Genomic DNA, 50,942 nt, shown 5'->3' with positions numbered 1-50,942 from the left:
AAAACCCCGGCCGATGGCCGGGGAATCTGTAACCGATGACGCGACTCAGGTGTAACCCATCACCCGACTCATCACAGAGTGGAGCTAAGGGGAATCGAACCCCTGACCTTCTCGATGCGAACGAGACGCGCTACCAACTGCGCTATAGCCCCTAGTGCCGGTACAGGTTATCAGCCGGCTGGCACGGCCAGAAATCGCGAGGTGGTTACTGGCCCGCCGCCCGCGGAAGGTCGTAGTGGCGCGAGAAGGGCACGTAGTCGAGGTGCTCGAACGCCGGATCCTCGTCGTCGATCTCCAGCACGGCCGCACCCGGTCGGCGCAGGCGCGCCGGGGTCACGTCGTAATCGCGATCACTGGTGTTCTCGACGCCGAGCCGCGACCTGGCCATCCGTTGCGCACGTCGCCTACGCAGCTGCTCCTCGATCCGGGTCTGCCTGCGCAGGTAGGCCAGATACAGCAGGGTCACCGTGGCGGTCGCGGCGGTGGCGTACCACATGGTTGACGACCAGGTGAATGCCGCGACCGCGCTGGCCAGCATCAACACGGCCATCACCGCGATCGTGCGGGCACGGAAACGGTACTTGCGCGCCGACACCGCGGCAGCGGTCGTCGACTCGCGGCGCCTGCGCCGAGCATCGCTGAGCGAGTCCGCAACTCGCGTCTCGGGCTCCGACGGCTGCTCGTCGGAGTTCTCGTCGTCGGTGTCGCCGTCGTACTCGTATTCGTCGTCGATGACGGAGTAGACGCCGGTGTCTTCGGAGGTGTCGCGCTCCCCGTCCTGGGCGGCAGCCGTCACCGGCTCGTCGCGTACGTCGTCACGCTCGGCGACGCCGTCGAAATCCAAAGTGAGCTCGTCGGTTTCGGCCGCCACCGGCTCCGCGATGTCCGCCACGGGAAGCGCTCCGGAGTCCTCGACCACGTCGACGTCCAGGTAGTCCGGCTCGCCGTCGGCACCGTCGGCTTCGGCGGCGACCATCACGACTGCACGGCTCGGCGCTGCCTCGTCATCGAGGTCGGCTTCTTCGGCGGACGACTGCCAGTCCGGATCACTGCGATGACCGGAGGCGGGCCCGCGACGTCGCCGCAACCGCGCACCCGCGCCGCTGTTGAGCACGCGGGTGGCCAGCGCGACATCGCTGGTCCGACGCACCGCGTCCCGCTTGCTGATCAGCATCGGGACGAGAACGAAGAGCCAGAGGACGACGAGCGAGATCCAGAGGAGAGATTGGGGGATGCTTGGCATGGCGCCTGCTCCTTTCCCCATCAGGCTAGGTCTGTGACCAGCGCATCCAAGGGCGGCGCGCCGAGACAATTACACACCTGTAATTCGCTGGAGACAAGCACCAAACGTCACACGTGTCACATGAGTAACACACCGGCTCCGGCAAACGAGCCGTCAGGCCCAGGAGGCGTGCCCCGCGCGAACCAACGCAGAGGCCACCGACCCGTTCAGTTCCTCGATCGTGATCGCGACCAGCAAGTGGTCCCGCCACGCGCGGTCGACATCCAGGTAGCGCTTCAGCAGGCCCTCTTCGCGGAACCCGGCCTTTGCCAGCACCGCCCTGCTCGCCCCATTCTCCGGACGCACTGTTGCTTCGACACGGTGCAGCATCACCGGGCCGAAGCAATGGTCGAGGCCGAGAGCCAGCGCGGCAGTGGCGACACCGCCGCCTGTCGATTCGCTGGCCACCCAGTACCCGATCCACGCGGACCGCAGCGCGCCGTGCGTGACGTTCCCGATCGTGAGCTGTCCGGCGAATTGGCCGTCGAGTTCGATCGCGTAGGGCAGCATCCGGCCCTTACGAGCTTCCGAGCGCAGGCCCGAACACACCGAGGGCCACGCCGAAACCGAATGGCGCAGTTCCCAATTCATGTCGGTCGAGGGTTCCCACGGCTCCAGGTGCGCACGGTCGGCGAGCCGGATCCTGCTCCATTGCGCGGCATCGCGGAGTCGGATCGGGCGTAGCCGGACTGTGCCTGCGGGCACGACTAGCGGCCCGACCGGCTGCGGCCACCCCGGATGCTGCGACCGGGAACTCAGCAGGTTCATCAGAGCAGCCAATCGGGACGCTCAGCCGCGCTGCGCAAGGAACGCGACGTCGACGACCTCACCGGTACGGATCTGCTCGGCCTCGCTGGGGACGATGACCAAGCAGTTTGCCTCGGCCAGCGTCGCGAGCAGATGCGACGACGCACCCGGCGCGCCGCCGAGGGCTTGAACGAGGTACTCGCCGGTGTCCTGATCACGCATCAACTGGCCGCGGAGAAACCCCTTGCGGCCGGCGACGGAGCTGATCGGCGACAGCGTGCGAGCAGGCACCATTCGACGCATCGCCTGCCGCTTGCCGAGTGAGAGGCGGATCAACGGCCGCACCATCACCTCGAACACTACGAGCGCACTCACCGGATTGGCGGGCAGCAGGAAGACGGGCACACGGTCCGGCCCGAGCTGACCGAATCCCTGCACCGACCCGGGATGCATGGCGATGCGGGTGACCTCCATGTCACCGAGCTGGGCCAGCACCGCCCGCACCCCTTCGGCCGCCGCACCGCCGACCGCACCGGCGATGACCACGACCTCGGAGCGGCTGAGCTGACCCTCGACCACCTCACGCAACAGTTTGGGGTCGGTCGGCACGATGCCGACTCGGTTCACCTCGGCACCGGCATCGCGACCGGCCGCCGCCAACGCATAGGAGTTGACGTCGTAGACCTGACCGTTGCCAGGAGTGCGGGAGATGTCGACGAGTTCACCGCCCACACACATCACCGACACCCGCGGCCTGGGGTGCACGAGCACTCGCTCGCGTCCTACAGCCGCCAGCAGACCCACCTGAGCAGCCCCGATGATGGTTCCCGCCCGTACCGCGACGTCACCGGGCTGCACGTCGTCACCCGTGCGACGGACGTAGGCGCCGGACCGCACGCCGCGCAGGACCCGGACGCGCGAGTCGCCGCCATCGGTCCATCGCAGCGGAAGCACCGCATCGGCGAGGGTGGGCATCGGCGCCCCGGTCTGCACCCGGGCGGCCTGACGGGGTTGCAGCCGACTCGGTGTGCGGCTGCCCGCCTCGATCAGACCCATCACCGGCAGGCTGATCTCCTGCGGTCTGCCCTGGTCGCGATCGCCGTCCTCGTCGGCACCGTCGCCCGCACCGCCGATTCCGAGGACGTCGATGCTGCGTACGGCATAGCCGTCGATGGCCGCCTGATCGAACCCGGGCAGCGGACGCTCGGTCACTACTTCCTCGGCGCACATCAGGCCCTGGGCTTCGGCGATTGCCACGCGCACCGGCCGCGGCGCGACCGCGGCTGCTGCCACCCGAGCCTGCTGCTCTTCAACCGAACGCACAGCTCGCCTTTCTTCCGTTGACCGGCTGGCGTCGACCGGCCCGCTCGGCAGTGCAGCCGTGGCTAGTGTTCGGTCGCCGCCGGGACGGCGTCAGCCGACCCTGTCGGGACGGCGTCAGCCGTCCCTGTCGGAGCGAGCCCGAGCCTTTCGACCAGCCACCGGCGCAGTTCGGGCCCGTAATCGTCCCGCTCCAACGCAAAGTCAACCGCAGCCTTCAGGTAGCCCCCGGGATTTCCCAGGTCGTGTCGAGAACCGCGATGGACGACGACGTGGACCGGGTGGCCCTCCTCAATCAGCAGAGCGATCGCGTCGGTGAGCTGCAACTCACCGCCCGCACCCTTCGGGATCCGCCTCAACGCGTCGAAGATCGCCCGGTCCAGGACGTACCGGCCGGCCGCGGCGAACAGCGACGGCGCGTCTTCCGGCTTCGGCTTCTCGACCATGCCTTTGACCCGCAGCACGTTCGGGTTGGCCGCATCGGGCACGGGCTCGACATCGAAGACGCCGTAGGCGCCGATGTCCTCTCGGTCGACCTCGATCGCGCACAGCACCGTTCCGCCGCGCTTGGCGCGCACCTTCGACATCGTCTCCAGCACACCGGTCGGCAGTACCAGATCGTCGGGCAGCAACACCGCGATCGCGTCCTCGTCGGGCGACAGGCTCGCTTCGACACAGCCGACGGCATGTCCGAGGCCGAGCGGTTCGGCCTGAACGACCGATTCGACCTTGATCAATGCCGGTGCCCGGCGGACCTTTTCGAGCATCGTCTTCTTGCCGCGGGCTTCCAGCGTCCCTTCCAGGACGAGGTCCTCGACGAAGTGCGCGACGACGCCGTCTTTGCCTTCGGAGGTGATGATGATGAGCCGTTCGGCGCCGGCCTCTGCGGCTTCGGCGGCGACGAGCTCGATCCCCGGGGTGTCGACGACCGGAAGCAATTCCTTCGGCACCGTCTTGGTGGCAGGCAGGAAACGGGTTCCCAGTCCCGCTGCGGGGACCACCGCGGTGTACGGAATGGGAACTTCAGGCCGATTCATCGTTCACACACTAACCTCTCTGCGTCGGTTGTTCTCCCCATACCCGAGCTTCAAAGGACTACTCGGTGACGTCCAACAAATCAGAGGTACGCGCCGGAATCCTCGCTGCCAGGCGGTCATTGAGTCGGCAAACACGCGAGCGCGAAACGGCCGATTTGACCCGGCATCTGGAGGCGTTCGTAGAGCCGGGGACGACGGTGTGCGCCTATATTCCGGTCGGTTCTGAACCTGGCTCGGTCACGATGATCGACAAGCTGGTGGCACGGACGGTCACCGTCTTGCTGCCCGTCGCGCGCGAGGATGCCGACGGCACTCCCCTGCCAATGCAGTGGGGTCGCCACATTCCGGGCCAGCTGATCGACGCTCCGTTCGGATTGCGCGAACCCGCGCCACCGTGGTTGCCCGCGGTTGCAGTGGCCAACGCCGCCGTCGTCTTCGTTCCAGCCCTCGCGGTCGACCGGCACGGTGCCCGTTTGGGCCGCGGTGCCGGGTATTACGATCGGACGTTGCCGCTGGCGGCACCCGGTGCGCTCCTCGTCGCCGTCGTCCGCGACGATGAACTGGTCGATCACCTGCCGTCGGAAGCCCACGACGTCCGGATGACGCACGCGCTGACCCCTCGCCGGGGGCTCGTCCCACTCGTGTGACCCTGGGGGGAATGAGCCGCGCCCGCTGGCGGTTCTAGCACTTGAGCCGGTAGAGTGCTAAACAGTTTGACCACCTCGGAGGTTTGCGTGCCCACCTATTCCTATGCGTGCACCGAATGCAGCAACAAGTTCGACGTGGTGCAGGCGTTCACCGATGACTCTCTGACCGACTGCCCGCAGTGCGACGGACGGCTGCGGAAGGTGTTCGGCAAGGTCGGCGTGGTCTTCAAGGGCAGCGGGTTCTATCGCACCGACAGCCGCGAGTCCGGAAAGAAGACCAGCACCGGTAGTTCCGGCAGCACCGAGTCCTCGAGTTCGTCATCGGATTCGTCCTCGTCGAGCACGAGCTCGTCGACGTCGAAGTCCGGTTCGTCCGACTCCTCGAGCTCATCGAGCTCATCGAGTAGCTCCTCGGCTCCCGCCGCCGCTGCGTCCAGCTGATCGTTATCCACAACTTCCGGATTGCCGGCTGACGGCAGCCCGCCGGGCTGCTTAGCGTGGCCCCATGGGGGAATCGCTCGACCCGTCGCCGCTCGATCGACTCAGCCGCGCGTTGCGGCCCGACTGGTCGAGAACGCCGTCGGCGCGACGGGCGCTCGCCGCCGCCTTGGTGGTATTGGCCGCCGTCGCGGCATGGCGCGGCGATCCCCGCAACGATCACACCGAGGTCGTCGTGACCGTTCGCGATCTGTCGCCTGGGGTTGAGCTCACCGCGGGCGACGTCCGCGTGGAGTCTCGATCGCTGCCCACGGTGCCCGACGGGGCGCACCGGGATGTCGATGCCATCGTCGGCGCCACTCTGGCAGGACCCGCTCGCCGCGGCGAAGTGCTCACCGACGTCCGCCTTCTCGGACCGCGCCTCGCGGAATCGGCCGCAGGCCCCGATGCGCGCATCGTTCCCATCCCCCTGGCGGACGCCGCGTTGATGGACCTCGTCAGGCCCGGCGACGTCGTCGATATCGTGGCGGCACCGGCTGACGACGCCGCGGAGGCGCGCCTGGTCGCGGCGAACGGGGTCGTTGTGCTGGTGTCCGCCAAGGAAAGTGGGGTGGGCGCCCGAGGTGGCGAGCGGGTGGTGCTCGTTGCGCTTCCTGCCACCGCCGCGAAGACCGTCGCGGGGATCGCGCTGGTTCAGGCCGTCACGCTGACATTGCACTGAGCTGCAGACAACAAAACACCCCCGGGACTTCCCGGGGGTGCTCCGTTTGGTCTAGGTCAGATCACCAGTCGCCGATGGCGGGGCCGACCGGGTATTCACCCTCGAATGCCGAGGCCGTGGTGCCGGCGACCGCCTTGACGGAGTCGCGGACCTCGGTCGAGCTGCTGCCGCCGGCGTGGACGATCCCGGCGTCGGCGAGGCGCGCCTCCGAGATGCCACGGGCAACACCGAAGTCGTTGATGCGGATGACCGAGTTCTCCGAGGCCTGCCGGCTGGTGACCTGAGGAGCCGGTGCGATCTCCTCGACCTCGGCGTTGGCGGTTCCTGCGCTCAGTCCGGAGAAAGCTGCTGCCATAAAGAACGAGCCCAAGCCCACGGCACCCAGCTTCTTCGCACTACGAGCGGGCGCTTTGGCGTGCTTAGCCATCAGCTTCCCCTTTACTAAGAGTGAGGACACAAGTGTCCTGCTTGACGTTTTCAGGCCTTCACAGGGTATCAGCCGGAACCTCCAAGCGCGCACCCAATCAAAGATTCTTATTCGTGTGGTAGGGCCCGACTGGACCCAGCTATCAGAAGGCCGAAAGCCTTTTACCCGCTTGGCTTTTGACGTGCAGGGCACCGACGGGAATTCGGGTTGCCGCGCCTCACAGAATCCTCACAGTCGGCCCGCTTTACAGCAGCAGGCACTAAGTTCGTTGCACTGAGAGAACCACGAAGAAGAAAGGGTCATCGCCATGCTGAAGGGTTTCAAGGAATTCATCTCGCGAGGCAACGTCATCGACCTCGCTGTCGCGGTCGTGGTCGGCGCCGCGTTCACCGGCCTGGTCACCGCATTCACCCAGAATGTGGTGCAGCCGCTGGTCGATCGCATCGGTGCGGGCCCAGACGCCGAGTACGGAATCCTCAAGATCCCGCTGGGTGCCGATCAATTCGTGGACCTGAACGCGGTGCTGTCCGCGGCCATCAATTTCCTGATCGTCGCCGCGGTGATCTACTTCGTCATCGTGGTTCCGTTCAAGAAGCTCAAAGAGCGCGACGCCAAGGTGGTCTCGGAAGAGACCGAGCTGACGCTGCTGACCGAGATCCGCGATCTCCTACAGGCGCAATCGGCCAACACCGTCACCGCAGACCACACCGAGAAGGACACACCGACCACCGAGAAGTGACACCCTCTGATCACGAAATCAGCCCCCGGCCGAAGCCGGGGGCTGATTCTTTCAAACCAGGTGGAACCAGATAAAGCCTTGTGTCAGTTCATGTTCCACGGGGCGCCGTAGGTGCTGACGCTGTCGCCCGTCGAGGAGATCAGCCGAGCGAACGGACGCAGCAGCACGCCGCCGGCAGCGCCGGTCACGGTGCCGTGAGCGTTGGACACGACGACCGAGCCACCCGGGCCGGCGACGTCGACCGAGAAGGTCGCCACTTCCTGGATGCCGGGGCCGTTACCGAGGTCAGCCGAGATCGACACGCCGGGGAACAGCGGCGGGGTCACGATGCTGTCGCCGAGACCGAAGTCGGGGTCGATGCCGGGGACGCCGTAGCCGTCGAACGCGATGTTCGGGGTGGTGTAGCTGAAGTTGATGCCCACGCCGAGCGACCACGGGAAGCCGACCTGGTAGCCGAGCTCGAGGGTGCCCTCGAAGTCGTCGGCGCCTTCGCCGGCGACGATGTAGGTCGCCTTGCCGGAGTGGAACCACTCACGGGTCAGACGGTTGCGGTCGAGGGGGAAGACGCCGTTGAGGAACGTGTCCCACTGCTGAACCGTCAGAGTGCGGCCCTGGCCGTCCACGACACTCAGCTCATTGTCCAATCCCGCGTGAGAGGTGCCAGTGCTCACGAACAATGCCGCGATGGACGCCACCATCGCGATCAGCACCCGAGTGATTGCCTTCATGATCTCCCTAGCTCAGCGTTACGGATGCCCCGGGCGGGGCTCCGATGTGTCCGTGCCTGGCTTTACCGCTACACCACACACCTCGCAAGACTTCCATGTGAGAAGAATTAAAAACCCCACATCTTGTTCTTACGATTCGCTCATCGTTGACACGAGGAACATAACGGGGAGGCATCTGACCGGCAACGCGAGGCCCCGGTGGTGTTAATCGGGACGCAAAGCCTCGCGTCATTTGCTGGAGATTTCCCCGGGTGTCCCGGACCCCTTCCGCGCGGCGACGGGGAGTCGTTTTCATGCGCCGCAGTTCGTGACCCCGCATCGACGTATTCGTCAATCGGAGCGAATCCGTTACCAGCGGGTGCTTATGGACGCTTAAGCGAAATCACAGGTCAATCGTGGTGGGGCGGGACGTTGTCCTGCAGCCACCGGTCGTGGTCGTCATGGCCGTCCGATGAAACGGGTTCGCGTTCGTCGCGCGTGACGTCAGGAAGCGAGTCCCCAAAGACTCTGTTAACTAGCTCGCGGGACTCGCGAGAAGGTCCGGCCACGGTCTCATCTCCCTGTGATTAACATCACTATTTGACGCATAGGTTTGTTCACCTGGTCTTAACTTTGCGGTCCTGTTCGGCTTCATAAATGCCAGAATCCGCTCGGTACAAACATGCCCGTACCGGCGGATTCTGGACTAGTCCCACAGAAAAGCGGGCGATTAGATCTCCAAACTGGATAGCTGCGCGATGATCTGACCCGCCAGCGGTCCGAGGGTGGCCATGCCGTCGCGGACCGCCGCGCGCGAGCCCGCCAGGTTGACCACCAGCGTGCTTCCCGAGATGCCTGCGAGACCACGCGAGACGCCGGCGTCGATCGTCCCCGCCGACAGGCCGGAGGCCCGCAGCGCCTCGGCGATACCCAACAGCTCTCGGTCGAGCAGATCGCGGGTCGCCTCAGGGGTCACGTCGCGCGGCGTGACGCCGGTTCCTCCGACGGATACCACGAGGTCGACGCCGCCGATGACGGCGGTGTTGAGTGCGTTGCGTATCTCCACCTCGTCCGACGAGACCACGACGACCCCGTCCACGACGAAACCGGCCTCGCCGAGCAGTTCGGCGACCAGCGGACCGCTGTGATCCTCTTCGTCTCCGTGAGCGGTGCGGTCATCGACAACAACTACCAAGGCACGACCTACCAAGGCGTGGGGCTGCTCCATGAGCTCAACCGTATATCTCGGTGCAGACACGGGAGCAGCCACTCTGAGCACGGCGCGGTCGTCTCCGATCGAGGACCTCACTGGGCGGCCTTGCCGAGCGTGACTTCCAGCGACTGCGACTTACCCGACGGGTCGAGGTACGTCAGGGTCACCTTGTCGCCGGGGGCCTTGGAGCGAACGGCGGCCACCAGCGCGTCGGCGCTGCTGATCACCCTGTCGTCGAGCTTGGTGACCACCACGCCGCTGGGAAGTCCGGCGGCCGACGCCGCGCCGCCGGCGGTCACCTCGACGATCTTGGCGCCGTCGACGCCCGCGTCGTTGCCGACCTGAACTCCGAGCGAGGCGCGCGACGCGCTGCCGGTCTGGATGATCTCATCGGCGATCCGCTTGGCCTGGTCGACCGGGATGGCGAAGCCGAGGCCGATGGAGCCGCCCTGGGGACCGCCGGCATCGGCGCCCAGGGTGGCGATCGCCGAGTTGATGCCGACCAGTTCGCCACTCATATTCACGAGGGCGCCGCCGGAGTTGCCCGGGTTGATCGCCGCGTCGGTCTGGATGGCGTCGAGGACCGTGTTCTGGTTCTTGGCGTCGCCGCTGGCGGCAACCGGTCGGTTGAGGGCGCTGATGATGCCGGTCGTCACCGTGCCCTCCAGGCCGAGGGGTGAGCCGATCGCCACGACGTCCTGGCCGACCCGCAGATCTGCCGACGAGCCGACCGCAATGGGCGTCAGGCCCGACACGTTCTGCGCGCGGACGACGGCAATATCACTGCCGGGATCGGCGCCGACCACCGTGAACGATGCAGTCTTGCCGTCGGCGAACGTCACCTTCGTCTTTGCGGAACCACCCGGCACACCGACGGGACCGGCGTCGCCCGCCGCGGCGGCGACCACGTGGTTGTTGGTGAGGATGAGCCCGTCGGTCGACAGGATCACCCCGGAGCCCTCTTCCGTCGCGCGTCCCTGGTTGACCTCGAGCTTCACCACGCTCGGCACCACTTTTGCCGCGACGGCCTCGACGGACCCACTGGGCACGCTGGCCGCCGGCACCGAGGGCGCGGCGCCCGATGCGCTGATACCGCTCAGGCTGTGGTCGGGGTGGACGAGCATCGCGACCCCGCCACCGACTCCGGCCGAGACCAGGGCGACAGCCACCGCGCCGGCGATCAAAGCCGATGCACGGGAACGCTTTCCGGGCTGTGGCTGCGACGCGGGCGGCATGCCCGGGCGCGGGTACTGACCCGGCCCGGTCGGCATGGGGGCGCCGGGATACGGATCGTACGGCGGCCGAAACGCTTGGCGCTGCTGCTCGGTCGCGTAGCGCCAGTCCCAACCGCCGGTGCCCTGCTGCTCATAGGATCCTGACCGCTGCGGCCCGACAGGGCCCTGCGGCCCCTGCCCGGGATAGCCGGACTGACGACCCGGCTGCGGAGTCGGCGAGTACCTCGGGTGGTTGGTCATATCGCTGCAGTGCTCTTCCTCGAGTCGGTTCTGACGCTTAGATCAACGATCGTTGCCATGTCAGCGTGCCCAAACGTACTGAGAAACCCCTTAGAGATCGATTTCCTTTGAGACAACATTCGCGCGTGGCGTGGGCACATCCGTCTCAATCATCCCCGCCGGTGACACAGGTCACCGGTGTACCGCCTCAGCGTGTCGCGGCTACTCGTCATCCCGCCCGGCGGCCACCGAGAGGCGCCCCGGCAGCACCACATGCATCGACGTTCCGGGCGGCTGACCGCCGGGGACGGTGTCAGCGACGCGCAAACTGCCGCCGTGTTTGAGCACGACCTGTTTGACGATCGCGAGTCCGAGCCCGGACCCCGGCATCGCGCGGGCCGAGGTGGACCGGAAGAACCGCTCGAAGACGAGGTCGCGCTCATGCGGTGGGATCCCGGGACCGAAGTCCGACACCACCAATTCGGCGTGCAGCGAGTCGATCTGGGTGAGCCGGACCCCGACGCTCCCGCCGGGCGGACTCCACTTGGCCGCATTGTCGAGCAGGTTGAGTACCGCGCGGCCGAGGCCGGCGGCGTCGCCGTACACCTGCCACGGCGTGATGGCGACGTTGAATTCGATGTCGTTGCGACGCCTGCGAACCCGCTCCAGGGACCGCTCGATGACCTCGGACATCTCGACCGTGTCGTGGACGGCGTTTCCCGCGTCCTCGCGGGTGAGATCGACCAGATCGCCGACCAAGGTGGACAATTCCTCGATCTGGCCGATCACGTCGGTACGCAGCTCGATCATGTCCTTTTCGGGAAGCCGTGGGGCGCCGGGCTTCATCGACTCCATCAGCAGTTCGACGTTGGTGCGCATCGACGTCAGCGGCGTGCGAAGTTCGTGGCCTGCGTCGGCGACCAGACGAGCTTGGCGCTCCCGGGATTCGGCGAGCGCCCGCAGCATCATGTTGAAAGCTTCGGTGAGGCGGGCGAGTTCGTCGTTGCCGGCCACAGGGATCGGGCGCAGATCGTCGGTGCGCGCAACCCTTTCTGCCGCCTGAGTGAGCCTGGCCACCGGTCTCAAACCCGCGCTGGCCACCATGCCGCCTGCGATGGCGGCCACGGCGACGCCGAGTCCGCCGACGATGAGCAGGACGGTGCCGAGGCGCTTGAGCACCTTGCCCGTCGGGGCCAGGTTCTTCGAGAGCAGCAAGGAGTTGCCACTGGCGAGGTGGACAGCCAGCACCCGCTGACGGTCGACGGTTCGCAGCGACATCCACAGCGTGCCGTCCATGACGTCCTGCTCGGGCGCCCCCACCGGCAGCGTCTCGCCCTGCTGATTGGCGGTGTACTTGCTGCGGCCGGGGATGTAGAACATCGCGTTCATGTCGGAGTACGCGGTGCCCTCGATGGCCTTGCCGGGATCGGCGTCCAGTGAGCCGCTCTCGATGAGCATTTCCGCTCTGGTCCTAAGCTGATTGTCGATGTCGTCGTAGAGCGCGCGGGAGACCACCGCATAGACCGCGACGGCCATCAGCACGACGGAGATGACCACCATCGACATGGCGAGCAACATGACCCGCCATCGCAGAGACACCGAACTGGCAGGGTGGGAATTCGCGGCCGGCTGGCCCGGCCACGGGCCCGACTTGGGCTCCAGGACCATCAGGGCGGCGTCTCGCGAAGCACATAACCCACACCACGCACCGTGTGGATCAGCCTCGGTTCTCCTTCGGCCTCGGTCTTGCGCCGCAGGTATCCGACGTAGACCTCGAGCGCGTTGCCCGAGGTCGGAAAGTCGAAGCCCCAGACCTCCTCCAGGATTCGGCTCCGGGTCAGCACGCGACGCGGGTTCGCGATCAACATCTCCAGGAGTGAGAACTCGGTGCGGGTCAGGCTGATCGCGCGATTACCTCGGGTCACCTCGCGCGTCACCGGATCCAGGGACAGATCCGAGAACGTCATCGCCGCGGAATCGGCGTCGCCCTCGTCGGGGCCGGTGCGGCGGAGCAGCGCCCGCATCCGAGCGAGCAGTTCTTCCAGCGCGAACGGTTTGGGAAGGTAGTCGTCGGCTCCGGCATCGAGGCCGGCGACACGCTCGGACACCGAGTCGCGGGCCGTGAGGACCAGAATCGGGAGATCGTCGCCCGTGCTGCGCAGCTGCCTGCAGACTTCGAGTCCGTCCAGGCGCGGCATCATCACGTCGAGCACCACGGCGTCGGGACGGCTGCTGGCGATCAGATCGAGAGCTTCGCGACCGTCCTGTGCCAGCTCGACCGAATAACCATTGAAGGACAGTGACCGTCGCAGGGATTCGCGCACGGCGCGATCGTCATCAACGACAAGAATGCGCACTGCCACAGTCTCAACCCAGTGTCTGAGAGGGGCCTGAGAGGCGCGCCGCCAACCTGACGGTTTCCCTGAGAGTTAGCGGCGGTCGAGGTCGATCAGGCCGAGACGTGCGGCCTTGAGCAGGCGACGCGGCACCTTGCGGGGCTGACCGGCGACGGTGACGTTCACCAGACCCGTGGCTTCCGCTTTCCACTGCGCGCGCCGGCTACGGGTGTTCGCGCGCGACATCCTGCGCTTCGGCACAGCCATGATCGAGCTCCATCTCATCGGGGTGTCTGCCTGCAAGCCTGGACCAGGCCGGGCGCTGACAATTGCTGACCAGGATAGCCCGTGGGCTGGGCGTGCTCCAAACTCCGCCGCTCGGCCGAAACCGCGACCGCCGCCGAAAACGCCGAGAGCCCCCGGCGCGGGTCGCACACTCAGATACCGCCGACCGCCGCCCAACCCTTGACTTGGTACCGCCGGTAGCGATTAACCTACCGGTTGGTTGGTCGAAGGTCCGACGCCATGGTGCCGGTAAGGAGTGCGTGTGACGAGTGAGCCGGGTGACACGATCGGAAACTCGGTCCGTATCGGCAACTGCTCCGGCTTCTACGGCGACCGCCTCTCGGCGATGCGAGAAATGCTCGCCGGCGGCGAGCTGGACTACCTCACCGGCGACTACCTGGCCGAACTCACCATGCTGATCCTGGGCCGCGACCGGATGAAGAACCCCGACCGCGGTTATGCCAAGACTTTCCTGCGTCAGCTCGAGGACTGCCTCGGCATGGCCACAGACCACGGCGTCCGCATCGTCGCCAACGCCGGCGGGTTGAACCCCGCGGGATTGGCCGACGCCGTGCGGGCGTTGGCCGACAAGCTCGGCGTCGCGATCACCGTCGCCCACGTCGAGGGCGACGACCTGCTCGGCCGCGCCGACGCACTCGGCCTCGGCACACCGCTGACGGCCAACGCCTACCTCGGAGCGTGGGGCATCGTCGACTGCCTCGCGTCCGGCGCCGACGTCGTCGTCACCGGCCGGGTCACCGACGCGTCAGTCATCGTCGGCCCCGCGGCCGCCCATTTCGGTTGGCAGCCAACCGATTACGACCGGATCGCAGGGGCGGTCGCGGCGGGCCACGTCATCGAATGCGGCACACAGGCCACCGGCGGCAACTTCTCGTTCTTCGCCCGGGATTTCCCCGACCTCACGGTGTTGACCCATCCGGGCTTCCCGATCGCCGAGATCCACGCCGACGGCTCCTCCGTCATCACCAAGCACCCCGGTACCGGTGGCGCCGTCACGGTCGACACTGTCACCGCCCAGCTTCTCTACGAGATCGGCGGCGCCCGGTATGCCAACCCCGACGCCACACTGCGCGTCGACAGCATCGAGCTGACCGGCGACGGCCCCGACCGGGTTCGCATCAGCGCCGTGAAGGGCGAGCCACCGCCGCCGACACTGAAGGTTTCGCTCAACAGCCTGGGCGGCTTCCGCAACGAGGTCACGTTCGTGCTCACCGGGCTCGACGTCGAAGCCAAAGCCGAGTTGGTGCGCCACCAGTTGGAATCCGGCCTGCAGGTGAAGCCGGCCGAATTGGAGTGGACGCTGGCACGCACCGATCATCCCGACGCCGACACCGAACAGACGGCGAGCGCGCTGCTGCGCTGCGTCGTCCGCGATCCTGACCCCGACACCGTGGGCCGCCGGTTCTCCTCGGCCGCCGTCGAGCTCGCGTTGGCCAGTTACCCCGGGTTCACCAGCACCGCACCGCCGGGCGACGGTCAGGTCTACGGCGTGTTCACCGCCGCCTTCGTGCCTGCCGAGGAAATAACCCACGTCGCGGTGCACGCCGATGGCACCCGCAGCGTCATTCCCGCCGCTGCACACACCGCCGAACTCGAGCCCGTTCCCGATCCCGATCTTCCGGCAGCACCGACACCCGGTGCGACGCGACGGCTCCCGCTGGGCACCATTGCCGGCGCGCGCAGCGGTGACAAAGGCGGGAGCGCGAACGTCGGGGTGTGGGTGCGAACCCCCGCGCAGTGGGCGTGGCTCGCGCACACTCTCACCGTGGAGAAGCTGCGTGAACTGCTCCCGGAGGCGAAAGACCTTCCCGTCACGCGCCACGTCCTGCCGAATCTGCGGGCCGTGAACTTCGTCATCGACGAGATCCTGGGCCAGGGCGTCGCCTATCAGGCGCGCTTCGACCCTCAGGCCAAAGGACTCGGCGAATGGCTGCGAAGCAGGCACGTCGACCTACCCGAGGAGTTGCTGCCATGAGCATTTGGACCACACCCGAACGCGAGGATCTGCGAAAGACGGTGCGCGCCTTCGCCGAGCGCGAGGTCTTGCCCCACGTCGACGAGTGGGAACGCCTCGGCGAGCTGCCGCGCGACCTCCACCGCAAGGCCGCCCAAGCCGGTCTGCTGGGCGCGGGTTTCCCCGAGGCGGTCGGCGGCGAGGGCGGCGACGCCGCCGACGCCCTCGTCATCTGCGAGGAAATGCACCAGTCGGGTTCCCCAGGAGGCGTTTTCGCATCGCTGTTCACGTGCGGCATCGCGGTGCCGCACATGATCGCCTCCGGCGACGAGCGGCTGATCGAGGAGTACGTACGCCCGACGCTGCGCGGCGAGAAGATCGGGTCGCTGGCAATCACCGAGCCCGGCGGCGGCTCCGACGTCGGGCACCTGACCACCCGCGCGGTGCGGGAGGGTGATGAATACGTGCTCAACGGCGCAAAGACCTACATCACGTCTGGGGTACGCGCTGACTACGTCGTCACCGCGGCGCGCACCGGCGGCCCTGGCGCAGCCGGTGTTTCGCTGATTGTGGTCGATAAGGGCACCCCCGGCTTTGAGGTCAGCCGTAGGCTGGACAAGATGGGCTGGCGCTCCTCGGACACGGCCGAACTGTCCTATTCAGATGTGCGAGTGCCCGCGGCCAACCTCGTCGGAGTCGAGAACACCGGGTTCCTGCAGATCGCCGCGGCGTTCGTCTCCGAGCGCGTCGGCCTTGCCGCGCAGGCATATTCGAGTGCTCAGCGCTGCCTCGACCTGACCGTGGACTGGTGCCGCAACCGCGAGACGTTCGGCAAGCCGCTGATCGCACGCCAGTCGGTGCAGAACACGCTCGCCGAGATGGCGCGCCGCATCGACGTGGCACGCGTATACACCCGCGCGCTCGTCGAACGGCAGATAGCCGGAGACCACAACCTGATCACCGAGGTCTGCTTCGCGAAGAACACCGCGGTCGAATCCGGCGAATGGGTGGCCAACCAGGCGGTGCAACTCTTCGGCGGCATGGGGTACATGGCCGAGTCGGAGGTCGAACGGCAGTATCGGGACATGCGCATCCTCGGTATCGGCGGTGGCACCACCGAAATCCTCACCTCGCTGGCCGCCAAGACGTTGGGATTTCAGGCATGAGCCTCAAGTCCACCCTGGACACCCGATCACCCGCCTACACCGAGGCCGCCGACGCGATGGCGGTCAAGCTGCTGGAACTGGAGACCGAGCACGCCAAAGCCCTTGCGGGAGGCGGCGAAAAGTACGTAGCTCGCCACCACGCCCGCGGCAAGATGACCGCACGCGAGCGCATCGAGGCGCTGCTCGATCCCGACTCCCCCTTCCTGGAGTTGAGCCCGCTGGCCGCCTGGGGCACCGACTTCACCGTCGGCGCAAGCGTGGTCGTGGGCATCGGCGCGGTCAGCTCAGTCGAATGTCTAGTCGTCGCCAACGATCCCACCGTCAAGGGCGGCACCAGTAATCCCTGGACGCTACGGAAGATCCTGCGCGCCAACCAGATCGCACTCCAGAATCGACTGCCGGTGATCTCGCTGGTGGAGTCGGGCGGCGCCGATCTGCCCACACAGAAGGAGATCTTCATCCCGGGCGGGCAGATGTTCCGCGACCTGACGCGGCTCTCCGCTGCGGGCATCCCGACGATCGCGCTCGTGTTCGGAAACTCGACGGCGGGCGGTGCCTACATCCCCGGCATGTCCGACCACGTCGTGATGATCAAGGAACGCTCGAAGGTGTTTCTGGCCGGCCCACCGCTGGTGAAGATGGCCACCGGTGAGGAATCCGACGATGAGTCGCTCGGCGGTGCCGAGATGCACGCCCGCACCTCCGGTCTCGGTGACTACTTCGCCGTCGACGAACTCGACGCGTTGCGGATCGGACGGCGCATCGTCGCACGGCTGAACTGGCGCAAGTCGGGCCCGGCGCCCAAGCCGTTCACCGCCCCACTTTTCGACGAGAGCGAATTAATCGGCGTGGTGCCGCCAGATCTGCGTATCCCGTTCGACCCGCGGGAGGTGATCGCCCGGATCGTCGACGGGTCCGAGTTCGACGAGTTCAAGCCGCTCTACGGCGGCTCACTGGTCACCGGGTGGGCCACGCTGCACGGCTATCCGCTCGGCATCCTCGCCAACGCGCGCGGCGTGCTGTTCAGCGAGGAGTCACAGAAGGCCACCCAGTTCATCCAGCTCGCCAATCGCTCCGACACCCCACTGTTGTTCCTTCACAACACCACCGGCTACATGGTGGGAAAGGACTACGAGGAGCGCGGGATGATCAAGCACGGCTCGATGATGATCAACGCCGTCTCCAATTCGACCGTCCCGCACATTTCGCTGCTGATCGGCGCATCGTACGGAGCCGGGCACTACGGCATGTGCGGCCGCGCCTACGACCCGCGCTTCCTGTTCGCCTGGCCCAGCGCGAAATCGGCGGTCATGGGCGGTACACAACTGGCCGGCGTGCTGTCGATCGTCAGCCGGGCCGCCGCAGAGGCCCGCGGCCAGCAGGTCGACGAAGCCGCCGATGCCGCGCTGCGCGCCGCCGTCGAAGCCCAGATCGAGGCGGAGTCGCTGCCGATGTTCCTGTCCGGACGGCTCTACGACGATGGCGTGATCGATCCGCGCGACACCCGCACCGTGTTGGGAATGTGCCTGTCCGCCATCGCCAACGGTCCGATCGAGGGGACGTCGAACTTCGGCGTCTTCCGGATGTGAGCGCCCGCATGTCTGCGATTTCGGCGTGCGCAGTTGCGCTCACCGCGACCGAGCACGCCGAAATCGCTGGGAGAAGCAGATGATCACACGAGTTCTGGTCGCCAACCGCGGCGAGATCGCGCGGCGGGTGTTCGCCACCTGTCGGCGGCTCGGAATCGGCACCGTCGCGGTCTACACCGACCCGGACGCCGACGCCCTCCATGTCACCGAGGCGGATGCGCGAGTGCGACTCGAGGGCACCCGGGGCTATCTGGACGCCGAGCAACTCATCGCCGCGGCTCGGGCAGCGGGTGCCGACGCGGTGCATCCCGGTTACGGATTCCTCTCAGAAAACCCAGATTTCGCTCAGGCGGTCGAGGAGGCGGATCTGACGTGGATCGGTCCGCCGGTGGCGGCCGTGGCGGCGATGGGCTCCAAGATCGAGGCGAAGAAGATCATGGCCGCCGCCGGGGTTCCGGTCCTGGAGGAACTCGACCCCCAGGCAGTGACACCCGACATGCTGCCGGTCCTGATCAAAGCGTCAGCGGGCGGAGGCGGCCGAGGGATGCGCGTGGTCCGCGACCTCGCGCAGTTGCCCGCGCAGGTGGAAGCCGCACGGCGCGAGGCCCAGTCGGCGTTCGGTGACCCCACCGTCTTCTGCGAGCGCTACCTCGACGCAGGCCACCACGTCGAGGTTCAGGTGATGGCCGATGCGCACGGCACGGTGTGGGCCGTCGGGGAGCGTGAATGCTCCATTCAACGCAGGCACCAGAAGATCATCGAGGAGGCCCCGTCGCCGCTGGTCGAACGCGTCGCGGGGATGCGCGACAAGCTGTTCGAGGCGGCACGGCTGGCCGCCACCGCGATCGGTTATACCGGCGCGGGCACTGTCGAGTTCATGGCCGACGGCGCGGGCGGCTTCTTTTTCCTCGAGATGAACACCCGGCTGCAGGTGGAGCATCCGGTCACCGAGCTCACCTCGGGATTGGACCTTGTCGAACTACAGTTGGCTGTCGCCGACGGGGCGCGACTAGAATCGATACCACCTGTGTCACAGGCGTTCTCGATCGAAGCCAGGCTCTACGCCGAAGACCCGGCCAAGAACTGGCAGCCGCAGGCGGGCACCGTGCACCGCTTCGCCGTCCCCGCCGCGGGGGCGGAGTTCGGGCCGGTCGGGCGCGCCGGTGTGCGTCTGGATTCGGGCATCGCCGACGGGTCGGTGATCTCGGTGTTCTACGACCCGATGATCGCCAAGGTCATCTCCTACGCGCCGACCCGCGCCCAGGCTGCCGCGCTGCTGGCCGACGCGCTGACCCGCGCGCGGGTGCACGGCGTCAGGACGAACCGCGACCTGCTGGTCAACGTGCTGCGCCACCGCGCCTTCCTCGCCGGCGCCACCGATACCGCGTTCTTCGAGACGAATGGGCTTGCCGACCTTGCCGCGCCGGCCGGCGAGATGCAGGCGAGCCTGTCGGCCGTGGCAGCTGCGTTGGCCGACGCAGCCCACAATCGTTCCACGGCAGAGGTTTTCGGCGCTGTGCCGAGTGGCTGGCGAAATCTCGCCTCCGGATATCAGACCAAGACGTTCAAGGATGCCGACGGCGAGATCCACGACGTCCGGTATCGGTTCACCCGTGGCGGCGTCACCATCGAAGGGCACGATGACGTGCGGATGGTTTCGTCGACACCGCACCGGGTCGTGTTGAGCGTGGCGGGGGTGGAGCGTCCCTTCGACGTCGCGCGCTACGGCGACGACGTCTACGTCGACTCCCCCGCCGGATCCATGCATCTCGTCGCGGTATCCCGGTTCCCCGATCCCGACGCGGCACTCGCCCACGGGTCGCTTGTCGCCCCGATGCCGGGCTCGGTGCTGCGCGTCGCAGCATCCGCCGGCGACAGGGTGATCGCGGGACAACCGCTGATGTGGCTGGAGGCGATGAAGATGGAACACACCATCACCGCTCCCGCCGACGGTGTCCTCGTCGAGCTTCATGTCATAGCAGGTCAACAAGTCGAGGTGGGCGCCGTGCTGGCACGCGTCGATTCAGGAGAGGGCGATCAGTGAGCGGATTCATCGAGACCGAGGAACAGCAGGCGCTGCGCAAGGCGGTGGCCGCCATGGTCGCCAACTATGGGCAGGAGTACTACCTCGAAAAGGCCCGCGCCGGCCAGCACACCGACGAATTATGGTCCGAGGCAGGAAAACTCGGCTTCATCGGAGTGAACCTGCCGGAGGAGTACGGTGGCGGCGGTGCGGGCATGTACGAGTTGAGCCTGGTCATGGAGGAGATGGCCGCCGGCGGGGCTTCGCTGCTGATGATGGTCGTCTCACCCGCGATCAACGGCACGATCATCTCGAAGTTCGGCACTGAGGAGCAGAAGAAACGCTGGATCCCGGGTATCGCCGACGGATCCTTGACGATGGCTTTTGCGATCACCGAACCCGATGCCGGATCGAACTCGCACAGGATCACCACGACGGCCCGTCGCGACGGCAGCGACTGGATCCTTTCCGGGCAGAAGGTTTACATCTCCGGTGTGGATCAGGCGCAGGCGGTGCTTGTCGTGGGTCGCACCGAAGACCACAAAACGGGCAACCTGAAACCGGCCCTGTTCGTGGTGCCCACGGATACACCGGGATTCACGTTCACGAAGATCCCCATGGAGATCATCAGCCCGGAGTTCCAGTTCCAGGTTTTCCTCGACGAGGTCCGGTTGCCCGCCGATGCGCTGGTCGGATCCGAGGACGCGGCGATCGCGCAGTTATTCGCCGGCCTGAATCCCGAGCGCATCATGGGTGCGGCCAACGCGGTCGGCGTCGGCCGCTTTGCTCTTGACCGAGCCGTCGAGTACGTCAAGACGCGGCAGGTGTGGAAGACGCCGATCGGCGCACACCAGGGCCTGTCACATCCGTTGGCGCAGAACCACATCGAGGTCGAGCTCGCGAAGCTGATGATGCAAAAGGCCGCGGCTCTCTACGACGCGGGCGACGATGGCGGAGCGGCCGAAGCCGCCAACATGGCCAAGTACGCGGCCGGCGAAGCCTCGGTGCGCGCGGTGGATCAGGCGGTGCAGTCCCTCGGCGGCAACGGTTTGACCAAAGAGTACGGCGTGGCATCGATGCTGACGGCGTCGCGGCTGGCCCGCATCGCCCCGGTGAGCCGAGAGATGATCCTCAACTTCATTGCGCAGACGTCGCTGGGTCTCCCGAGGTCCTACTGATGAGCGCTCGCGCGAAGAAGAGGCGGTGCTGATGAGCGCTTGCGCGAAGAAGAGGCGGCACCAGTGAGCGTCCTGGTCGGCTATGAACGCGACGGCGCGGTCGCGCGATTGACCCTGGATTCGCCGCACAACCGCAATGCCCTGTCCTCGGCGCTGGTCGAGCAGCTGCATGACGCCTTGACCCGCGCGGCCGCCGATCAGGGCGTACGGGTTGTGGTGCTGGGCCACACGGGCGGGACGTTCTGCGCCGGCGCCGATCTGAGCGAGGCGGCTGGGCGGGATCCGTCGGAACTGGCGGTCGCCCGCGCACACGAGATGACGCGCCTGCTCCGCCGCATTCTCGAACTCCGGCTGCCGGTGATCGCCGCGATCGACGGTCATGTCCGCGCAGGCGGGCTCGGACTGGTCGGCGCCTGTGACATCGCGGTGGCCGGCAACGCGAGCACGTTTGCGCTCACCGAGGCGCGCATCGGTGTCGCCCCGTCGATCATCTCGCTGACACTGTTGCCGAAGATGTCGGCGCGGGCGGCGGGCCGGTACTTCGTCACCGGCGAGAAGTTCGGCGCGGCCGAGGCCGCCGACATCGGGCTGATCACCGTGGCCGCCGACGACGTCGGGGCGACCGTCGCCGAACTGGCGGCCGCGATCGCCCAAGGGTCGCCCCAGGGGCTCGCGGCGTCGAAGGCGCTCACCACGGCGGCAGTGATCGACGACTTCGAGCTTCGCGCAGAGAAATTGACGCGCGAGTCGGCCCAACTGTTCGTCTCCGACGAGGCCCGGGAGGGCATGCTGGCGTTCCTGGAGAAGCGGCCGCCGCGCTGGGTCGGCTGACCAGCTCACAGTTTGGCCAAGATACTTGCATGTGCCGACGTTCGTCGTAGGCTCGGTGGCGATGTGCGCACGTCTCGCTCCGAGAAGGTCACGATGAGCACACCCGCGTACCGCAGCGGGTCGATGCGTGCTGGCGACACCGACCGAATCCAGGTAGCCCAGCTACTCACCGATGCCGCCGCGTCGGGCACGCTGGGCATCAGCGAGTACGAGGACCGCCTGAACAGGGCGTACGCCGCGCAGACGTACGACGAACTCGACCGCCTGTCGGCCGACCTTCCCGGCGCGATCACCCGGGGCCGCGGCGGTCCGTGCCGGCCCGCGCCGTCCAGCCTGCTGCTCGCGATCCTGAGCGGCTACGAGCGCCGGGGGCGATGGAACGTTCCCCGCAAGCTGACCACATTTGCCTTCTGCGGTGGTGGAGTCGTCGACCTGCGCTACGCCGACTTCACCTCCCCCGAGGTTCACATTCGGACCTATTCGATCATGGGCGGGCAGACGATCCTGGTGCCGCCGGAGGTCAACGTCGACGTGCACGGCGTCGCGGTAATGGGCAGCTTCGACCACCGCGTCGAAGGCGAGGGTTCTCCCGGCGCCCCACTAGTGCGCATCAGCGGGTTTTCCGTGTGGGGCAGCGTCACCGTCCGGCGCAAGAAGCGCAAGCGCGCCGTCTAGCGACCTACCGCCGCCGCTTGGCACTCAGATAATCACCGACCACCGCAGCGCCCAACCCGTCGAGGTCTGGCACCACCACTCGTCCGCCCACGCGGCGCGCGACCTGGTCGATGAAACGTGCCAGCCCCGGATCGCTGCCGAGCCGGAAGATCGTCACCTGCGCCCCGAGCCGCGCTACTTCGTCGAACCCCTTCACCGTGTGGGCGATGGTCCGTGGGTGCGGCGGGTAATCGAAGAAAACGGCAGAAGATCCGTTCCCGTCGAAGTCCTCCAGGTGAGCTGTCGGCTCACCATCCGTCACGACGAGGATCACCGGTTGAGCGTTGGGGTGACGCCTCAGGTGCCGGCTGGCCAGCGCCAGCGCGTGGTGCAGATTGGTGCCCTGCTCGTAGACGCCCTCCAGTCCGGTCAGCTCGGCGGCGGTGACGGTACGGGCGTAGCGGCCGAACGCGACGATCTGCAGGGCATCGGAACGGAACCGGGTGCTGACGAGGTGGTTGAGCGCCAGCGCCGTGCGCTTCATCGGCAGCCAGCGGTTTTCCATCACCATCGAGAACGAGGTGTCGACCAGCAGCGCGACCGCGGCTTGCGTGCGGGTCTCGGTTTCGGAGATCTCGACGTCCTCGACCGTGATCCGGATCGGTCGCGCCGACTCGCCGGTTCCCGCCTCACGCAGGACGGCGTTGGTGAGGGTCCGGGTGACGTTCCATGGTTCGGTGTCGCCGAACTGCCATGGCCGCGTCGCGCCGGTCAACTCGCCCGCCGCCCCGGCCTTGCGGGTGTCGCGCTCACCGTGACGACCCGAAAGCTGTTGCGCCACATCCCGTAAAGCTGCCTGCCCGAGCTGGCGCATGGCCTTCGGCGAGAGCCGCCACTGCCCGTCTGAGCCGCGGTCGAGAAAGCCCTGGTTCATCAGCGCGCGTTCCAGCTCGGCCAGGGTCCTGGCGTCGACGGCCGCGTCCTCGCCGAGTTGGCGTGCCAGCATGTCGAGGTCGACGTCGTCCATCGTCGCGCCCGAGTAGCTCTGTGAGAGCTGCTCGGCGAGCTGTTCGAGTTCAGAGATGTCGGCGAGTGCCTGCGCGCCCTCCCCCATGCCCAGCGGGTCGTCCCCGGAGAACCGCTGCGAACCCGACCAATCCTCGCCGGGGCGGGCGGCCTGGAGATGGCTGTCCAGACGGTTGAGTGCGTTCATCAACGACGGCGACCCGAACGCCTGCTGCGCCAAAGAGTCCAACTCGGCGCGCTGCTGCTCGCTGAGGCTGTTGCGGAACCGTTGGGCGGCTGCGGAACGCTTCGCGAGCGAGTCCAGCAGCTCGTCGACATTTTGCGGATTCTCCGGGAAGTATTGGCCGTGCTTGGCCATGAAGTCCTGAAAATCCTGTTGCGTGTCTTCGCCTTTGGCGTGTTTGTCGAGCAGATCGTTGAGGTCGTCGAGCATCTCGTTGACGCGCTGACGATCCTCGTCGGTCGCGTTCTCCAGAGCTTCCTTCATGCCGGCGAACCGCTGATCGAGCATCTCCCGGCCCAGGAGGTCCTTGATCTGCTCGTACTTTTCGCGGGCCTCCTGCGAACGCCAGTCGTACTCCGCGAGCTCCTGGACAGCTTTGGCGGGCGACGGCGACAGGGACTCCAGCTGCAGTTCGCCGAAGCGGGCGTCATCGTCGAGCGCCCGCGCCAGCTCCTTGCGCTCGGCGAGCACCGCCTCATCGAGCAGCTTTTTGATGTCGGCCAGGGTTCCGTCGAGGTTGTTGCGCTGCAACAGTTCCCGACGGCGGCGGTTGGCCTCGGCCGCGAGCTTGTCGGCGCCGGGCATGTTCCTGGTGCCGCGCCGCAGAAGCTCCGACAGCGCACGGCGGGGCGAGGTGCCTTCCATGACGTCCTGCCCGATCGCCTCCAGCGCCTCCCGCAAATCGACAGGAGGTGCCAGCGGGTCAGGGCCGCCGGTGTAGCGGGAGTACCGCGAAAACCTCCTAGCCATAGACCGTTTCGCCTTGATCGGACACCTTGTCGATCCGCTTCGCCAAATAGAGCGCTTCGAGCGCCAGCTCGATCGCCGCCGCGCGCTGCCCTTCGGACTGTGCGCCGAGGCGCTGCTGAATCTCGGCGACGGCGGACACCTCGGGCAGCGCTGCCAGAACGTCGCGGGCCGACACCCGCTCGCCCGTGGTCACGGGTGAGCCACCCTCCACCGCCGTGACAATCGGTCCGACGTCGATGCCGCCGAGCAGCCGTTGCGCCGTCTCGGCGGTGGCCCGGCGCAACAGATGTTCCAGAATCGCCTGCTCGCGACCCTCCTCGCCGGATTCGAACTCCAACTTGCCGCGAAGCACGTCGATGATCGACGCGAGATCCACCACGCGCGCGACCGGCTCCTGCTCGCCGAGCACCGCCGCGCGATGCCGGGCCGACGCCGCGACGGTCTCAGCCGCGGCGATCGCGAACCGTGCCGAGACCCCGGAACGCTGGTCGATGGAGCTCGATTCGCGCAGGCTGCGGGCGAACCGCGCCAAGATCTGCAGCAGGTGCTCGGGCACCTCGGCGGCCAGATGCGCCTCTTGCACGATGACGCCGACCTCGGCGTCGAGTTCCTGCGGATAGTGGGTGCGGATCTCGGCCCCGAATCGGTCCTTGAGCGGGGTGATGATGCGTCCGCGGTTGGTGTAGTCCTCCGGATTCGCGCTCGCGACGACCAGGACGTCCAGCGGCAGTCGCAGCGTGTAGCCGCGCACCTGGATGTCGCGCTCCTCCATCACGTTGAGCATCGACACCTGGATACGTTCGGCCAGGTCGGGCAGCTCGTTGACCGCGACGATGCCGCGGTGCGCGCGAGGGACAAGACCGTAGGCGATGGTCTCGGGGTCTCCGAGGCTGCGGCCTTCGGCCACCTTGATCGGGTCGATGTCACCGACGAGGTCGGCCACGCTGGTGTCGGGGGTCGCGAGCTTCTCGGTGTAGCGCTCACTGCGGTGGCGCCACTCGACGGGCAGGTCGTCGCCTGAATCGGCGGCCCGGCGGATCGACTCCGGGCTGATCGGGCTGTACGGGTGTTCGCCGAGTTCGGCGCCGGCGATGACGGGCGTCCACTCGTCGAGCATTCCGGTGAGTGCCCGCAGCAGGCGGGTCTTGCCCTGGCCGCGCTCACCGAGCAGGACGATGTCGTGTCCGGCGATGAGGGCCCGTTCCAGCTGCGGGATCACGGTGTCCTCGAACCCGAGGATGCCTGGCCACACCTCGTCGACGGGGGCGCCCGACGCGAGTGCCGCCAGCAGGTTCTCCCTGATCTCGGCCTTGACGCTGCGTTCGCGATGCCCCGATGCCCGCAGCTCGCCGACGGTGCGGGGGAGGTCGTTAGGTGATGTCACCACTCCAAGCTACGACTGCCGTCCGGATTAGGCACTGTGCCCCCGGTAACCAGGGGCTAACGGGTGCCCGGGGGCAGCATCTGGAAGCCGTCGAGAATCACCTGCGAATCGCGCTGATAGTCGGGATCCTGCTCGTCGGCGCTCTGCAGTGTGAGTGCCACACCGAAGGTTCTGCCTTCGGTGAACATGACGGCGCTGAGCAGTTCGGCGCGGCGGGGCCCCGCGGTACCCAGCAGCGGGGACATGTAGCTGCCGCGCACGGCGGGCAGACCGCACAGAGTGGTGTCGGTGAGCTCGAGGTCGGTCACCCCCAACTGCGACACCTGCCTGCGCTGCTCGTCGAAGAATCTCTGGGCGGACAGTTCGCCGCGGTGCGACTCAAGGGTCACCACAGCCGTCGGCGCCACTCCGCCGCGGGCGAGGTCGTCGTTGCGCATCACGAAGCGGATCATGTCCGAATCCAGTGCTGTGATCCGCTTCCATCCGTCCGGCTGGGGAATCCGCAGCACCGGATCGGCATCCGCCGAAACACCCGATGGGGCAGGCACATCGACCAGTTCGGCATCCACCGGCGTGCAGTCCTGAGCCGACGCGGCAGACCCGAACACCTGGCCGGGTTGTGCGGCCACCCCTCGCGCGTCGTCGACCACGCGGGTGCACGACGGCAGCATCGCCGCCGCGGCGATCGCGGCAACAGCGACGGCGCGTCGACGCCGGGATGTTCGGATCATCATGTGTCGTAGCTCCTAGTGCGCGAAGTGCCGTGCGCCGGTGAGGTACAGCGTGATGCCTGCCGCTTCCGCGGCGGCGGTGACCTCGTTGTCGCGCACCGAGCCGCCGGGGTGGACGACGGCCTTGACGCCCGCCCTGGTGAGCGTCTCCAGCCCGTCGGGGAACGGGAAGAACGCGTCGCTGGCACCGACTGCGCCGCGGGTGCGATCGCCGGCCCGCTCCACAGCGAGCCTGGCCGCGTCGACGCGATTCACCTGCCCCATACCGACACCGACGGTGGCGCCGTCCTTGGCGATCACGATCGCGTTGGACTTGACGGCCCGGCACGTCCGCCACGCGAACACCAGGTCGGCCAGAGTCTCGGGGTCGGCGGGGGCGCCGGTGGCCAGAGTCCAATTGTTCGGGTCGTCCCCGGCCGCGTCGATTGCGTCGCGTTGTTGCAGCAGCAGCCCGCCGCTGACCTGGCGGAACTCGGTACCGCCCGGCTGCGGCTCGGAGGCGACGAGCACCCGGATGTTCTTTTTGCCCGTGAGGATCTCGACGGCACCGGGCTCGTAGGCGGGCGCGATGATCACCTCGGTGAAAATGCCCGCAACGGTTTCGGCCATCTCCACGGTGACTTCGGTATTGGCGGCGATCACCCCGCCGAACGCCGACAGCTGATCGCACTCGTGCGCCTTGCGGTGAGCGTCGGCCACCGACACCGAAGAGATCGCGATGCCACACGGGTTGGCGTGCTTGATGATTGCCACGCAAATGTCTTCGTGGTCGAATGCTGCGCGCCAGGCGGCGTCAGCGTCGGTGTAGTTGTTGTAGGACATCTCCTTGCCGTGCAGCTGTTCGGCCTGCGCGAGCCCGGGCCAGCCGCCGTCGTCGCTGTACAGTGCGGCCTGCTGGTGCGGGTTCTCGCCGTAACGCAGCACCGCGGTACGCCGGAACGTCGACCCCAGCCACCGCGGCAGCTCGGCCGATTCCGCGTTCTCCTCGGGCGCCAGCACCGACCCCATCCAGGAGGCCACGGCCACGTCGTATTCGGCGGTGTGACGGAATGCCAATGACGCCAACTTCTTTCGCTCACTATAGGTAAAGCCGCCGGCTCGCACCGCGGCCAGCACTCCGTCGTATCCGAGGGGGTCGACGACGACGGCGACGCTGGGGTGGTTCTTGGCTGCGGCACGCACCATGGACGGTCCGCCGATGTCGATCTGCTCCACACACTCATCGACGCCCGCGCCGGAGTTGACGGTCTGGGTGAAGGGGTAGAGATTGACGACGACGAGCTCGAACGCCGCGACGCCGAGCTCGGCCAACGCCGAAACATGTTCGGGCTTACGCTGATCGGCGAGCAGGCCGGCGTGCACATGTGGGTGCAGTGTCTTGACACGGCCGTCGAGCACTTCGGGGAAACCCGTGACGTCCTCGACCGGTGTGACCGGAATCCCGGCGTCGGCAATGGTTTTGGCGGTCGACCCGGTGGAGACGATGTCGACGCCCGCCGCATGCAGCCCCTCGGCGAGCGGTACCAGACCGGACTTGTCGTAAACGCTGATCAGGGCACGGCGGATGGGCCGCCGGAAGTCGTTGTCGCTCATCCTAGAATCGCCTTTCGTCCTGTCCAGGTCATACCGCGGGTGGCCATCGCGGCCACCACATCCACCAGAAGCTCTCGCTCGATCACCTTGATCCGCTCGTGCAGGGTCGACTCGTCGTCGCCGTCGAGGACCGGCACAGCCTGCTGAGCCACGATCGGCCCGGTGTCGGTGCCCGCGTCCACCAGATGCACGGTGCACCCGGTCAGCCGCACGCCGTAGGCCAGCGCGTCCCGGACCGCATGGGCGCCGGGGAAGGCAGGCAGGAGCGCGGGATGCGTGTTGAGCACGCGGCCGGGGAACCTGGAAAGGAATTCGGGCCCAAGAATTTTCATGAAGCCGGCGGACACGACGATATCCGGGCTGAACGCGTCCGTCGCGTCGGTGATCGCGACATCCCACGCGCTACGGTCGGGTTGGTCGGCCAGCGACACGGTGAACGACGGAATCGATGCCGCGGCGGCGACGTCGAGTGCCGCGCAGAGTCGGTCGGTGCCCACCGCGACGACCCGGGCCGGAAAGTCACCGATGGCGGCCTCGACCAGAGAGGCCAGCAGTGAGCCGGTCCCCGACGCCAGAACCACCAGGCGCGACGGCGCACTCGGGGCGACGTGGACCTCGGGCTGCACGCTGAAAGCCTAGTGGTTACGACGATCGGCATCGTCGCTGCCGTCTTCGTCTACGACGCTCCGGTTTAATTCTTCGTCTCCGACGAAGTGGTTTAATTCTTCGTCTACGACGAAGTGCTCCTCCGGGTCCAGCTCGACATCCGGCACGCTGTTCACCGCGTCATGTTCGGCGGCAGGCTCGTCGAACACGGGCACGGGATCCTCATGGGCCGGCGCGTCGGCAACGATCACCTCTGTCACGGGCTCGGGATCGTCGGCAGTCTCGGCGGCGACCGGGTCGGTGTCGTCGACCGCGTCGGTGTCGTCGACCGCGACAGGCTTGGGTTTGCGGACGCGGGGCCGGATCCCGCCGGACATCGCGGACGTCAGTCCGCCGATGCCCGCGAACCAGACGAACACCGCGGGTGCGAACGTCGCCTGGTCGACGCCGACATCGCCGAAGTTGCCCAGCGGGCCGCTGCCCGCATACGCCAGCAGAGCCATCGTTGCCGCGGCGACCGCAGCGGCCAGCAGCACCTTGGCCAGGGCCTCCAGGACCGGCAACGGCCTGCGCGCACACTGCTGCCCCAAGGCCACGGCGGAGACCGCGGCCACGATCAGCAACGCCACCCACACAGGTCCGAGCGGCGGAGTCGGGACCGCCGCCAGCACCGGCAACGCGGGTATGTCGCCGCCGAACACCGTGAACGAACTGAATGTCGCCAGGCCCACATGGGCGCTGGAGCCTACGGCCACCGCGGCCGTCCCGACCATCACGTTGGGCACGTAGAGCACCGACAGCACCGTCAAGCTGAACTGACCGAACACGGAGTCGGTGATGGAAAAGAGGTCGTGCATTGTCGACCAGTGCACGATCAGTGAGCCCGCGATGACTGCGCCGGACAGACCCATCAAGGCCAGCACACCGGCCGCGGCGGCGCGCAACGCGTCGTACAGCCAGTTCGGTAGCGGCGAGGCGTACAGCAGGCGCCTGCCCATCCGAGAGCCGACGCCCAGCACGGCGCCGATGGCGTGAACGACGAACACGCCCCCGAACGCGCGAAGGGCGTCCGGGGTCTGCAGCTCGGTCAGGACTGACGCGGCGTCGTGGATGACGGCCAGGCTGATCGCGGCGATCAGCAAAGGGCCGCCGAGCGCCGACGCGACCACCCAGCGGGTGACGAACCACGACGTGGCCGTCGTTGCCGCCGCAGTGGTTCGTGCCGTGCCATAGATCATGAGCAGCACCGGCATCAGCGGCATCACCCCGAGCGCACTGCCTGCGATCGACACCGGAACCTGATGCACGCCCAGCCACATGCTCGCGATAGCGCCGAGCGCGCCGGTCATGTCGCTGTTGGCGATCAACAGCTGTAACAGAACGACAGCGGCGATGATGACCAGCGCGACGACCGACGGGCCGAACGCAACCCGCAGCAGTTCACGCGCCTGGCGTGTACCGACGGGCCGGGTGCTCACGGGTGTAGCCGCTCCTCGCAGACGCTCGGGCGCGCGACGTTCGCGCACGCGCGGCTCAGACTACGACGACTGACCCGGCTGCGAGCTCGGCGGCGACTGGTGTTGCGTAGGAACCTGTGTCGTCGGTGTGTTGCTCGCCGGAGGCTGACCGTAGGTGGGGAATCCGGTCGGGGGCGTCGGCGGACCGGACTGCGAATCAGAGGCGGGGAAGCCGCCGGTGCTCGGGCCGGTGCTGGGATATCCGCCATACGGGGTCGGGTAGCCGGGACGCTGCTGCGGCCCCTGGTGGTGTTGCGGCCCGCCGTGCTGCTGGGAGGGCTGCTGACCGTAGTAGGCGCCCGGGTATTGGCCGTACTGAGGCTGCTGCTCGTACTTGGGTCGCGGCACCGGCGGGGTGATGATCCCGGCGTCGAACAACAGGACGACCACCGCGACGGCGGCCTGCAGCAGCGAGAAGGCGATGACGAGGTACAGACCCCAGTCGATCGATACGCCGGTGGGGGTCGAGATCACGACATAGAGCACGAGCAGGAAACCGAGGACGGCCGACACAGCTGCGAATGCGCTGTAATTCTGCTGCTTGGGAAGCAGACCGACACCGGCGAAGAGCGCGGCCAGCAGCGCCGCCACCACGACCAGGAGGCCCCACAGCGAGATGCCGCCCAGGACAGCCGCGGCTGCCAGGTCGGCAGACCCGACGGCGAACTGCGGGCCGAAGCTGGACAGGAACACCAGCAGGCCGAGGGCGGCGGTGGCCGCACTCAGGTAGAGCGGAAGCCTGCTCGGGCCTTCTGCTGCCGGCTCCGAGTCGGGAAGCTTGCTGAACTGCTGGGTGGGGGCGCTGAACTGGTTGGTCGGCTGCTGAGCGGGCGGGAATCCAGGACCCCCGGGCGCGCCTTGTGGGTACGACATGACCTCTCCTGTGCTGTGCGGGCATCGGAACCGTCGGTGACGCCGTCGGTGACGACACTGTCGACGGCTCTGGCGACGGCGGTGGGCGATGGATCCGCCTGAGCGATTCGATGAACCACGCTAGCGCACCTCCGGGGCGGGCTGTCACACCCTGACGGCCGTCCAGCGCCGCCCCGACCGCGGGCGGACGGGTCCGGATGACCAGTTAGGCCGAGACGAGCACAGGGGTTTCGGCGGAGTTGCGCTCGGACTCCTCGATCTCGCGGACCAGGGGCAGAACGCGTGCGCCGAAGTACTCGATCTCTTCTTGGAAGTGCAGGAATCCGCCGAGAATCAGGTCGACGCCGCGTTTGCGGTAGGCGGCGATGCGTTCGGCGATCTGCTCGGGGGTGCCGATCAACTGCGTGCGGAACCCGTCGTTGTACTGCACCAGATCCTCGAACGACGAATCCGCCCACATGCCGCGCTTGTCGGATGTGGAGTTGCCTGCCTGCTGCACGGCGTCGCGGAATCCCTCGACCGCGGGCTTATTGGCCTTCGCGACGATCTCCTTGAGGACTTCTTTTGCTTCTCTTTCTGAGTCGCGCGCCACGATGAAGCCGTTCAGCCCGAATTTCACCTCCCGGCCGGCGTCTCTCGCATGGTCACGCACCTCGACGAGCTGCTCGGTGACCCCGTCGAAATCCTTCCCGTTCGAGAAATACCAGTCCGAGTAGTAGCCGCCGTTGCGGCGGGCTGCGGTGGAGTTGCCGCCCTGGAAGATCTCCGGGTTGGGCCGCTCGGGGGTGTTGAGGGGTTTGGGCTTCAGCGTGAAGTCGTGGATACGGTAGAAGTCGCCACGGAAATCCACGTCGTCTTCGGTCCAGATCTTGCGCAGCACCTGCAGGAACTCGGCGCTGCGCCGGTAGCGCTCGTCGTGTTCGAGCCACGGCTCGCCCAGGTGGGTGAATTCGTCCTTGAACCATCCGCTGACGACGTTGACCGCGAACCGGCCGCCGGACAGGTGGTCGGCGGTGACGCCGAGCTTGGCCAGGACCGCCGGCTGCCACAGACCGGGGTGCACGGCTGCGATGACCTTGAGGCGTTCGGTGGCCAGCAGCAGCGCCAGGCTGAAGCTGGTGGACTCGTGTTGGAATTCCGCGCCGTAGCTGGCCTCGTAGCGCACCTGCGACAACGCGTACTCGAAACCGTTGTTCTCGGCAGTCCGGGCGAGCTCGGCGTTGTATTCGTAATTCCAGTCGGTGCGCTGCTCGATGTCGCTGGTCACCAGCCCGCCGCTGACGTTGGGCACCCAGTAGGCGAACTTGACGTGGTCGGCGATGCGTTCGGTCGTCATGGACGGCCATGAAACCGCCTCCGCACGGCGCGGTCACTCGTATTGATCGCGGTGACGTAAAGGCGCCCAATTCCGGCGCGGCGTCAGGACATCACGATCGGTGTCGGGGCGATCCCGTTGAACGGTGACGCGGTGACGCTGGTGTAAGCACCCATGGACGGGCTGATCACGAGGTCACCGACAGCGAGATCGGGCATCGGATAGTCACGGGCGATCACATCGGCGCTGTCGCACGTCGGTCCTGCCAGAGTGACCAGATCGAGACTGGCGTCTGGGACGGAAAGCTCGCTGAGCGCCAGGATCGCTGGATGGACGTCCTCGGTCATCACGTTCGAGTAGCTGCCGTAGAGCCCGTCGTCCAGGTAGTGCCACACCTGCCCGTCGCGTACCGCTGTCCCCACCACGCTCGTGATTAACGTCATGCAGTCGGCGGCCAGGAACCGTCCCGGTTCGGCCAGAAGCGTGAATTCGTGCGAGGTTCCGAGGACATCGCTGACGATCTCCCCTACCTCGCCGACCGGAGGTGCGCATTCCCGGTAGCCCACCGGAAAGCCTCCGCCGATGTCGATCACGCGCGTCCGCACTCCCACAGCGGTCTGCAGATGCGCGATGAGCTCGAGCGTCTGCGCCAGCGCTCGGCGGTACGGCGCCATCGAGGTGCCCTGGCTCCCGACGTGAAAGCTGAAGCCGGCGAACTGCACACCGGCGGCCAGCACATGTTTGACGAGCAGCTCGGCATCCGCCGGTTCGGCACCGAACTTCGTCGAAAGGTCCGACTTGGCTGTCGGATTTCGGAACGCCAACCGGACCAGGATCTCGACATCGCTGGGCATACCGGTGAATTTGTCTGCTTCACAGACATTTTCGACGACAAACGTCCGCACGCCCGCGTCATAGGCGTATGCGATGTCGGCGGGCTTCTTGATCGGATTGGTGTGGATGCAGCGATGAACCGGCAGCCCCAGCCGCTGGATCAGGTCGATCTCGCCGCGTGTGGCGACATCGAACCCGCCGCCACAGATGGCGATGGCGGACAACACGATCGGATGCGGCAACGCCTTGACCGCGTAGTGAATTCCGAACCCGGGAAGCGCTGTCTGAAGCTCCCGAAACCGGCGTGCCGCCATGTGCGGCTCGAGCACGAGCAGCGGGGTTCCGTACTTGTGCGCCAACTCTTCCCAACGTGTGCCACGCTCCCGCAGAGAGTCACGCAGCCGAGACCGCCACCGTGGATTCATGGCCACCCTCCTCCCCGATCTCGGCGTGCGCCTCGCTTCTCGCGAGCAGCGCGGTGAACCGCTCATAGCTGAAGATGGCGCACGCGTAGAAGGCCACGTCCGACACCAACTTCCCGAAGATCCAGCCGGCCAGGACGTTGCCGAACATCATCGGTCCGACATAGAAGGCCAGCGGGCGGACGGCGACGCTGTCGATGAGTTCAGCAGGACCGAACTCGACCGCGACGCTGCGCAGTGCAAGCAGACTGGACACCGCGACGCGCCGCGCGCCCTGCCGGTGCGCCTGGTCGCGAAAACTCCATCGCAGGGCACTGATGTACGCGGCCGCGTAATACCCGATCGACGCGCCGACCGTCGCCGCGACGGCGGCCAGGGCCAGCGAGCCCGTGGCGAGGTAGGTCAGCGCAGCGGCGCCGAACTCAGCGGCAGTACCCGCGATCTCGCAGGGCAGATACCGCCGCACCCATTCCTTCACTTTCCACCACCGTGAGTTGGTCTCCCCCATGCACGCAACTGTGGTCGACGGCGTTAGGCGCGTCCTGAGTAGCGCGCTACGCGTATTCCTTGTGGAGGGCCGCTCGACCCCGCGCAGGTACCCCCCTTGCGGGCGCGGATTGGAACACGTTCTAATTCTGGGTATGAACTTTGGATTGGTGCTGTTCACCTCGGACCGCGGGATCGCGCCCGCCTCGGCCGCCAAGCTGGCCGACGAGCACGGATTCGAGACGTTCTACGTGCCCGAACACACCCACATCCCGATCAAACGCCAGGCCGCGCACCCCACCACGGGCGACGAATCCCTGCCCGACGACCGCTACATGCGCACGCTGGACCCGTGGGTTTCGCTCGGCGGCGCCGCCGCCGTCACCTCCCGCGTCCGGCTGTCGACCGCGGTCGCTCTTCCCGTCGAGCACGACCCCATCACGCTGGCCAAGTCGATCGCCACGCTCGATCACCTCTCCGGCGGCCGCGTGTCACTCGGGGTCGGATTCGGCTGGAACACCGACGAACTGGCCGACCACAATGTGCCACCCGGTCGCCGACGCACGATGCTGCGTGAGTACTTGGAAGCAATGCGTGCGCTGTGGACACAGGAAGAGGCCGAATACGACGGCGAGTTCGTCAAATTCGGGCCGTCGTGGGCGTGGCCGAAGCCGGTGCAGGCCCACATCCCGGTGCTGGTCGGCGCCGCGGGCACAGAGAAGAATTTCAAGTGGATCGCCAAATCCGCCGACGGCTGGATCACCACGCCCCGCGATTTCAACATCGACGAACCGGTGAAGCTGTTACAAGACACCTGGGCGGCGGCCGGTCGCGACGGCGCCCCGCAGATTGTCGCGCTGGACTTCAAACCCGACCCTGAAAAGCTCGCGCACTGGCGCGAGCTGGGAGTGACCGAGGTGTTGTTCGGACTGCCCGACAAGTCCGAAGCCGACGTCGCCGCCTACGTCGAGCGCCTCGCCGGAAAGCTCAGCGCGCTGGCGTAAATCGTGTGTGGAGGGTCCGGGCGGACGACTTAGGCTGATGGGCAACCCCGGCTAGGAGCCCCGTCCGTCGTATGTCGATTTCCGTGATCCGCGCGCAGAACCCGCAGGAAGTCGTCTACGCGGGCGGTGATTTGGCCACCAAAGCGTCAGCACTCGACGAGCTGGTCGGCGAGCAGGTCCGCGCGCTGAACCAGTTGAAACAAGACTGGTCGGGCAGCGCGGCGAATGCGGCGGTCGCCGCGGCATACCGCAACATCCAGCATCAGCACTGGCAACACGAGAAGTTGGCGGCACTGGCCAACGCGATGAAGTCCGGCGGCGGCACCCTGGTCGCGGTCCGCGACGTCCTGCTGGCCTGGGTCGACATCGCATCGACGCTGTTCGACGTCTCGGACGCCGGAGTGGTTACGCCACGGCCGCCGAACGACACGGCGCCATGGGTCGCGATCGCCGCGTCCTACACGAAGATCATCCAGCAACTCATCGAGTCGTTCGTCACGACGGATCAGACGGTGTCCACGGGGATCAGCGCCATCAACGCCGGGTGGCTGCCGGGAAACAATCCGCTGCCGGGCAACATCGACCCCGACAGCTTGAACAGTGAGCAGTTGAAATGGATGCAGAGCCTGGCCGGGTCAGGCTATCCCGATACCGGTGAAGGCGGGGTCGGTGTACCCAACACCGATCTGTCGATCATGGGGATGACGCCGGACGGACGCCTGTTCACGATTCAGGGCGACACCGGTGTGGGCATGGGTGAGACAGGCGGTCCAGGGCCCCGGCCCGCCGAGGGTGGCCACAACAACATCATCTTCTGGAGGATGGACGAGCACGGGAAATGGGTGGTGGACGAGGTCGTGAATGACCCGTTCCCGAACACCCCGGGCCGGCTACCGAAACAGGCGGAAGACATCTCGACCATCCCGACCTCGACCTTCAACAACGGCGACACGATGTACACGTCGGTGATGAATGTGAAGAACTGGGACGACGGCACCTGGCAGACCCGCAGTTCGCAGTTGTACAAGTCCACCGACGGCGTTACCTGGTCGCCACCCCAACTCGTCACCGCTCAGCCCGGCGCATACGGCGTCTTTCAGTCGCCACTGTCCGGCGGTGACTCGATCGATGCGTCGATCTCGCTATGGAAGCCGTATGGCACGCACCTTGTCCAGATCCAGAACTCAGACACACGCGGATTAGGAGCCTACTGATGATCGCGAGATTCATTGCCGCCGTTGCATTGTCGATGACGACGCTCACAGGGTGTTCGCCGACGCCGGACACCGGATCCACCGAGGGCAGCGATGTCTCTCGACAATCCGCCACCGCGACGAGCCCTGCCGACGCTGCGCCGGCCGGCTTTCCGGATCTGTCGGCCTATACCGAGAGTGGCGAGCAGTTCGCCCAGCAGATGGTGCCGCGTGTGCAGGGTTTCGCTTTCTCGACACCCACCGGCCTCATCTGCGCGAGCAACGCCTACCCGGAGCCGAAGTTCGAGCACGTCGGTTGCCGCGGGCCGATCCCGTCACAAGGTCCCGGCGACTGGTCGGTGGGCGCGGGATACGCGGAGCCGGGAACGATCGAATCCCTGGCCGGTGACCCAGATTTCGCCGCCGACAAGAAGCGGCCCCCACCCCCGCTGGCGCCGATGCACAAGGTCACCTCATTGGATGGCGTGGCTGTGTGCGGCGTCGACGACGCCGGGACCGTAGCCTGCCGCATCGACGACCACGGCTTCGTGATCACCCCGGCCGAGACGACAATCTTCTAACGCAGGACGGCCCTGTTGCCGTTGCCGGTTGACGTCACAGTCAGCTTCGCGCCCAACGGATCTCCCTCGGACATCAATGCCACGAGCTCGGTGTCCTCGCTGGTCGCCATGAACCGCGAGCCGTCGTCCTGCCTGCCGACGATGATGCCGGTCCGCACCGGCCAGTCGTAGCGCACGGAGTAGGTCTCGATCGTGCCCATGCCGTCCGGTGTCTTGTTCACGGCGACCTTCGGCAAATCTGCGACCTGCGCCGTGAGTTCGGCGCTGCGCGACGTCGGCCACTGCGCCGGCTCGGTCGAGTAGATGCCGACCGAGTACTTGCTCATGATGCCGCCGTTGGCGCCCACAAAGCCGAATGCGCCTGGCCTGTCCCGCATCGCAGTGACCGTCTCGGCGATACCGTGCAGCGAGTAGCTGTTCCCGGGGCCACCGAAGTACGGCAGTCCCCCGGTGAGCGTGAGACCACGCGGGTCGTCGAACGACAGGCCGAGCGCCTCGCAGATGACGAAGACAGGAAACGGGAAGCAGCTGTAGAGATCGAAGGTGGCGATATCGTCCACGGCCAAGCCTGCCACCCTGAGGGCTTCGTGGGCTGCATGGACGGCGGCCGGGCTGGCACCGAGGTCGGCTCTCGCGAGCAGCGGCTGCTCGATCAGGTCCGACGTGCCGTGCACATACACCCACTTTTGTTCGGGCACACCGATTCTGCGGGCCGCCTCGACCGACATGAGCACCGCCGCTGCACCCTGATTGACGGTGTCACGCGCCACCAGCAGCCGAGGGTACGGGTCGCAGATCATCCGGTTCTCGTCGGTGACGGTCTCCACTTCCTCCACCGACCGTTCAACGGGGGATGACGAGAACGGGTTTTTGGCAGCCACTTTCGACATGGGCGCGAAGAGCTGCGCCATCTGGTGGCGGTACTCGGCGACCCCGAGCCCGAGGCGGGAGCGGCGCGCGTTGTCGAGCAGCCCGTACTGCACCGGCGCACCGGTCAGACCGTGCGTGACGGTGTATTCGTCGATGTAGCTGTAGATCTGATGTCCGCGATCTTCGAGCTGGCCGTCGACATTCTCGGTGAAGTCAGGTTTGTCGTCGCGATCTGCGAAGTACTTCGCCGTGGACCCCGGTTCGGAACCCATGATCATGACGACGTCGGCGTCGCCCGCGACGATCAGATTCCCCGCTTCTGTGACGAGCTTCTGCGGGCCCTGACCACCGACGGGTTCCAGGACTACGCGGGCCGGGTCGCCTCCCAACCGGTTCATGACCGATCGCGGGTAGTTGTTGGACTTGCCCAGCGTCGCGGGCATCGGACCCGAGATCTCGAACTGCCGTAGCCCGAACACTGTGTCGATGGCCTTGGCCACCTCGGCCTTGTCCGCCCCGGTGTCGGCCAGCGCCGCCTCCGCCGCAGCCGTCGCGAGCTCGACCGCTGACATCCCCCGGTAAGCGGGGTCGTCGATCCGCTCGGTGAATTGCCCGACGCCGACAAGCACCGGCGTCCGTGGATCAACTGGCATGTTCGCGTCCTTCCAATTACTTCGGGAATCTAATAGAACACGTTCCAGCAAGGCCAATCGGCCCCGGGCCCCGCGTCGGGTCGGAGCGCACACTTCGAGTTCGGGTCGGGGTGCGCGAAAGCGCCCGTCACCTGCGACGCTTGACGGCTTTGTCACTTAGTGACACGGTGGGGTCATGTCACTAAGTGACACGTCGACCCAGAAAGGCCCTCGTGACCGACACGACCCGCCCCCCGCAGATTTCCGTCGAAGAATTCTTCAGCCCACCGGTGCGCGCTGGCGCCACGATCTCGCCTGACGGCACCCGGATCGCCTACCTCGCGCCGTGGAAGAACCGCCTCAACGTCTGGGTACAGGACGTCGACGGCAACGAGGAGCCGCGCTGCGTGACCGCCGACGAGACGCGCAGCGTGTACATCTACAAATGGACGCACGATTCGCGGTGGCTTCTCTACCTGCAGGACAATGGCGGCGACGAACACTGGCATGTGTACCGAGTGAATCCCGATGCTCCCGAGGTCTCCGCCGTGGACCTCACCCCGTTTCCTCGGGTGCGTGCCTCCTTCGAACTACTCAAGGCCCGCCCCGGCAAGGCCATCGTCCAGCACAACGCCCGCAACCCCGAACTCGTCGACGCGTTCGAACTCGACATCGCCACCGGCGAGCTCACCCTGCTCGCCGAGAACCCCGGCACCGTCGTCGCGTGGATTCCCGGGCCGGGCGGCGACCTGTTTACCAACACGCTGACCGCCGAGGGCGACGTGGAGATCTCGCAGTGGGATCCGGCTTCCAAGACCCTGCGCACGATCCGGGTGTACGCGGGACGCGACTATCCGCTGGGCATCCACCCCATCGCGGTCTCGCCCGACGGCCAGGGCCTCTGGCTGGGTTCCTACGAGGGCAGTGACCGGTTGCGACTGGTTCGTGTCGACGTGACCACCGGCGAGGAGACCGAGGTGGACAGTCACCCCACCCTCGATCTTGCGGGGCAGATCATGCTGCCGTACCCGCTGATCCTCAGTGAGCAGACCGGCGAACTGATCGGCGCCCGTTACTACGGTGAGCGGCAGGTGATCCACGCGTTCGACGATGACTTCGCCGCGGTGCTGAACAAGCTCACCGACCTGTCCGACGGCGACCTGTCCGGAATCTCCTGCGATGACAGCGGACAACGCTGGGTGGTCAGCTTCACGCACGACCGAGAGCCCGGCGTCACCTATTTCTACGACCGCACCACCGACGAGAGCCGACTGTTGTTCCGGCCCTACCCGAACCTGGACCCTGACGCGCTCGCCCCGATGACGCCGGTGACGATCACCGCGCGCGACGGGTTGGACGTGCACGGGTACCTGACGCTGCCGGTCGGGCGGGAGCCCGAGAACCTTCCTCTCGTGCTACTGGTGCACGGCGGCCCGTGGGCGCGCGACGTCTGGTCCTACCAACCCGATGTGCAATTGCTCGCCAACCGCGGATACGCCGTGCTGCAGGTCAACTTTCGCGGATCCACCGGCTACGGGAAGGCCTTCACACAAGCCGCCATCGGAGAATTCGCGGGCACGATGCACGACGATCTGATCGACGCGGTGGACTGGGCCGTCAAGCAGGGTTACGCCGACCGCGACCGGGTGGCGATCTTCGGCGGCTCCTACGGCGGCTACGCCGCGTTGGTCGGGGTGACGTTCACACCAGACGTCTTTGCCGCGGCCATCGACTACGTGGGGATCTCGAGCCTGCCGAATTTCATGCGAACGCTGCCCGATGTCGGCCGCCGGTTCCTGGCCAACAACTGGCGACTCTACGTCGGCGATCCGTCGGATCCGGAGCAGGAGGCCGACATGCTGGCCCGCTCTCCGATCACGAAGGTCGACCAGATCCGCACCCCGCTGCTGGTGGTGCAGGGCGCCAATGACTCTCGCGTTGTGCAGGCCGAGTCCGACAACATGGTGGCGGCGCTGCGTGCCCGCGGCGTCGAGGTCGAGTACATGGTCAAAGAGGACGAGGGACACGGGTTCGTCAACCCCGACAACAACATCGACATGTATCGCGCCGTCGAGAAGTTCCTCGCCGCGCACCTGTAGCGCCGCAGATGCGAAAAGCCCCCGGAATGAACGACTTCCGGGGGCTTTTGCTCTAGCGGTACGCAGCGAGCGCGCGCACTTGTACGCGATCCGACGGCGTGTCGCCGTACAGACACGCGCGCTCGCGGTGCGACGTGCGAGGTGCGACGTGCGACGTGCGACGTGCTTACAGGTTCTTCAGCAGTTCGCGCGCCTTGGCAGCGGTCTCGGACGGCGTCTTGCCGACCTTCACACCGGCAGCCTCCAGCGCTTCCTGCTTACCGGCGGCGGTACCCGCGCCGGAGGTGACGATCGCACCGGCGTGGCCCATCGTCTTGCCTTCGGGCGCAGTGAAACCCGCGACGTAGCCGACGACCGGCTTGGTGACGTTGGCCTGGATGTAGGCCGCGGCCTTCTCCTCCGCGTCGCCGCCGATTTCACCGATCATCACGATCAACTTGGTCTCGGGATCCTTCTCGAACGCCTCGATGGCGTCGATGTGGGTGGTGCCGATGACCGGGTCGCCGCCGATGCCGATGGCGGTCGAGAAGCCGAGATCGCGCAACTCGTACATCATCTGGTAGGTCAGCGTGCCCGACTTCGACACCAGGCCGATCGGGCCCTTGCCGGTGATGTTGTTCGGCGTGATGCCGACCAGCGACTCGCCGGGGGTGATGATGCCGGGGCAGTTGGGCCCGATGATGCGGGTCTTCTCGCCCTTGTCGACGTTATAGGCCCACGCATAGGCGCTGTCCTGCACCGGGATTCCCTCGGTGATGACGACCAGCAGCGGAATCTCGGCGTCGATGGCCTCGATGATGGCGTCCTTCGAGAACGCCGGCGGCACGAACGCGATCGACACGTCAGCGCCGGTCTCCTTCATCGCCTCGGCGACCGTGCCGAACACCGGCAATTCGATCTCGTTGCCATCTTTATCTTCGTGCTTGACAGTGGTTCCGGCCTTGCGCGCGTTCACGCCGCCCACAATTTGGGTACCGGCCTTGAGCATCAGTTTGGTGTGCTTGGTGCCCTCGCCACCGGTGATGCCCTGGACGATGACCTTGCTGTCCTTGTTCAGGAAGATAGACATAGTTGTTGGCTCCCTTACTTGTTGGCCAGCTCGGCGGCCTTGTCGGCGCCGGAGTCCATGGTTTCGGCCTGTACGACCAGCGGGTGGTTGGCTTCGGCGAGGATGCGTCGACCCTCGTCGACGTTGTTGCCGTCGAGGCGCACAACCAGCGGCTTGTTGGCCTCGTCGCCGAGGATCTCCAGCGCCTTGACGATGCCGTTGGCCACCGCGTCACACGAGGTGATGCCGCCGAAGACGTTGACGAACACGCTCTTGACCTGGCTGTCGCCCAGGATGACGTCGAGACCGTTGGCCATCACCTCGGCCGAGGCGCCACCGCCGATGTCGAGGAAGTTGGCGGGCTTGACGCCGCCGTGCTTCTCGCCGGCGTAGGCGACGACATCGAGCGTGGACATGACCAGGCCCGCGCCGTTGCCGATGATGCCGACCTCGCCGTCGAGCTTGACGTAGTTGAGGTCGTTCTCCTTGGCCTTGAGCTCGAGCGGATCGGTGGCGTCTTTGTCCTCGAAGTCGGCATGGCCGGGCTGCCGGAAGTCGGCGTTCGCGTCGAGTGTGACCTTGCCGTCGAGCGCCAGGATCTGATCGTCAGGCGTGCGCACCAGCGGGTTCACCTCGACGAGCGTGGCGTCCTCCTTGGTGAAGACCTCCCACAGCTTCTGGATCGTCACCGCGGCGGCGTCGAGCACCTCGGCCGGCAGGTGGCCTTTCTCGGCAATCTCACGGGCGAATGCCAGATCGACACCCTTGACCGCGTTGACAGGCACCTTGGCGAGGCGGTCGGGCTTGGTGGCTGCTACCTCTTCGATCTCCATGCCGCCCTCGACCGAGCACATTGCGAGGTAGGTGCGGTTGGAGCGGTCCAGCAGGAAGGAGATGTAGTACTCCTCGGCGATGTCGCTGGCCTCGGCGACCAGCAGCTTCTTGACGACGTGACCCTTGATGTCGAGGCCCAGGATGTTCTGGGCGTGGGTGAAGGCGTCGTCAGGGGTTGCGGCGTACTTGACGCCGCCGGCCTTGCCGCGGCCGCCGACCTTGACCTGAGCCTTGACCATGACGGGCTTGCCGATTTCGGTGGCGATGGCCTTCGCGTCCTCGGCGGATTCGGTCACCCGGCCGGGCGTGGTGGGAACGTTGTGCTTGGCGAACAGCTCTTTCGCCTGATACTCGAAGAGGTCCATGGAATCCGGAACATCCCTGTCTGTGAGCGGCTAGAGGTACGGCCCGATGGGCTCGGGGTGACTGTATCGACACGGGTGCAAACCGTTGTCATCGCACCCCGATCATGTGGTCGATCTCACCGTGGGCTGCATCGTGATTCAAGTCACATTCGTGCTTGGAATAAGGTCTCGGGTTGCCACCAGGATTGGAATTTGGTTAACGTCCTGTGGTCTATATAACGGACTGGTCACGATGACTCCCCGGACATTAAGGACGTTTCAGGTTGCCTCAGCATCGTTTGCCTCGTTCCCGCGAGGCCTTAGCGGCGCCTGGCCCTTCAGAAGTCACCGACATCATCCCGTTCAACGAGTTCGGTGACCTCGGCGGCTTTGACGACCTGGAGTTCCTGTCGCACGCGGCTTTTGACCGCGACACGCAAGTCATCTACGCGCCCGAGCTCGACGATCTGCACGACACCGACGATCTGACCCCGCTTCGTCTGGTTGTGCCCACGGAGTTCCGCGCGGAGCCGAGCGAGGGGCGCCGCGCTTCCGATCGCGCCTACCGCGACAGTCATACCGACGTCAGCGACGGCACAGCAAAGACGGACATCATCGACATGCGCGGCCGCAAAGGCGCGCATCGCAAGCCTGAAGTGCCCGTTAAGGGTCGGCTCGTAGTGGCGGCGATGGCCGTGGGAGCAACGGCGGCCGGCGCCTACACGATGACCAACAACACCGCGAAGGCTCCCGCCGAGACGGTGCTCGCCTCCGACCAGACCACGCTCGGCGATGGCACCGTCGTCACCGGTTCCGTGGACGGCATGCAGATCGTCTCCGTGGCCCCGGCCTCGAACTCGGCGATCCACGCCGAGGAGATCACCAAGGCTGCCGCGTTCGCGCAGGAGCGCGCCGAGCGCGAGGCCAGGCTGACCAAGCCGCAGTTCGTCATGCCGACCACCGGTGTGTGGACGTCCGGCTTCGGATATCGGTGGGGCGTGCTGCACGCGGGCATCGACATCGCCAACGCGATCGGCACGCCCATTCTGGCTGCCGCCGACGGCGTCGTCATCGCCGCGGGTTCGGAGGGCGGCTACGGGAACCTGGTGAAACTGCGTCACGCTGACGGCACGGTCACCCTCTACGGGCACAACAGCTCCATCCTCGTCACCGTCGGTGAGCGCGTGATGGCCGGTGACCAGATCGCCAAGATGGGCAACACCGGCAATTCCACCGGCCCCCACTGCCACTTCGAGGTCCACCTCAACGGCACCGACCGAGTCGATCCGGTCGGCTGGCTGGCCAAGCGGGGGCTGTCCCCCGGCGGCTACGTTGGCTGAGTGGCCAGCGATCCACCTCCTGAAACCGACCCGTCCTCAGAGCAGGACGACACCAGCACCCGGATTCTGCGCCGCGCGCCGCTGAATACCGGCTCGCATCCCCTTCCCCTACCGGCCAATGCCGACCCGCCGACAAGCATCTTGCGGCGTCATCCCACCGGGGCCCAGCCCGTCGTCGTAGAACCAATTACCCAATACGTTCCGCGGGCCAAACCCATCGCCGTCGGACCGCCACGCAGCGCTCGGAGTGATCCACGATCGGCCATTGCCACCGCGGTCCTGAGCATCCTGTCCGGCTGGGCCAGCGGCGTGATCGCCACCGACCTGATCACCGGGTGGTGGGCTACCGATCCTCTGTTCTGCGTTGCCGTCGGCTTCCTCGCTGCCGTGTCAGCCGCGGCATCCATCAGCGGCGTCGTCGCGCTGTTGTTGCGCCGACGGACCGCGCGACTGCTGATCGTCGTCGGAGCGGTGATCGCCGTGCTCATCTTCGCGAGCTTGTTCGTCGCCGGCGCGAAGCTGCCCGCGCCGGTCTACGCGTTGCCGCTGCTGCCGCTCACGGCCATCGTCCTTGCGGCATTGCCCGCGACGGCGCGGTGGGCCCGCACGGACTGATTCAGAGCTTGCTGATGGGCGCGTGGTTGTGCATCAGCTTCACCCGACCGGCGCTGCCGAAGTCGATCAGCGACATCGCGGACTCCCCGGCGCCGGAGACCTCTTCAACGCGGCCGAGACCGTACTTGTCGTGAGTGACGCGATCGCCCGGCTCCAAGACGATCAGAGGCCGTTTCGCGGCAGCCGGCCGTGACGGGGACGGACGCGGCGTGCCGTACCGGCCCGCGTTGCCCACAGGTGCGGAGTACGACGACGGAGCCTCGGTACGGCGCCAGTTGATGAGCTCCTGCGGAATCTCGCGCAGAAATCGGGATTCCGGGTTGAGCATCGGCTGGCCCCACGACGAGCGGACCTTGGCCCGGCTCAGGTAGAGGCGTTGTCGGGCGCGGGTGATCCCCACGTAGGCCAGCCGCCGCTCCTCCGAGAGTTCCATCGGGTCGCCGAGAGCGCGCATGTGCGGGAACATGCCGTCCTCCCATCCGGTCACGAAGACCAGCGGGAACTCCAGCCCCTTCGCGGTGTGCAGCGTCATCATCGTCACCACGCCCGACCCGTGTTCGGGGATGTCGTCGGCGTCGGCGACGAGGGAGACCCGCTCCAGGAATGCGGCGAGCACACCGGTGTCGGGAACGTCCTCGTCCTGGAGGTCGGTTTCCTCTTCGGCGAGGGCTTTCGCGTTCGCCAGGTCGGTACTGAATTCGTGTGCGACGCTGACCAACTCGTTGAGGTTGTCGAGCCGGGCAAGGTCCTGCGGGTCGTTGGATGCCTCGAGTTCGGCGCGGTAGCCGGTGCGGTCGAGAACGGTCTCGACGAGGTCGCCCAGTTCACCGTCGAGGCCACCGCGCAATTCGTCGAGCAGGGCGACGAAGCCGGCGATCTGCTTCTCCGACCTGGTGTTGAGCATCGGGACCTTGCCCTCTGCAGCGGCAACCAGCGCATCGTTGAAGTTGGAGCCGGTGTTCTCCGCGTACACCGCCACGCACGCCTCGGCGCGGTCACCAATACCGCGGCGCGGGGTGTTGAGGATGCGCCTCATGCTCACCGAGTCGCCGGGGTTGTCCAGGACTCGCAGGTAGGCGACGATGTCGCGAATCTCCCTGCGCTCGTAGAAGCGCACTCCGCCAACGACTTTGTACGGTATGCCGGCGCGGATGAAGACTTCTTCGATCGCGCGCGACGAGTTGTTGGTGCGATAGAAAACGGCGACGTCGTTGTAGGAGAAGTCCGGGATCGAGTCGGACAGCGCGTCGATTTCCTGTGCGATGAAACGCGCCTCGTCGTGTTCGTTGTCGGCGACATACCCGACGATCAGCTCACCTTCGCCTGCATCGGTCCACAGCCGCTTCTCCCGCCTACCGGCATTGCGGGCGATCACCGCGTTCGCGGCGTTCAAGATGTTCTGCGTGGACCGGTAGTTCTGTTCGAGCAGAATGGTTGTGGCGTTGGGAAAGTCGCGCTCGAAGTCCTCGATGTTGCGGATCGTCGCACCGCGGAAGGCGTAGATCGACTGGTCGGCGTCGCCGACGACACACAGCTCGGCCGGTGCCAGACCGTCGACCGTCTCGGTGCCCACCAATTCGCGCACCAGAACGTACTGGGCATGGTTGGTGTCCTGGTATTCGTCGACCAGGATGTGCCGGAACCGGCGCCGGTAATACTGGGCGATCTGCGGAAAGGCTTGCAGCACAGCGACTGTCTCACCGATGAGATCGTCGAAATCCAACGCGTTGGCGGCGCGCAGTCTGCGCTGGTACTCGCCGTACACCTCGGCGATGATGCGGGCGAGATCGTCCTCGGCCTCGGAGGCCTCGGCCGCGGCCTGCTCCGGTCCGATCAATTCGTTCTTCAGGTTGGAGATGCCGTTGGCCAGCAGCCGGGGCGAATGCCGCTTGGTGTCGAGCCCCATGTCCTTGCCGATCATCATCAGCAGGCGCCGCGAATCGTCAGCGTCGTAGATCGAGAAGTTGGAGTTCAGGCCGGGCAACAGTGAGGCCTGATTGCGCAGGATCCGCACACACGTCGAGTGGAACGTCGACACCCACATGTTGCGCGCCCGCGGCCCCACCAACCCGACCACCCGCTCGCGCATCTCGGCGGCGGCCTTGTTGGTGAATGTGATGGCCAGCACCTGGCCTACGCCGACCTCCCGGGATGCCAGTAGGTAGGCGATGCGGCGGGTCAGCACAGCCGTCTTCCCCGAGCCTGCGCCCGCCACGATCAGCAGCGGTGAGCCTTCGTGCAGCACCGCCTGGCGCTGCTGAGAATTGAGGCCTTCGAGAAGGTCGTCGCCGGACATCGGCCTGGCATCCTCTTTAAGGAGGTTCGCGTCGTTCAGGGTCACGTGCACACTCATGTCGCACCCAAACTTACCGCTGACCGCAGACAGGTTCGGCCCACCGGGAGTTTTGCCCCAGAAAACGACGAGACCTCCGGGGAAGGGGTCGGCCCTTCACCCGGAGGTCGTGTCGTCACCTGTTAATCGTCGTCGCTTTCGCGGCCGGCCGTGCCATCCGCGCCGTCGTCGCCGCGGGTACCCGCCAGTCCGCCGGAACCGCCGATGCCACCGACGCCTGCGCTCGGGGATCCGGTGCCGGCATCAGGCACGGTCGCGTCACCCCCGTCACCGCCGTCGCCGCCCTCGCCCGCGACGAACCCGCCGCGGCCACCGTTGCCGCCATCGCCACCGGTGGCGTCGCCGTCGGATTCGCCCTCTTCGTCGCCGAAGACGTAGGCCTCGCCGCCGGCGCCGCCGTCACCTCCGGTTCCCGCGAGACCGGCGTTGCCACCGTTGCCGCCTTTGCCTCCTTCGCCGTTGCCATTTATCGGGGCGGCGTCACCGCCGGCGCCGCCGTGACCGCCAATGCCGACGAGCGTGGAACCACCGTTGCCACCAAAACCGCCGCTGGCATCGGCATCGTCGTCGGGATTGCCATACCCGCCGTTACCGCCATCACCACCGTCGCCGATGGTGGTCGCGCCACCCTTGCCGCCGTCGCCGGCAACAGCTTCTTCGCCGTCTTCGTACGCTGCGGCGTCGCCGCCCCAGCCGCCATTGCCGCCGTTGCCGTTGACCGAGATGCCGCCGTTGCCGCCCCAACCGCCATAGGCGCTGCCGTATTCGGACTCGGCGTTGCCCCCGTCACCGCCCCAGCCGCCGCTACCCATCGAAGCCGAGCCACCCACACCGCCGTCTCCCGCGTATGCGTCGCCGTTGAACGAGTGGGCATCCCCGCCCCATCCGGCGTCTCCGCCTTCGCCGCCGAGCAGGCCGCCGCCACCTCCGTTGCCACCCTTGGCGCCCTCGGCGTCGTTGTCCTCCGGGTCATCCGCATCCAACAGGTTCTCGTCGGACCCGCCGTCGCCACCGTTACCGCCGTTGCCGAACAGGAAGCCACCACGACCACCGCGCCCGCCGTCGGTGGCGGCAAGCTTCTCCCCCGTGCCCTCGCGGTAGAAGGCGTCGAGACCGCCACCACCGTCGCCGCCATCGCCGAACAGGAAGCCCGCATTGCCGCCGTCGTAGCCGTAGCGCCCGTCGCCGCCGTTACCCCACAGCAGGCCGCCGTCGCCGCCGCGGCACGCGTTGCCTTCGCAATCCTCGGCGGCATCGAGGCCGTTGCCGATCAGCCAGCCGCCGGGCCCGATGATGGGGCGCAGGACGGGGTTGGCAGACGCGAGGGCCAGAGGTGTCGGTGCGCCGCTCGACCCGACGAAGGATCCACAGCCGTCCGCAGTGACGCTGCCGGAAAGGCATTCGGGAGCAGTCGACTCCGTCGACAGCAGCTCCACCTCCATCTCGACCGGCGTCGTGACCTCGGTGTCAGGCGCGGCCGCGAGCGCCACGCCGGCCCCGACCATCGCGGATCCGAAGACGCCGGCCGCGAGATAGCGAGCGACCGAACCCTTCGACGAATGTGATTCCCGAGCCATGCGGTGTCTACCCACTTGGTACCCCTCCGTTTTTCCGGACCGCCCCCTGGCGATGCACGTGAAGCCCCCAAAATTCCTGGGTTAGGAAGAATGTATGGCTGCTTTCAGCAATGTGTCCTGCAAATGCGAATATTGCTGCCGAATATTTCATGAACAGCGATCCAGCGAGACGCATTCTTGGCCTTGGGCAGCACTGAGACGAAAGAGACAGCATGTCTAGCGACGTGCAGATTGGGATTAAATCTGTTGAACGCCAGTTGATTATGCAGTCGATTTGGTGCTGAGCATCTCATGGTCGGACGAATCGACGGCACTGACCGAGCATCGCCATCTGTTGAGCCCGGCCTAACCGAAAGATCGCCGTTTGGCTAACTCCGCCGTGCACACAGCAAACGAATATGTGGTAGCGCCAGCTACTTGACCACCCCTCGGCGCCGGGCCGCCTCGCGGCGAGGACCCAGCGTGGTCCACGGCTTCGGCGGGGAGGCGGTTTCGCCGGCCAGTTCGGCGACGACAAGCCCGAATCGCGCTGCGCCCCAAGAGCTCACGAAACCGTCGAATGAGAGTTCGCGCGGCAGCGAACCGCTTACCGCGGCCGCCGGGTAGCTGTGGTCGAACCGGACGGTATGAGACCGGGAGTCCACGGCGGCCACCACCGCGTGACCGCCCTCGACAGGGACGATCGCGACCTTCGAGTCATCGACGAGAGCGTCGCTCAAAGCCCGCAGAGCTTGTGCACCGGTGTCGTAGGTCGTGGCAACCGATCCAATTCCGTGCTGTTGCAACAGGACACGCGCATCGTCGATCGACACGGTGTCATCGGTTCTCAGACCCCGGTACATCTTCCTGCCCGGCTTGCTCACACTCGGACTGTTCATGGCCTCGTAGACGATTCGAGCCTCGCGAGGCGCCGCACCCCTGAGTCGACCGATCGTCGTCGCGACTACGAGTAAGACACTGTCCATGGCTGTGATTTCGATCGGGACTACCGCGACCGACGCGGCGTCTCTTTCGCAGTGGTCAGCGCTACGGAGTCGCGGCGAGGCTGCAGGTTCTTCCATGCCGACGGCGGAATCGTCGGGTTATCGGGCCGTTCGGCGACTACAGTCATGAAACTGCTTTTGCTCCACGCCTCCATGAACACTTCGCGAGGAATTCGCCACCCCTGCCCCCATGGCTTGCCTTCGGAGTTCAGCCATGACATTGCGGAATCGTTGACGATGACAGTGTCGGTCTCGGTGTCGTAGCCGGTCACCACCAAGGCGTGATTCGAGAGGTGGCCCGGCTCCGGCGGGCTGACTCGATACCCGGTAATCGCCTTGTAGTACAAGATCTGGCTGTAGACCGACGCGATGATGGCCTTGTCGGGATCGGCAAGATCTGACTTGAGCTTCTCCAGAGCCTCGTCCGCATAGGCCATGTCCGGATTGCCCCAAGTGCCGAACCGATGAGGCTCTTTGGAGTCGATGCCGTACTCCTTTAAGAGATTACGTGCATCCTCGTAAAAGGCGCCCTTCGAGTTATCGCGCATGCCGCGGTACATCATCTTGCCCGCGAATTGCGATCGAACGCTGAGCAGGTTCATCGCGCGGTAAACGATTTGAGGTTCGGTCGGGGCCTTGCCCGTGAGGATCCCGATGACGCCGGCCACCGACATCAGCACACAGTCACCCGAATTCTGCTTCTGCCAGTACCTGGCTGCCTTGGCTGGGTCGCCGTAGGTCGCCTGCAATTCCAGATCACGGCGTGTCAACGTCAACGAACCCGCATAACCAATCGCCTCAGGCACCACCGGCGAGGACGGCGACGACGGCGCCACCGGCACCACCCGCGGCTGCACCCGCACCGTCAACAACCGATCCCGATCCACACCAGCAGCCGCCCGACCCAACGACGGAACCCGCGTCACCGGAGCCGGATCCA

General features: G+C 66.5%; 45 protein-coding genes and 1 tRNA gene. 17 read left to right on the top strand and 29 right to left on the bottom strand.

The features are described 5' to 3' along the window. Nucleotides 1-79 precede the first annotated feature (79 nt). The 5 genes from AWC12_RS02090 to AWC12_RS02070 all read right to left on the bottom strand — a co-directional run bounded on the left by AWC12_RS02090 (nt 80) and on the right by AWC12_RS02070 (nt 4,386). Nucleotides 80-152: transfer RNA gene (locus AWC12_RS02090), tRNA-Ala, on the bottom strand. Nucleotides 153-205: 53 nt separating this feature from the next. Continuing rightward, the gene (sepX, locus tag AWC12_RS02085) at nt 206-1,243 is read right to left on the bottom strand and encodes a divisome protein SepX/GlpR (RefSeq protein WP_085172006.1); all 1,038 of its coding nucleotides are present in this window, start codon (nt 1,241-1,243) and stop codon (nt 206-208) included. 153 nt (nt 1,244-1,396) lie between these two features. After that, complete coding sequence (locus tag AWC12_RS02080; RefSeq protein ID WP_085172004.1) at nt 1,397-2,050, bottom strand: GNAT family N-acetyltransferase; 654 nt, start codon at nt 2,048-2,050, stop codon at nt 1,397-1,399. Nucleotides 2,051-2,071: 21 nt separating this feature from the next. Beyond that, the gene (gene glp, locus AWC12_RS02075) at nt 2,072-3,352 is read right to left on the bottom strand and encodes a molybdotransferase-like divisome protein Glp (protein ID WP_085172001.1); all 1,281 of its coding nucleotides are present in this window, start codon (nt 3,350-3,352) and stop codon (nt 2,072-2,074) included. A 62-nt stretch (nt 3,353-3,414) separates the two neighbouring features. Beyond that, entirely contained in the window at nt 3,415-4,386 is a 972-nt protein-coding gene (locus AWC12_RS02070; protein ID WP_085171999.1) for a UTP--glucose-1-phosphate uridylyltransferase, read from the bottom strand. A gap of 65 nt (nt 4,387-4,451) precedes the next feature. Between AWC12_RS02070 and AWC12_RS02065 the strand changes: the two genes are divergently transcribed. The 3 genes from AWC12_RS02065 (at nt 4,452) to AWC12_RS02055 (ending at nt 6,192) form a co-directional block, all read left to right on the top strand. Continuing rightward, on the top strand, nt 4,452-5,033 hold the full coding sequence (locus AWC12_RS02065) for a 5-formyltetrahydrofolate cyclo-ligase (protein ID WP_085171997.1): 582 nt from the start codon (nt 4,452-4,454) through the stop codon (nt 5,031-5,033). An 87-nt stretch (nt 5,034-5,120) separates the two neighbouring features. Further along, a complete protein-coding gene (locus AWC12_RS02060) occupies nt 5,121-5,474 on the top strand; it encodes an FmdB family zinc ribbon protein (RefSeq protein ID WP_085171994.1) in 354 nt (117 codons plus the stop codon). 64 nt (nt 5,475-5,538) lie between these two features. Then, nucleotides 5,539-6,192 (top strand): SAF domain-containing protein, encoded by a 654-nt coding sequence (locus AWC12_RS02055; RefSeq protein ID WP_085171992.1) that lies wholly within the window; start codon nt 5,539-5,541, stop codon nt 6,190-6,192. Between the two features lie 61 nt (nt 6,193-6,253). Here AWC12_RS02055 and AWC12_RS02050 read toward each other — a convergent pair whose 3' ends face one another. Then, nucleotides 6,254-6,619: a hypothetical protein gene (locus AWC12_RS02050; RefSeq protein ID WP_085171990.1), complete on the bottom strand. Its 366-nt coding sequence runs from the start codon at nt 6,617-6,619 to the stop codon at nt 6,254-6,256. A 307-nt stretch (nt 6,620-6,926) separates the two neighbouring features. On the opposite strand from AWC12_RS02050, the gene mscL reads away from it, so the two are divergent. Then, entirely contained in the window at nt 6,927-7,358 is a 432-nt protein-coding gene (mscL, locus tag AWC12_RS02045) for a large-conductance mechanosensitive channel protein MscL (protein ID WP_024448100.1), read from the top strand. An 83-nt stretch (nt 7,359-7,441) separates the two neighbouring features. Here mscL and AWC12_RS02040 read toward each other — a convergent pair whose 3' ends face one another. The 6 genes from AWC12_RS02040 to rpmF form a co-directional block, all read right to left on the bottom strand. Further along, the gene (locus AWC12_RS02040) at nt 7,442-8,086 is read right to left on the bottom strand and encodes a porin MspA (RefSeq protein ID WP_085171988.1); all 645 of its coding nucleotides are present in this window, start codon (nt 8,084-8,086) and stop codon (nt 7,442-7,444) included. A gap of 709 nt (nt 8,087-8,795) precedes the next feature. Beyond that, on the bottom strand, nt 8,796-9,293 hold the full coding sequence (locus AWC12_RS02035; protein ID WP_024447995.1) for a MogA/MoaB family molybdenum cofactor biosynthesis protein: 498 nt from the start codon (nt 9,291-9,293) through the stop codon (nt 8,796-8,798). A gap of 77 nt (nt 9,294-9,370) precedes the next feature. Further along, nucleotides 9,371-10,753 (bottom strand): S1C family serine protease, encoded by a 1,383-nt coding sequence (locus tag AWC12_RS02030; RefSeq protein ID WP_024447994.1) that lies wholly within the window; start codon nt 10,751-10,753, stop codon nt 9,371-9,373. 201 nt (nt 10,754-10,954) lie between these two features. Then, a complete protein-coding gene (locus AWC12_RS02025) occupies nt 10,955-12,400 on the bottom strand; it encodes a sensor histidine kinase (protein WP_024447993.1) in 1,446 nt (481 codons plus the stop codon). Next, nucleotides 12,400-13,089: a response regulator transcription factor gene (locus AWC12_RS02020; RefSeq protein ID WP_036465560.1), complete on the bottom strand. Its 690-nt coding sequence runs from the start codon at nt 13,087-13,089 to the stop codon at nt 12,400-12,402. The genes AWC12_RS02025 and AWC12_RS02020 overlap by 1 nt, the downstream gene beginning before the upstream one ends. Nucleotides 13,090-13,161: 72 nt before the next feature. Continuing rightward, nucleotides 13,162-13,335 carry a 50S ribosomal protein L32 gene (gene rpmF, locus AWC12_RS02015; RefSeq protein ID WP_024447991.1) on the bottom strand — a complete coding sequence of 58 codons (174 nt, stop codon included), beginning with the start codon at nt 13,333-13,335 and terminating at the stop codon, nt 13,162-13,164. Nucleotides 13,336-13,639: 304 nt separating this feature from the next. Here rpmF and AWC12_RS02010 point away from each other — a divergent pair, with 304 nt between their 5' ends. The 7 genes from AWC12_RS02010 (at nt 13,640) to AWC12_RS01980 (ending at nt 22,790) form a co-directional block, all read left to right on the top strand. After that, nucleotides 13,640-15,349, top strand: coding sequence for an acyclic terpene utilization AtuA family protein (locus AWC12_RS02010; RefSeq protein ID WP_085172014.1), 1,710 nt, complete (start codon nt 13,640-13,642; stop codon nt 15,347-15,349). After that, nucleotides 15,346-16,494: an acyl-CoA dehydrogenase family protein gene (locus AWC12_RS02005; RefSeq protein WP_085171983.1), complete on the top strand. Its 1,149-nt coding sequence runs from the start codon at nt 15,346-15,348 to the stop codon at nt 16,492-16,494. The genes AWC12_RS02010 and AWC12_RS02005 overlap by 4 nt, the downstream gene beginning before the upstream one ends. Further along, nucleotides 16,491-18,083, top strand: coding sequence for an acyl-CoA carboxylase subunit beta (locus tag AWC12_RS02000; RefSeq protein WP_085171981.1), 1,593 nt, complete (start codon nt 16,491-16,493; stop codon nt 18,081-18,083). Before AWC12_RS02005 ends, AWC12_RS02000 begins: the two co-directional genes overlap by 4 nt. Before the next feature lie 79 nt (nt 18,084-18,162). Continuing rightward, nucleotides 18,163-20,127, top strand: a complete 1,965-nt coding sequence (locus AWC12_RS01995) for an acetyl/propionyl/methylcrotonyl-CoA carboxylase subunit alpha (protein ID WP_085171979.1) — start codon at nt 18,163-18,165, stop codon at nt 20,125-20,127. Continuing rightward, nucleotides 20,124-21,284 (top strand): acyl-CoA dehydrogenase family protein, encoded by a 1,161-nt coding sequence (locus tag AWC12_RS01990; RefSeq protein WP_085171977.1) that lies wholly within the window; start codon nt 20,124-20,126, stop codon nt 21,282-21,284. Before AWC12_RS01995 ends, AWC12_RS01990 begins: the two co-directional genes overlap by 4 nt. A gap of 63 nt (nt 21,285-21,347) precedes the next feature. Continuing rightward, nucleotides 21,348-22,115 (top strand): enoyl-CoA hydratase family protein, encoded by a 768-nt coding sequence (locus AWC12_RS01985; protein WP_085171975.1) that lies wholly within the window; start codon nt 21,348-21,350, stop codon nt 22,113-22,115. A gap of 93 nt (nt 22,116-22,208) precedes the next feature. Beyond that, a complete protein-coding gene (locus tag AWC12_RS01980) occupies nt 22,209-22,790 on the top strand; it encodes a DUF1707 SHOCT-like domain-containing protein (protein ID WP_085172012.1) in 582 nt (193 codons plus the stop codon). 4 nt (nt 22,791-22,794) lie between these two features. Here the strand turns inward: AWC12_RS01980 and AWC12_RS01975 are convergent, their stop codons facing one another. From AWC12_RS01975 to AWC12_RS01930, 10 genes are all read right to left on the bottom strand, one after another. After that, on the bottom strand, nt 22,795-24,768 hold the full coding sequence (locus AWC12_RS01975) for a VWA domain-containing protein (protein ID WP_024447983.1): 1,974 nt from the start codon (nt 24,766-24,768) through the stop codon (nt 22,795-22,797). Continuing rightward, nucleotides 24,761-26,152 carry a sigma 54-interacting transcriptional regulator gene (locus AWC12_RS01970; RefSeq protein WP_085172010.1) on the bottom strand — a complete coding sequence of 464 codons (1,392 nt, stop codon included), beginning with the start codon at nt 26,150-26,152 and terminating at the stop codon, nt 24,761-24,763. Before AWC12_RS01970 ends, AWC12_RS01975 begins: the two co-directional genes overlap by 8 nt. 56 nt (nt 26,153-26,208) lie before the next feature. Beyond that, nucleotides 26,209-26,886: a hypothetical protein gene (locus AWC12_RS01965; RefSeq protein WP_234813805.1), complete on the bottom strand. Its 678-nt coding sequence runs from the start codon at nt 26,884-26,886 to the stop codon at nt 26,209-26,211. 12 nt (nt 26,887-26,898) lie between these two features. Next, nucleotides 26,899-28,476, bottom strand: coding sequence for a bifunctional phosphoribosylaminoimidazolecarboxamide formyltransferase/IMP cyclohydrolase (gene purH, locus AWC12_RS01960; RefSeq protein WP_085171973.1), 1,578 nt, complete (start codon nt 28,474-28,476; stop codon nt 26,899-26,901). Continuing rightward, nucleotides 28,473-29,102, bottom strand: coding sequence for a phosphoribosylglycinamide formyltransferase (gene purN / locus AWC12_RS01955; RefSeq protein ID WP_024447979.1), 630 nt, complete (start codon nt 29,100-29,102; stop codon nt 28,473-28,475). Before purN ends, purH begins: the two co-directional genes overlap by 4 nt. A gap of 9 nt (nt 29,103-29,111) precedes the next feature. Continuing rightward, nucleotides 29,112-30,560: a cell division protein PerM gene (locus tag AWC12_RS01950; protein WP_085171971.1), complete on the bottom strand. Its 1,449-nt coding sequence runs from the start codon at nt 30,558-30,560 to the stop codon at nt 29,112-29,114. A 60-nt stretch (nt 30,561-30,620) separates the two neighbouring features. Continuing rightward, complete coding sequence (locus AWC12_RS01945) at nt 30,621-31,472, bottom strand: DUF5336 domain-containing protein (protein ID WP_085171969.1); 852 nt, start codon at nt 31,470-31,472, stop codon at nt 30,621-30,623. A gap of 205 nt (nt 31,473-31,677) precedes the next feature. After that, entirely contained in the window at nt 31,678-32,808 is a 1,131-nt protein-coding gene (gene sfnG, locus AWC12_RS01940; protein ID WP_085171967.1) for a dimethylsulfone monooxygenase SfnG, read from the bottom strand. 83 nt (nt 32,809-32,891) lie between these two features. Continuing rightward, nucleotides 32,892-34,046, bottom strand: coding sequence for a type III PLP-dependent enzyme (locus AWC12_RS01935; RefSeq protein WP_085171965.1), 1,155 nt, complete (start codon nt 34,044-34,046; stop codon nt 32,892-32,894). Next, entirely contained in the window at nt 34,015-34,551 is a 537-nt protein-coding gene (locus AWC12_RS01930) for a hypothetical protein (protein ID WP_085171963.1), read from the bottom strand. The genes AWC12_RS01935 and AWC12_RS01930 overlap by 32 nt, the downstream gene beginning before the upstream one ends. A gap of 133 nt (nt 34,552-34,684) precedes the next feature. Between AWC12_RS01930 and AWC12_RS01925 the strand changes: the two genes are divergently transcribed. The 3 genes from AWC12_RS01925 (at nt 34,685) to AWC12_RS01915 (ending at nt 37,307) form a co-directional block, all read left to right on the top strand. Further along, nucleotides 34,685-35,533 carry an LLM class F420-dependent oxidoreductase gene (locus AWC12_RS01925; RefSeq protein WP_024448418.1) on the top strand — a complete coding sequence of 283 codons (849 nt, stop codon included), beginning with the start codon at nt 34,685-34,687 and terminating at the stop codon, nt 35,531-35,533. A gap of 71 nt (nt 35,534-35,604) precedes the next feature. Next, on the top strand, nt 35,605-36,747 hold the full coding sequence (locus tag AWC12_RS01920; RefSeq protein ID WP_085171961.1) for a DUF4185 domain-containing protein: 1,143 nt from the start codon (nt 35,605-35,607) through the stop codon (nt 36,745-36,747). After that, the gene (locus AWC12_RS01915; protein ID WP_024448420.1) at nt 36,747-37,307 is read left to right on the top strand and encodes a hypothetical protein; all 561 of its coding nucleotides are present in this window, start codon (nt 36,747-36,749) and stop codon (nt 37,305-37,307) included. The genes AWC12_RS01920 and AWC12_RS01915 overlap by 1 nt, the downstream gene beginning before the upstream one ends. On the opposite strand, the gene AWC12_RS01910 is transcribed toward AWC12_RS01915, so the two are convergent. Then, entirely contained in the window at nt 37,304-38,830 is a 1,527-nt protein-coding gene (locus AWC12_RS01910) for an acetyl-CoA acetyltransferase (RefSeq protein ID WP_024448421.1), read from the bottom strand. The two genes, AWC12_RS01915 and AWC12_RS01910, sit on opposite strands and share 4 nt — an antisense overlap. Before the next feature lie 212 nt (nt 38,831-39,042). Between AWC12_RS01910 and AWC12_RS01905 the strand changes: the two genes are divergently transcribed. Continuing rightward, nucleotides 39,043-40,908, top strand: coding sequence for a S9 family peptidase (locus tag AWC12_RS01905; RefSeq protein WP_024448422.1), 1,866 nt, complete (start codon nt 39,043-39,045; stop codon nt 40,906-40,908). A gap of 166 nt (nt 40,909-41,074) precedes the next feature. Here the strand turns inward: AWC12_RS01905 and sucD are convergent, their stop codons facing one another. Together sucD and sucC are read right to left on the bottom strand one after the other, a co-directional pair. Next, nucleotides 41,075-41,977 (bottom strand): succinate--CoA ligase subunit alpha, encoded by a 903-nt coding sequence (gene sucD, locus AWC12_RS01900; protein ID WP_024448423.1) that lies wholly within the window; start codon nt 41,975-41,977, stop codon nt 41,075-41,077. 14 nt (nt 41,978-41,991) lie between these two features. Beyond that, a complete protein-coding gene (gene sucC, locus AWC12_RS01895; protein ID WP_024448424.1) occupies nt 41,992-43,155 on the bottom strand; it encodes an ADP-forming succinate--CoA ligase subunit beta in 1,164 nt (387 codons plus the stop codon). 263 nt (nt 43,156-43,418) lie between these two features. Between sucC and AWC12_RS01890 the strand changes: the two genes are divergently transcribed. Both AWC12_RS01890 and AWC12_RS01885 read left to right on the top strand, forming a co-directional pair. Then, nucleotides 43,419-44,474: a M23 family metallopeptidase gene (locus AWC12_RS01890; protein WP_024448425.1), complete on the top strand. Its 1,056-nt coding sequence runs from the start codon at nt 43,419-43,421 to the stop codon at nt 44,472-44,474. Further along, complete coding sequence (locus AWC12_RS01885) at nt 44,475-45,089, top strand: hypothetical protein (protein ID WP_085171959.1); 615 nt, start codon at nt 44,475-44,477, stop codon at nt 45,087-45,089. A 1-nt stretch (nt 45,090) separates the two neighbouring features. Here AWC12_RS01885 and pcrA read toward each other — a convergent pair whose 3' ends face one another. The 4 genes from pcrA to AWC12_RS01865 form a co-directional block, all read right to left on the bottom strand. Beyond that, nucleotides 45,091-47,442: a DNA helicase PcrA gene (gene pcrA / locus AWC12_RS01880; protein ID WP_085171957.1), complete on the bottom strand. Its 2,352-nt coding sequence runs from the start codon at nt 47,440-47,442 to the stop codon at nt 45,091-45,093. A 122-nt stretch (nt 47,443-47,564) separates the two neighbouring features. After that, nucleotides 47,565-49,034 (bottom strand): hypothetical protein, encoded by a 1,470-nt coding sequence (locus tag AWC12_RS31825; protein ID WP_165762753.1) that lies wholly within the window; start codon nt 49,032-49,034, stop codon nt 47,565-47,567. Nucleotides 49,035-49,432: 398 nt separating this feature from the next. Beyond that, on the bottom strand, nt 49,433-49,897 hold the full coding sequence (locus AWC12_RS01870) for a hypothetical protein (RefSeq protein WP_133057295.1): 465 nt from the start codon (nt 49,895-49,897) through the stop codon (nt 49,433-49,435). 107 nt (nt 49,898-50,004) lie between these two features. Next, nucleotides 50,005-50,942, bottom strand: a 938-nt coding sequence (locus tag AWC12_RS01865; protein WP_085171953.1) for a C39 family peptidase, incomplete at its 5' end; no start/stop codon positions are given.

It is taken from the genome of Mycolicibacterium iranicum (assembly GCF_002101705.1).
Taxonomy (GTDB): Bacteria; Actinomycetota; Actinomycetes; order Mycobacteriales; family Mycobacteriaceae; genus Mycobacterium; species Mycobacterium iranicum.
This window is presented reverse-complemented; position numbering and strand designations above follow the sequence as displayed.

Coding starts and splice junctions, on each gene's coding strand:
- AWC12_RS01995 (WP_085171979.1), top strand. CDS start 18,163: ATGATCACACGAGTTCTGGTCGCCAACCGCGGCGAGATCGCGCGGCGG.
- AWC12_RS02070 (WP_085171999.1), bottom strand. CDS start 4,386: ATGAATCGGCCTGAAGTTCCCATTCCGTACACCGCGGTGGTCCCCGCA.
- AWC12_RS01915 (WP_024448420.1), top strand. CDS start 36,747: ATGATCGCGAGATTCATTGCCGCCGTTGCATTGTCGATGACGACGCTC.
- AWC12_RS02025 (WP_024447993.1), bottom strand. CDS start 12,400: ATGGTCCTGGAGCCCAAGTCGGGCCCGTGGCCGGGCCAGCCGGCCGCG.
- AWC12_RS02055 (WP_085171992.1), top strand. CDS start 5,539: ATGGGGGAATCGCTCGACCCGTCGCCGCTCGATCGACTCAGCCGCGCG.
- AWC12_RS02030 (WP_024447994.1), bottom strand. CDS start 10,753: ATGACCAACCACCCGAGGTACTCGCCGACTCCGCAGCCGGGTCGTCAG.
- AWC12_RS01925 (WP_024448418.1), top strand. CDS start 34,685: ATGAACTTTGGATTGGTGCTGTTCACCTCGGACCGCGGGATCGCGCCC.
- sfnG (WP_085171967.1), bottom strand. CDS start 32,808: ATGACGACCGAACGCATCGCCGACCACGTCAAGTTCGCCTACTGGGTG.
- AWC12_RS02040 (WP_085171988.1), bottom strand. CDS start 8,086: ATGAAGGCAATCACTCGGGTGCTGATCGCGATGGTGGCGTCCATCGCG.
- rpmF (WP_024447991.1), bottom strand. CDS start 13,335: ATGGCTGTGCCGAAGCGCAGGATGTCGCGCGCGAACACCCGTAGCCGG.
- AWC12_RS02050 (WP_085171990.1), bottom strand. CDS start 6,619: ATGGCTAAGCACGCCAAAGCGCCCGCTCGTAGTGCGAAGAAGCTGGGT.
- AWC12_RS01930 (WP_085171963.1), bottom strand. CDS start 34,551: ATGGGGGAGACCAACTCACGGTGGTGGAAAGTGAAGGAATGGGTGCGG.
- mscL (WP_024448100.1), top strand. CDS start 6,927: ATGCTGAAGGGTTTCAAGGAATTCATCTCGCGAGGCAACGTCATCGAC.
- AWC12_RS02005 (WP_085171983.1), top strand. CDS start 15,346: ATGAGCATTTGGACCACACCCGAACGCGAGGATCTGCGAAAGACGGTG.
- sepX (WP_085172006.1), bottom strand. CDS start 1,243: ATGCCAAGCATCCCCCAATCTCTCCTCTGGATCTCGCTCGTCGTCCTC.
- AWC12_RS01980 (WP_085172012.1), top strand. CDS start 22,209: ATGAGCACACCCGCGTACCGCAGCGGGTCGATGCGTGCTGGCGACACC.
- AWC12_RS01870 (WP_133057295.1), bottom strand. CDS start 49,897: ATGAACAGTCCGAGTGTGAGCAAGCCGGGCAGGAAGATGTACCGGGGT.
- AWC12_RS01935 (WP_085171965.1), bottom strand. CDS start 34,046: ATGAATCCACGGTGGCGGTCTCGGCTGCGTGACTCTCTGCGGGAGCGT.
- sucD (WP_024448423.1), bottom strand. CDS start 41,977: ATGTCTATCTTCCTGAACAAGGACAGCAAGGTCATCGTCCAGGGCATC.
- pcrA (WP_085171957.1), bottom strand. CDS start 47,442: ATGAGTGTGCACGTGACCCTGAACGACGCGAACCTCCTTAAAGAGGAT.
- AWC12_RS01965 (WP_234813805.1), bottom strand. CDS start 26,886: ATGATGATCCGAACATCCCGGCGTCGACGCGCCGTCGCTGTTGCCGCG.
- AWC12_RS02035 (WP_024447995.1), bottom strand. CDS start 9,293: ATGGAGCAGCCCCACGCCTTGGTAGGTCGTGCCTTGGTAGTTGTTGTC.
- AWC12_RS01920 (WP_085171961.1), top strand. CDS start 35,605: ATGTCGATTTCCGTGATCCGCGCGCAGAACCCGCAGGAAGTCGTCTAC.
- AWC12_RS02000 (WP_085171981.1), top strand. CDS start 16,491: ATGAGCCTCAAGTCCACCCTGGACACCCGATCACCCGCCTACACCGAG.
- AWC12_RS01975 (WP_024447983.1), bottom strand. CDS start 24,768: ATGGCTAGGAGGTTTTCGCGGTACTCCCGCTACACCGGCGGCCCTGAC.
- AWC12_RS01910 (WP_024448421.1), bottom strand. CDS start 38,830: ATGCCAGTTGATCCACGGACGCCGGTGCTTGTCGGCGTCGGGCAATTC.
- AWC12_RS02080 (WP_085172004.1), bottom strand. CDS start 2,050: ATGAACCTGCTGAGTTCCCGGTCGCAGCATCCGGGGTGGCCGCAGCCG.
- purH (WP_085171973.1), bottom strand. CDS start 28,476: ATGAGCGACAACGACTTCCGGCGGCCCATCCGCCGTGCCCTGATCAGC.
- sucC (WP_024448424.1), bottom strand. CDS start 43,155: ATGGACCTCTTCGAGTATCAGGCGAAAGAGCTGTTCGCCAAGCACAAC.
- AWC12_RS01945 (WP_085171969.1), bottom strand. CDS start 31,472: ATGTCGTACCCACAAGGCGCGCCCGGGGGTCCTGGATTCCCGCCCGCT.